The organism is Pseudomonas sp. R4-84 (assembly GCF_054130985.1).
Map to the genome: position 1 here is coordinate 3,930,344 of NZ_CP096390.1, position 56,717 is coordinate 3,987,060.

Sequence of the window (56,717 nt, forward strand, 5' to 3'; positions counted from 1 at the left end):
GGCTCGCTCCCACAGGGGATTCGGGCCGGCTTCAGGATTTATATCCACTGAAGATCCAATGTGGGAGCGGGCTTGCTCGCGATGGCGCCGGCTCAGCTTGCAACCAGGGTGAATGCCAGACCGCTATCGCGAGCAGGCTCGCTCCCACAGGAGATTCGGGCCGGCCTCAGGATTTATATCCACTGAAGATCCAATGTGGGAGCGAGCCTGCTCGCGATGGCGCCGGCTCAGCTTGCACCCATGGTGGATGCCAGACGGCTATCGCGAGCAGGCTCGCTCCCACAGGAGATTCGGGCCAGGCGCAGGATTTATATCCACTAAAGCTCCCACACGGGATGTGCAGCCGACACCAGTCATGGTCCATCGTCGACGGTTTATTTGAAGGCCAGCGCCTCTGGCACATCGACATCCCAGGTTACGCCAGGGTCGTCCACCGGAACCTCAAGCACTTGCGCTCCGGTAAACAGCGCCTTGGCACCAAAATCCCCTGTCAGTGCCATCAGTTTCGGCCCGAACCCACGACCAAATCCCACCGGGTGTCCGTACTCACCGGTGAGGACCGGCACGCTGATGCCCTCCTCGCTAATTACCGCGGCCACTTGCTCGATGCTCGACGGTAGGATGAAAGGCATATCGCCCAGCATAATCAGCCAGCCATCGGCATCCGGGCAGGCCTGGACACCCGCGGCAATGCTATCCCCCAGGCCGGGGGAGTTCAGTTCCACGATATCGCAGCCATAGGCCTGGGCCATGCGAATGGCTTGCGGCCGGTCGTTGTTCACCACCAGAACGCGCCGTTCCAAGGATGCCGGCAGGTTGACCAACACATGCTCGATTACCGATCTGACGGCGCCGTCACGCCCCGTGCAGTCGGCCAGCAACTTATCCTTGTCCGCGCCGGCTACCTGACGAAAGCGACTGCCCGATCCCGCCGCCAGGATGATCACGCCAATCGACTTTTCCATACGCCCTCCTCGTCCACGGCCTACAACGTTTTTTTCTGCCGCAGTTCCACGCCATTTTTGATGGCCACGATTTCAGCCAACAGCGACAAAGCGATCTCCGCCGGCGTGTGGCTGCCAATGTGCAGGCCGATTGGTCCATGCAAGCGTCCGATCGCCTCTGCGGACAAGCCTAGCTGAGCCAGGTTATCTCGGCGCTTCTGGCTGTTGACCCGCGAGCCCAGGGCGCCGACGTAAAAGGCCTTGGAATCCAGGGCGGTGAGCAGTGCCATGTCGTCCAGGCGCGGATCATGGGTCAGGGCCACGATCGCCGTGCGTTCGTCGGTCTGGATGTCCAGAACCGCTTCGTCGGGCATGCCGGTAACGAAGCGGCCATGCTGTTCTTCCCAACCGTAGACAAACTCCTTGCGCGGATCGCAGATCAGCACCTCGAAATCCAGCAATCGGGCCATTTCCGCCACGTAACGGGACAGTTGCCCAGCGCCGATCAACAGCAACCGCCAACGTGGGCCATAAATGGCTCGCAGCAGCTGCCCGTCGAACACCAGGGCGTCGGTTTTGCTCGCCGGCGCCAGAGTCACATTGCCACTGGCGATCGTCAGCTCCCGGGCGACGATTTCATGGGCCTCGCATCGCTCAAGCAATTCGGCGACCCAGGCAGGATCGCCGACCCGCTCTTCGGTCAGGCGCAACGTACCGCCACACGGCAGGCCGAAGCGCGCTGCCTCTTCGCGGGTGACGCCGTAGGTGATGAGTTGCACCGGCGGACCGTCCTCGGGAATACGGCCGTCGTGCAGCCGGGCGATCAGGTCATCCTCGACACAACCGCCCGATACCGAACCGATCACCACGCCGTCCTCGCGCAGGGCCAACATGGCCCCCGGAGGTCTGGGCGCGGTGCCCCAGGTCTGAACCACGGTGAACAACACCACCCGCTGCCCAGCGCGGCGCCATTCCAAGACGCTGCGCAATACGTTCAGGTCAACGCTGTCCATCAGGCTTTGGCCTGTTGCCAGCCTTGCAGCTGATAACGCACGGGCAGATTGCGGATACGCTTGCCAGTGGCAGCGAAGATCGCGTTGCACAAGGCCGGCGCAATGGGCGGCACGCCCGGTTCGCCAACACCGCCCAACGGCACCTCGCCCGGCGGAGTAACCAGATGCACCGCCACTTCCTTGGGCGCCAGGGACATTCGCGCCACTTCGTACATATGGAAATTGTCCTGCTGCACCTTGCCATCCTTGAAGCTGATCTCGCCGACCATCGCATTGCCCAGCCCCATGACGCAGGCACCTTCGAACTGCGAGCGGATGCGCTCAGGGTTGATCTGCGGGCCGCAGTCCACGGCGATGTCCGCCTTGTGCACGATCACCGTGCCGTCGTCCTTGACCTCGATTTCGATCGCCGCCGCCACATAAGTGACGAAGCTGTAGTGCACCGCCAATCCCAATCCCCACCCCTTGGGTAGCTCACGTCCCCAACCGGCGGCCTTCGCGGCGGTTTCCAGCACGGTACGGATCCGCGCCGTGTCGATGGGATAACGCTCGGGGGATTCGCCGTAGTTCCAACCGTCATTCAGGGAATTCGGATCGATCTTGCGGTCCGGGCCCAGCAACTTGAGGTGGTATTTCAGCGGATCCTGGCCGGCCTTGTGGGCCAGTTCGTCGATGAAACTCTGGATCGCGAAGCCATGGGGAATGTTCGAGACCGAGCGATACCAGCCAACCCGGGTATGGGCCACCGCCTCGGGGTTTTCCAGGCGCATGTTGGGAATGGCGTAGGCCATGTTCGTCACGCCCATGCCCACTTCGAATGGTGCTTCATGGGTCATGCCGGGCGCGAACAGCGCGGTGATGGTCGGGGCCACGGTGCGGTGCAGCCAAGCGGAGGGCATGCCGTTCTTGTCCAGGCCGGCCTTCAGGTATTCAGCCGATACCGTATGGAAATACGAGTGATGGATATCGTCCTCGCGGGTCCATTGCACCCGTACGGCCTGGCCGGGAAATTCCTTGGCGAGGACAGCCGCTTCGACGACGAAGTCGGGTTTCGACTTGCGTCCGAAACCGCCGCCCAGCAGCGTGATGTTCACCGTGACCTTTTCGAAAGGAATGCCCAGGCGCTCGGCCACGCGTTCACGGGTCACCTGCGGTGCCTGGCTGGGTGCCCAGGCCTCGCATTCACCGTCCTTGAACCGGGCGACGGCCACCATCGGTTCCATGGGCGACTGGGACAGGTGCGGCAGGTAATACGACGCGTCAAGAGTTGAATCAGCCTGGGTCAGCGCACCGTCGAGATCGCCGGTGCTGCGCAGGACTTTTCCGGGCTTGAGGGCGGCCGCTTCCAGTTCCCCGCGGTAGGCAATGGAGTCATAACCAGCGTTCGGGCCATCGTCCCACTGGATCTTCAGTGCATCGCGGCCCTTGATCGCCGCCCAAGTGTTCTTCGCCACCACGGCGACGCCGCCCAGGGGTTGGAACTCGGAAGGCAACGGGCGCCCTTCGATCTGCAGCACTTTGACCACACCAGGTACTTTCAGCGCTGCGCTGCTATCCACGGACTTGACCTTGCCGCCATAGACCGGCGGACGGGCCACGACGGCGTAGAGCATTCCGTCGAAATGCACATCGGCGCCAAAGACCGCACGACCGTTGACGATGTCTGCGCCATCGATGGCGCGGCTCGCTTGCTTGCCGATGTAGCGGAACTCCGAGGGCTGCTTGAGGCGTAGGCTGTCGCGAGCCGGTACCGGCAAGGCACTGGCGGCGGCAGCCAGCTCGCCATAACCCAACTCGCGCCCTGAAGGTTCATGCACCACTTTGTGCAGCTGTGCACGGCATTCTTGCGCCGGCACCTTCCACTGCGCAGCGGCGGCGAGTTCGAGCATGGTCCGGGCCGCGGCACCGCAACGACGCATCGGCTCGTACCAGTGACGCATGCTGCGTGAACCGTCGGTGTCCTGGTTGCCGAAACGCGCCTCGTCCGCCGGCGCCTGCCGGACCTTGACGAGCGCCCAGTCGGCATCCAGTTCGTCGGCCACTACCATGCTCAGGCTGGTACGCACGCCCTGGCCCATTTCCGAACGGTTGCAGATCACTGTCACGCTGCCGTCGGCGGCGATACTGACGTACACCTTCGGATCATCGACCGCGCCATGGGGCATGCCCTCGGCGCCGAACTTCTTCTCTTCGGCAAAGGCATCCGGCAGGCCCCAAGTGGCGGCCAGGACCAGCACGCCGGTGGCGCTGGCGCCCTTGAGAAATCCACGACGGCTGAGGTTGCTCAGCGCGAAATCAGCGGGCAAGCGGCTCATGCCTTGGCCTCCTTCAAGTGAGTGGAAGCCTGGCGGATCGCGGTCTTGATCCGGTTATACGTACCGCAGCGGCAGATGTTGCCAGCCATGGCTTCTTCGATCTGCTCGTCGCTGGGGTTGGGGTTGGTCTTGAGCAACGCGGTGGCGGACATGATTTGCCCGCCCTGGCAATAGCCGCATTGGGCGACGGCGGTATCCAGCCAGGCCTTCTGCACGACCTGCCCGACCGGATCGACGTGAAGCGCGTCGATGGTGCTGATGTTCTGGCCTTTCACTGAGCCGATCGGCGTGATGCAACTGCGCGCCGGGGCGCCGTCGATGTGGATGGTGCAGGCGCCGCACAGGCCCATGCCGCAGCCGAACTTGGTGCCGTTATAGCCGGCCACGTCTCGGATCGCCCATAGCAGAGGCATGTCCTCGGTCACATCCAGTGAGTGATCTTTTCCATTGAGTTTCAGGGTAATCATGGGCACGCCCGCATCGTTATCGAGTTATGAGGGTCGAGCCATCTGCCGTTGGGTTATCGGTTCGGTATCGCAGATTGGCTCAGGCTAATCGGGCTCTTCGTTGCGCATACGCAAGCAAGCGTCTGCACCGGGCCTTGGGACGCGAATGCTCGCATCATCAGCCAGTTAAATTAACCCAGGAACACGCAAAACGCCCTGCACAATCCTGCACAAATCACATTGTGCGGGCGGTGCAGGGCGTTTTTCCTGACGCGATTGCGAGGGCTATCAATACCGATTAGGTTCCATTTCCAGCTCGACCTGGAAACGCTCGGCGATGTCTTTCTGAATCCGTCGAGCCAGATCCAGCAGCTCCAGCCCCGTGGCATTGCCATAGTTGACCAACACCAGCGCCTGCAACTTATGCACTCCGGCGTCGCCTTCGCGGAACCCTTTCCAACCGGCCCGCTCGATCAGCCAGCCGGCGGCGATTTTCATCTGCCCACCAGCCTGTGGATAAGCCACCAGGTCGGGGTATTGCGCCTTGAGATGCGCCACGTGAGCGGCCGGCACCAATGGATTCTTGAAAAAACTCCCGGCGTTGCCGAGTACGGCGGGGTCTGGGAGTTTCTCGCTGCGGATGCTGCAGATCGCCCGGCTGACATCGGCAGGCGTCGCCTGGTCGATGCCTTGTTCGGTCAAGCGCTGGCGCACCGGGCCGTATTCCAGGTGCAAATGCGCGATACGGCTGAGGGCAAAGCGCACCCGCAGGATCAACCAGCGGTCCGGCTGCTGCTTGAACAGGCTGTCGCGGTAGGCGAAGGCGCATTCGTCGACGGTGAAATCGCGCAGCTCGCCGGTGTAGCGATCCAACGCGGTGAGGCCGGCGAAAACATCCTTTATTTCCACACCGTAGGCACCGATGTTCTGCATCGGCGCCGCCCCCACCGTACCGGGAATCAGACTGAGGTTTTCCAGGCCCGACCAACCTTGCGCCAGCGTGTGCTGGACAAACGGATGCCACGGCTCCCCGGCCTCGGCCTCGATCACCACCCGCTCGCCGTCATCGACGAGCAAGCGAATCCCCCGGCTGGCCATGCGTAACACGAGCGCGTTGATGTCGCCGGTCAGCAACAGGTTGCTGCCGCCGCCAATGACCAGCAGCGGCACGTCGTGGCCAGCGGCATAGGCCAAGGCTTCCCGAACATCCGTATCGCTGTGGGCTTCGGCGAACAGCCGGGCGCCGACATCCACGCCGAAGCTGTTGTACGGCTTGAGGCTGACGCCCGTCTGGACTTGCAAGGTCATAACCGCCCCTTCAATTCGATCACCAGACGATCCGTGGCGCGCTCGATCAGATCCAGCACCTGCTCGAAACCTTGCTCACCGTCGTAGTAAGGGTCAGGCACGTCATCGAGTTCGGCTTCGTAGCGACGCAGGAAAAGGTCCAGCTCTGCTCGGGCATTGGCCGGTTGCAAGACCTTGAGGTTGCGCAGGTTGCTGCTGTCCATCGCCAGGATCAGGTCATAGGTGGCGAAATCGGCGCGGGTCACCTGCCGGGCTCGCTGGGCCGATAAATCGTAGCCGCGACGCAGGGCCGCGGCCATGCTGCGTTTGTCCGGCGCTTTACCGACATGCCAGTCGCCGGTGCCGGCGGAAGCGACTTCCACCTGCTCTTGCAGCCCGGCTTCGCGCAATTTGTGGCGCAAGATACCTTCGGCTGTGGGCGACCGGCAGATATTGCCAAGACAGACGAACAGAACCCGCATCAAGCCTCCAGCAGGCGACGAACGCGCTCAAGGTCTTCGGGGGTATCCACCCCGGTCGGAGGCGCGATCAAGGCATCGGCGACGTGGATCCGCACGCCATGCCACAATGCGCGCAGTTGCTCCAGGGCCTCAGTATTTTCCAGCCAGCACGGCCCCCAGGCGACGAAGTCCTGGAGGAAACCGGCGCGGTAGGCATAGATGCCGATATGGCGGCGGTAAGGCACGCCGTCGGGCAGCACGTCGCGGCTCTGCGCGAAGGCCTCCCGGGCCCAGGGCAAGGTGGCGCGACTGAACGTGAGCGCGAGGCCGTTGAGGTCGCTGACCACTTTGACCACATTGGGGTTGAACAGCGTCGGCACGTCCTCGATCGGCTCGGCCAGGGTGGCCATGCGCGCCTCGGGATGGGCCGCCAGGTTCGCGGCCACCTGGTCGATGACACTTGGCGGTATCAATGGCTCGTCGCCCTGCACGTTGACGACGATGGCATCGGGCGCCAGCCCGAGCTTCGCGGCCACTTCCGCCAGGCGATCAGTACCAGAGTTGTGGTCCTCGCGCGTCATCACCACCTCGGCGCCAAAGCCCTCGCACGCCTCAACGATGCGCGCATCGTCCGTCGCGACCACTACGCGCTGGGCGCTGCTCTTGCTGGCCTGTTCCCAGACATGCTGGATCATCGGCTTGCCGGCGATCAACAACAACGGCTTGCCAGGCAGGCGCGTCGAGGCGAAGCGCGACGGAATGACGACGGTAAAGGCTGTGGTCATTTATCCAGGCGCTCATCGGTGGTCAGGGTGCGGGCTTCGCTCTCGAGCATCACCGGGATGCCGTCGCGAATCGGATAGGCCAGGCCGGCGCCCTTGCTGATCAGCTCGGTCTTGTCGGCGCTGAGCTTGAGCGGGCCTTTGCAGACCGGGCAAGCCAGGATATCGAGCAGTTTGGTGTCCATGAAAAATCCCCTGGAAAAACGTTTAAGGCAAGAGCCGATCCGGCAACAGGCGCATCAGCTGCGTATCGAACCAGGCCGCGAAGGCCGGCGAAGGTGCTGCGTCCACCGCCAGGTACCACCAGTCGGGCGCGGCGAAGGCACGGCACTTGACCGCGTCCTTTTCCGTCATGACCACCGGCAGGGACGGCGTAAAACTCAACGCCTGGGCACTGTATTCGGCATGATCGGCAAACCCGTGCGGTATTGGCCGCCAGTGTAGCGTTTCAAGGGTCGTGAAGAAACGCTGCGGATTGCCGATGCCGGCCACGGCGTGCAGGGCCTGGCCGGGTGGAAAATGATCGAGGGGGCGCCGTTCGCCGCTGGCCAGGTTGACCAGCAGGGTGGGTTGGAGCTGGAAGGCGAAGCCGTCCTCGCGATCAGCGCTGGCGCCGTTGAACAGTACGGCGTCGACCGATTGCAGGCGCTCGGCCGGCTCGCGCAGCGGACCGGCAGGCAGGCAACGCCGGTTGCCCAGGCCCCGGGCATTGTCGATCAATACCAGTTCAAGGTCCCGCGCCAGGCGATAATGCTGCATGCCATCGTCGGACAGGATCAGATCCAGCGGCTCGGTTTCCAACAAAGCCCGGACAGCGCGACTGCGATCGGGATCGATCATCAATGGCACGCCGGTGCGCTGGACGATCAGCAGCGGCTCGTCGCCCGCGACGTCGGCGCCCTGGTCCGCCGCGACCCGCCAGGGAACTTGCGGCGGCTTGGCGCCGTAGCCCCGGCTGACCACGCCGACCCGCAGGCCACTGCGCCGGCAATGCTCGATCATCCACAGAATCAGCGGCGTCTTGCCAGTGCCGCCAACGGTGATATTGCCAACCACGATCAGCGGCACGGGCGGCTGGTAGACCTCACCCTCGCCTGCCAGGAAACGCTCGCGTTTGCCGACCACGACGCGTCGGTACAGCCATTCAAGTGGCCGCAGTAGCGCGAGGGCGGGATGCCCTTCATACCAGGCGGCAAGCAATCGATCGGACATGGCCATCAGGGTGCGGGCGCCGCCTCGACGGTGGTCATGCGCAGATGGCTGAAGCCGAGCTTGCCGGCGGCGTCCATGGCGGTGATGACCGATTGATGAGGCGTCTTGCCGTCGGCGCTGATGGAGAGTGGCAGGCTGGTATCGCCGCCGGACTCCCTCTGCAGGGCCTCGATCAGGCTCGCCAGGTCACTTTTGGGCAACAGATTGTTGTTGACCGAGAACGTCCCTTCGGCGCTGATGGTGACCTCCAGGTTCTTCAGTTGCTGGTCTTCGGCCGGCGAGCCACTGACGGCCTGCGGCAATTCGACCTTGAGCTGGGTCTCCCGGGTAAACGTGGTGGTCACGACGAAAAACAGCAGCAGGATGAATACCACGTCGATCAGCGACGCGAGATTGATCTCGATGTTTTCCCGAGGTTTGCGGCGGAATTTCACTTCTTGCCCCCGGCCAGGTCCACATCGCGGTCGCCCTGCACCACCTCGACCAACTTGATGGCTTCCTGCTCCATGCCCACCACCAACTCATCGACGCGACGTTGCAGAAAACGATGGAAAAATACCGAGGGGATTCCCACCATCAAACCGGCTGCGGTGGTGATCAACGCCTTGGAAATGCCACCGGCCAGCACCGATGCATTGGTTGTCATGCCGGTCCCGGTAAATGCACTGAAAATATCGATCATGCCCAGCACCGTGCCCAGCAATCCCAGCAACGGGGCCATGGCGGCAATGGTTCCCAAGGCATTGAGATAGCGCTCCAACTCATGGATGACCCGGGCAGCCGCCTCTTCGATGCACTCCTTCATGATCTCGCGGCCATGCTTGGAGTTCGCCAGGCCCGCCGCAAGGATTTCGCCCAGCGGCGAACTGGCACGCAACTCCTTGAGCTTGTCCTTGTTCAACTGCTTGTCCTTGATCCAGACCCAGACCTGCCCGAGCAGATGCTCCGGGGTCACGCGGCTGACCCGCAGGGTCCACAGGCGTTCGGCAACGATTCCCAATGCCGCGATGGAACTCAGAATGATCGGCAACATCATCCAGCCGCCGGATTTGACCAATTCCCACACAGTGACTGCCCCCTCGAAAAAGTGCGCCACTTTATCATACAGACGCGCGGTGCAGACCCGTGCCGCCGACAACACGACCATGACTGACGAGCTGGGTCAATGTTCTGTCCAAGCCCCCGCGGCCAGCCGGTCACGCCAGTAACGCCGAACACCTGCCTGGGTGCGCGCCGGCGCGAAGGCGCCCAGTTGCAGACGAATGGCGCCCTGCTCGGCGCTGTCGAAAATCGACAGGCCCAACCTCCTGTATCGCTCGATCACCCAGGGGTGCGGATGGCCGAACGCGTTGCTCCGCCCCCTGGATATCAACACCGAATGAGGTTTGAGCCGCGCCAGCAGCGCCATCGACGATGAGCTGCGGCTGCCATGGTGCGGTGCCGCCAGCCATTGGATCGGTCCCGGCAAGGGACCTTCGAGCAAGGCGCGCTCGGCGTGGGTATCGATGTCGCCGGTCAACAGCAGTCGCTCCTCGCCCGCCATGATCAGCAAGACACAGGATTTCTGATTGCTTTCGACAGCTGAATCCCAGCGCCAGAGCTCGAACCTGACCCCGTCCCATGCCCAGCTCTCGCCGCTATCGCATGAACCCGCCTGCAAATCCCCGGGCAGCGCTTGCGGATCACCGCTGATGACCCGAGTCGTTGGCAATCGGTTGCGCACGGCCTGGGCTCCGCCGGCGTGATCGGCATCGGCGTGGCTAAGCAACAGAAGGTCGATCTTTTCCACACCAAGCTTGTGCAAGGTCGGCACGACCACGCGCTCGCCTGAATCCGCCTCGCCAAAGCGCGGCCCTGCGTCGTAGAGCAAGGTGTGCCGATGGGTGCGCACCAGGATCGCCAACCCCTGGCCGACGTCCAATTGCCAGACTTCCGCTTGGCCCGGAGGCACTTCGTCCCTGGGAGGAAAAACCATCAGCAACAACATCGGCCATCCGAGGAGGCGTAGGGGCACGCCCTCGGGCAGCAACAACAGCAGAGCACCGGTCGCTGCAATGCACCACGCCCACAGCGGTATGGCGAGAGGCACCCAGGCCGGCACTTGCCCGGCAGCCAAGCCGAGCCCATTGAACAGCAGATCGAGCAGCCCGCCGGCGATCCAGAGCAGGCTTTCACCGACGAAGGGGACCGGCAACAACGCCGTGCCAAGCAGTGCCGAGGGCAACACCAACAGGCTGATCCAGGGTACCGCCAGCAGGTTGATCAAAGGACCGCTGAGGCTGACCGGCAGTCCCAGGATCAATAACAGCGGGCACAGCCCCAGGGCAATGAACCACTGGGCGCGGGTCCACGTCTGCCACCAGCGCCACGGCCCCAGGCGACCGCCAACAGTGAACATCAATATCGCCACCGCAGCGAACGACAACCAGAAGCCTGGCCGCAGGCTGGCCAGCGGATCCAGCACCAGCACCCCGACGAACGCCGCCATCCAGGCCCACCAGGGTTGAGCCTGGCGGAAACGCAAGCGCCACAACAGCACCAGGCCAATCATTGCGCAGGCCCGTCGCACCGGCACATCGAACCCGGCGAGCAGGCCGTACCCCAGGGCCGCGGCAAATGCCAGGGCGCACGCCCAGGGCAACCACGGCAAACGCGCCGGCCAGACGCCATAACGCGCCGCCCCCGCCACCAGCAGATAGACCAGGCCGGCAAGCAGGCCAATATGCTGCCCGGAAATCACCAGCAGATGGACGGTGCCGGTGTCTTGCAGCACCCGCCATTCTTCGCGGCTCAACCCGGCGCCGTCGCCGAGGATCAACGCCAGCAGCGCACCGGAACGGCCCTGGGCATCGACCTTTGCCAGTGCCTGGCGCACCCCATCGCGCCAGGCGCCCTTGGCCGGTTGTAGCAGCGAACCATCCTTGACGGTGCCGGTCGCACCGATCCCCCTGCTCAACAGCCAGGCCTCATAGTCGAAGCCATGGGGATTGAGCAACCCCGCGGGTCGCTTGAGTTTCACCGCCAGGCGCCACGTCTCTCCACTACTGACCAGCGGCCCGCCATACCAGGCCAGGCGCATCGACGCCGGCAAACGCGTACGCCGGGAATGCGCATCGGCGAGCTCGAAACGCACGACGCCATCACCCTGTTGCGGCAAACCGACGACCCGCCCCTCGACCCAGCGAGTCTCACCCTCCAGCGCGACGGACAACCGATCGTCCAATGCGAGCTGTGCGCAAAAACAGGCCCAGGCCAGCCCGATGAAGAACAAGCCTGCCCAGTACGTACGGGTCGGCAACACCAACAACGCCGCCACAGTCATGGCTGCAATCAACCAGGACGGCGGCAAGGCCGGTAGAAAAATCGGGGCCAGCAGCCCCAGTGCAAGCGCGACCATTGCCGTGCGCATAAGCCCATCCTTGAGAGTTCCCTCTCCAGGCTTAGACGCTCAATGGCACCCTGCGCGTTATCAATTGTCACAAAGTCTGAATCTGTCAGTCGTAGAATCCGGACATACTTGCGGCCTGACTGCTGTGATCCGACCGAGAAGCCTTATGCCCCGGCGCCTATTCAAACGTTACATGCCTGACCCAGCGAGCATTCGGGAACACAAATCCTTACGCTTTCTCGGTACGCTGCTGCACGACCCCAACCTTTGGCACCTCAATCGCCATTCGGTCGCCCGGGCGATGGCCGTCGGCCTGTTCGCCGCTTTCTTGCCCATTCCCCTGCAAATGCTGCTGGCCGCGGCGCTGGCCATCACGGTTCGCGGCAACATTCCGATTGCCGTGAGCCTGGTCTGGCTGACCAACCCCATCACCATGCCGGCGGTGTTCTTCTGCACTTATCAAACCGGCGCCTGGCTGATGGATGTGCCAGCCCGGACGTTGCCGGACGAATTGACCTGGGAGTGGATCACCCACCAGCTGGCGACGTTGTGGCAGCCGTTTCTGTTGGGTTCGGTGGTGACTGGGTTGGTGCTTGGGGCGCTGGCATATTTCGTGACGATGGCGTACTGGCGCTGGTGGGTTACCAGACAATGGAGGCGGCGCAAGCGGAGTCGGATGTGATGATTTTGGGGTGTGTGTATTCACGCACCCCAAAAAAACGAAGAACCCAAGACAATCTCAGGTACGCATTCCCCGCCCACTCACCAGCAACCGCGCGCACCCCACGTAAAGCACCACGGTCGCCACCAGCATGAAGGTGATCGCGATACTGATGCGAATGTCCGACACCCCAAGGATCCCGTAGCGAAACGCGTTGACCATATGCAACACCGGGTTGGCCAGCGATACGGTCTGCCAGAACGGGGGCAGCAAGGAGATCGAATAGAACACCCCACCCAGGTAGGTCAGCGGCGTCAGTACGAAGGTCGGGATGATGGAGATGTCGTCGAAGTTGCGCGCAAACACGGCATTGATGAAACCCAGCAGCGAAAAGATCGTAGCCGTCAGCACCACCACCAGGATCGTCACGCCCAGGTGATGCACCTGCAGGTCGGTGAAGAACAGCGACAGCAGGGTCACGATCAGGCCCACCGCCAATCCTCGCAACACACCGCCCAAGGCAAACCCGATCAGGATCGTATGGGGCGAAACCGGTGAGACCATCAGTTCTTCGATCGAACGCTGGAATTTGCTGCCGAAGAAACTCGACACGACGTTGCCGTAGGAGTTGGTGATCACCGACATCATGATCAGCCCCGGCACGATGTAGTCCATGTACGTAAAGCCGCCCATGTCGCCGATCTGCCGGCCGATCAGGTTACCGAAGATCACAAAGTACAAAACCATCGTGATGGCCGGGGGCAGCAAGGTCTGCGGCCAGATCCGCATGAAGCGTCGGACTTCGCGATAAACGATCGTATTGAGGGCGATCAGGTTGGGGCGCAGTTCCGAACTCATACCGCCACCTTCGCCAGGTTTTTTTCCACCAGGGACACGAACAACTCCTCAAGGCGATTGGTCTTGTTGCGCAGGCTCAGCACTTCGATGTTTTGCAGGGCCAGCTGGGTGAACAGCCCGGTAATGCCGACGGATTTGTCGACCTGGACTTCCAGGGTGTGGCCGTCCAGCAGCCGGGCCGGATAGCCTACGAGCTGAGGGGTGACGCTCAAGTCATGCTTGAGATCCAGCAAAAAGGTTTCCACGTGCAATTGGCTCAGCAACTGCCGCATGCTGGTGTTCTCGACGATAGTGCCGTGGTCGATGATGCCGATATTGCGGCACAGCTGCTCGGCTTCTTCCAGATAATGCGTCGTGAGGATAATGGTGATGCCTTTCTGGTTCAGCTCGGTCAGGAAGGTCCACATCGAACGGCGCAGTTCGATGTCCACGCCCGCGGTCGGTTCATCGAGGATCAGCAGGCGCGGTTCATGCACCAGCGCGCGCGCAATCATCAAACGTCGCTTCATGCCACCGGACAACGAACGGGACGGCACGTCGCGCTTGTCCCACAAGCCCAGTTGGGTCAGGTACTGTTCGGCGCGCTCGTTGGCAATCTTCGGTGGGATGCCGTAGTAGCCGGCCTGGGTCACGACGATGTCGAAGGTCTTTTCGAACTGGTTGAAATTGAATTCCTGAGGCACCACGCCGATGCAGCGCTTGAGCGCGGCGGGCGCGCGGTCCAGGTCGTGGCCGAAGACATTGACCGTGCCGCTGGTCTTGTTCACCAGAGTGGAAAGAATGCCGATGGTCGTGGATTTTCCTGCCCCGTTCGGGCCAAGCAAGGCGAAGAAATCACCTTCGGCGACGTCCAGATCGATACCACTCAGGGCCTGGAAACCGTTGCCGTAGGTTTTGGTTAACTGCCGTATGGACAGAGCGGAACTCATATCGGATTACGCACCAAGAAGGGGAAGAAGAACACTAGATAAGGGCGCACGGCGAGCAATGCAACCATGGCGCACGAAGGCAATGGTGCGTGGCGTCGCCGCACAAGTACAGTGAAGTGTGTCGATAGTAACTATTAAGTCAACGCGGTCATGACAGCTTTCTGATAGGCCGAACGCTGCCTGAGCCGTGCATACCAGGCTTGGAGGTTCGGCAGCGCGGCGCGCTCTATGGGCATCTCGAACCAGGCATAAATGAAACTGCCGAGGGGAATGTCGCCCATGCCGATTTCATCACCGCCAAGGTAAGGCTGTTCGGCCAGGGCCTGGTCGACCATCGCCAGCAGGTCGTCGCACTCCTTGATCGCCGCCTTGATGGCAACCCAGTCCTGCTGCTCGGGCGGGGTGCGCAGGACGCCCCAGAATACCGTGCGAAACGGGGCCGCGAAGCTGGACGTGGTCCAGTCCATCCACTTCTCTGCCTTGGCCCGGGCCTGGACATCGTCGGGGTACCAAGCCGAACCCGATGCATGACGAGCGGCCAGGTAGCGAACGATGGTATTCGACTCCCAGAGCACGAAGCCTTCGTCTTCCAGCATCGGAACCCGACCGTTGGGGTTCTTGGCGCGGTACTGCGGCGTGTCCACCACACCGAAGGCCCCGCCGGCATCGATGGCCTCGTAGGCCAGTCCCAGTTCCTCGGCACACCACAACGCCTTTCGAACATTCGATGAGTTCTTCCGGCCCCAAATCTTCAGCATCTCGGCTTCCTCAAAGGATAAATGCCGCAGCAGCATACGCCGGATGAGGAACGGCTCAAATCATTACCCGCCACGGAGCCGACGCGCGCTGTCGACCCAGCCGGGGCCGACACGGCATTTGCGCCAAACAATGGCGTTTTCTCACGCTGGCAACGAACGATTTCCCACGGTTGTTGCCAACCAGACTGGCGCGATACGTCGAGGGTTTCCCACGAAATCAATCACATCGCGCCGACTGCCGGTTTTGCAGGGGCCGTCTAAGCTCTGAAGGTCGGTTTTGCCTTGGTTCACGGAGGATCACTTATGCTGTTGTTGTGGATACTGGTTCTGGTCGTCGGGGTAGCCTGGCTGGCGCATCGTCGCACCGCCCCGCTACCGGCGCTGGGCATCGTCGCCGTCTACTTGCTGGTGATGGGCACCGCCAGCCATGCACCCGGCTGGCTGATGCTCGTTCTCTGGCTGGTGCTCGCCGCCATCGCGGCACCGCTGCTGCTACCGGACCTGCGCCGCAAATACTTCAGCGCGCCGATGTTCGACTGGTTCCAGAAAACCCTGCCGCCCATGTCCCAGACCGAGCGCGACGCCATCGACGCTGGCACGGTATGGTGGGATGGCGAGCTTTTCAGTGGACGGCCAGACTGGGACACGCTGCTGGCTTACCCCAAGGTTCGTCTGACCGACGAGGAGCAGGCGTTCCTCGACGGCCCTACCGAAGCGCTTTGTGCGATGGTCAGCGACTGGCAGATCGGCCAGGCGATGGACCTGCCGCCCGAAGCGTGGGCACACATCAAGGAGCATGGTTTTTTCGCCCTGATCATTCCCAAGGAATACGGTGGCAAGGGGTTCTCCGCCTATGCCCACTCCCAGGTGGCAATGAAGCTCGCCACCCGCAGCGGCGACCTGGCTTCCACCGTCATGGTCCCCAATTCCCTCGGCCCCGCGGAACTGTTGCTGCATTACGGCACCGACGAACAACGCAACCATTACCTGCCGCGACTGGCCCGTGGCGACGACATCCCCTGCTTCGCGCTGACCGGCCCACTGGCCGGGTCCGACGCCGGGGCGATGCCCGACACCGGGATCATCTGCAAAGGCGAGTGGCAAGGCGAGGAAACCCTTGGCCTGCGCCTGAACTGGGAAAAGCGCTACATCACCCTAGGCCCGGTCGCCACCCTCCTCGGCCTGGCCTTCAAGGCCTATGACCCGGACCACTTGCTGGGCGACGAAGAAGACCTGGGAATCAGCCTGGCGCTGATCCCCACCGACACGCCCGGCGTTCAGATCGGCCGTCGCCATCTGCCCCTCGGCGCCGCCTTCATGAACGGGCCGAACTGGGGCAAGGATGTCTTCATCCCGCTGGACTTTCTGATCGGCGGCCAGGCCATGCTCGGCAAGGGCTGGATGATGCTGATGAACTGCCTGTCGGTCGGGCGCTCGATTTCATTGCCCGCGGTCGGTACCGGCGCGGCGAAGTTCACCAGCCTGGTCACCGGCCAGTACACCCAGGTGCGTGAACAATTCAACGTGCCGTTGTCGGCCTTCGAAGGCATCCAGGAAGCCATGGCGCGCATCGGTGGCAATGCCTGGCTGATGGACGCCGCGCGCATGCTGACGGCCAACGCGGTGGACCTCGGCGAAAAACCTTCGGTGCTGTCGGCGATCCTCAAGTACCACCTGACCGAACGTGGCCGCGAATGCATCAGCCACGCCATGGACGTTCACGGCGGCAAAGGCATCATCATGGGTCCTAACAACTACCTGGGACGCAGTTGGCAAGGCGCGCCGATTTTCATCACGGTCGAAGGCGCGAATATCCTGTCGCGCAACCTGATGATCTTCGGCCAGGGTGCCATCCGCTGCCATCCGTTCGTGCTCAAGGAAATGGCCCTGGCCACCCGCGAGGACAAAGACCAGGCATTGCTCGAATTCGACGCACTGCTGCTCAAGCACATCGGTTTCGCGGTCAGCAATGCCGCCAGTACCTTGGTGCTGAATCTCGGCCTGGGGCATTTCGATAACGTGCCAGGCAACGCCTTGAGCCAAGGCTATTTCCGCGCCCTCAACCGGCAAGCGGCGGCATTTGCCTTGCTGGCGGACCTGAGCATGATGTTGCTGGGTGGTGAGCTCAAGCGCCGCGAGCGCTTGTCTGCCCGATTGGGTGATGTGTTGAGCAACCTTTACCTGGCCTCGGCTGCACTCAAGCGCTACCACGATCTCGATTCGCCGGATCATATGGCGCCACTGTTCCAGTGGGCCATGGAAGAAAGCCTGGGTCAGTCGGAGCGGGCGTTGGACGAGCTGCTGGCCAACTTCCCAAGCCGGCTGCTGGGCTGCCTGTTGCGTGTGGTGGTGTTTCCTTTCGGCCGGCGTCATAAAGGTCCGAGCGACCGGCTCGATGCCGAGGTGGCAGCGGTTATCGGTCGCGCCAAGGGCGATCCGACTTTGGAGGAGTTGCTTCAAGGCTGCTATCGCCCACAGTCACAGGATGATCCTGTCGGTGCGCTGCAATACGCCGCCGACCTGCTGGCCACCGCCCATCCACTGCACAAGAAGTTGCACTCGGCACTGAAGCAGGGTCAGCTCGACCCGGCACCTGGAGAGCCCCTTATCGATGCAGCGCTCGAAGCGGGCGTGCTGAATGCAACTGAAGCGCAGACCCTGCGAGCCGCTGAAACGGCACGCCGCAAGGTCATCGACGTGGACGACTTCGACCCGCAAGCGCTGACGCTCACTGAGGACAAAGTCCGTTGATCCGGACGACCAGCATGTAAAAGCGGGCGCAGGCGCTTTATACTCCTGCGCCCGTTTTGCTCTTGAGGACTTATCTCGTGTCCAACGTCGTTGCCGATCACCTCGTCTTGCTTGACCACTTGCGCAGCATCCTGGTCGCCGTGGGTGAGGCCGAACAGGTGCCCGAAGAAAGCCATGCGCTGTTTCTGGAACGCTTTGATGATTTGCGCGCGCAGTTGCCGGTCGATCCGATCGAAAGCCAATACCTGGGCCAGGACCTCTTGTGCCAAGTGATCGTCCGATATCCACAGATTGCCCACTTGGTGCCTCGCGACCTGCTGTGGTACTTCGGCGGCGATTGCCTTCACTACATGCCCGACGAAGAAATCAACCTGTACCAGGCCTTGGAGGAACGTCGGTTCGAAGCTGAGCAGAACGACGAGCCCTTCGATTGGAACCAGGAAAAACAATTGCTGGCGATGTCGGACCAGGACAGCAAACACTGATCGCAGCCAGTAAAAAAAAGGCCCGCACGGCTTACACCTTGCGGGCTTTTTCTTTGCTGTGGAGCAGCGCAACCCAGCCCGATCGCTGAGTCATCGCGGCTCGCGACCGCCTGGAGGGCTAGGAGACTTTTTATAGGCGCATAAAAAAACGCCGCTCGAATGAGCGGCGTTTTTTTGAATTTGGAGCGGGAAACGAGACTCGAACTCGCGACCCCGACCTTGGCAAGGTCGTGCTCTACCAACTGAGCTATTCCCGCAAATGGCGTCCCCTAGGGGACTCGAACCCCTGTTACCGCCGTGAAAGGGCGGTGTCCTAGGCCACTAGACGAAGGGGACACACTAACTGGAACACATGGTGTGTATTCCAGTGCCCAAATCCGCATCCTAAGATGTCGGCTCTGGCTTCACTCAGCCCTGCCCGAAAGCAACGCTGTTTAAAATTGGAGCGGGAAACGAGACTCGAACTCGCGACCCCGACCTTGGCAAGGTCGTGCTCTACCAACTGAGCTATTCCCGCATTGGCGTCCCCTAGGGGACTCGAACCCCTGTTACCGCCGTGAAAGGGCGGTGTCCTAGGCCACTAGACGAAGGGGACACACGTACAACATTCACTGCTTATCGCGTTTGGCTAGGTGCTTTACGCTGTAAGTGGCGCGCATTCTATGGATGGATTGGAGGGTCGTCAACCCCCAGATATAAATTTATTTAAATCAATGACTTCCCCCGCTTTGAAGCGGCTTCGCGAATTTTGTCCGCCCGGTCTCTGACGCCTATATTCTGTCACCCGCCAAGGCGCTATAGTCGCACCAGGCAAATAGTGGCAATGTGCATCTACTACGCTGTAGGCCCTATAAACAGCACGACGCCCGTCTAATCGCGTCGCTCGGGCCTATGCGCTTAAAAGCCAAGCCACTACACTCATGACATGCGTTCCCCATTAAAGAGGTCTTACCGGTGACACCACTCATGATCACCCTGCTCGTCGTAGCCGGGATCGCACTGTTGATCGCCATTGGCTACATGAACCATGTGGTGGAAAACAACAAGCTGGAAAAGGCCCGCACCAAGGTCGAGCTCAACGACCGCCTGCGTCGTTGTGGCGAGCTCACCGAAACCTTCCCCGGCCAGTTGATGACCCCTGCCCTGAAGCTGTTGATCACGCGTCTTGAGCTGAACGTCTGCCAGCGCCTGCTGAATCTCGACAAGTCCAACGCTCAGGTCAAGGCACGCCTGGACGAACTGACTGCACTGGCCGCCCAGGGTGAATCGATTCCGGTCAACAACCCGCCGGCGCCGATCCAGACCGAAGCGAAGGCCAAGGATGTTCGGTTCCTGCTCGAGGCCTTGCACGGCCAGATCACCCGCGCGGCCCAGGACGGTTTCCTACCGCCCAACGAGGCCAAGCGCTGGGTTCGCGAGGTCCGGCACATTCTGGTGCTGCTGCACATCGAATTCTTCAACAACCTCGGCCAGCAGGCGCTGCAGCAGGAACAGCCTGGGCAGGCTCGCCTGGCGTTCGAGCGTGGTGTCCAGTATTTGCGCAAGCAGCAGGAACCGCAGGTCTATGCTGAACAGCTGGCTTATCTGGAAAAGCTTCTGGCTCGGGCCAATGCCCAGGTCCTGGCGAGCACTCAGCCTGTGGAGGGTGAGGTGAACCAGTTGACCGAGGGGTTGAAGGAAGACGAAGCGAACGACGAGTGGAAGAAAAAGAAGGTCTACGACTGAGGCTGGGATGCGGAGCGGGATGGGGTGAGAAGGTTGGAACGTGCTGGCCTCTTCGCGGACAAGCCCGCTCCTACAGGATTTGCGGCGACATGAACCTTGTGTTCACCGGACATCCCACGTGGGGGCCAGCTTGCTGGCGATAGTGGCAGCAACAGCTCCCCAACTCACAACTTGAAATGCCCCACCATTCCTTTCAACTCAACGCCCAACTGCGCCAGTTCAACGCTGGAGGCAGCATTACCCTGCATGGCCACGGATGATTGATCGGCGCTGGCGCGGATGCTGGTGACGCTGCGGTTGATTTCTTCGGCCACGGAGCTTTGTTGTTCGGCGGCCGCTGCGATCTGCTGGTTCATTTGCTGGATCAACGACACCGCCGCCGCGATGCTGCCTAGCGCGCTTTCGGTCTGCAATGCATCGCTGACCGCCATTTTTACCAGCTCGCCACTGCTCTGGATTTGCTGTACGGACGCTTGAGCAGCAGAGCGTAGCGCGCTGACCAGGCGCTCGATTTCCTCGGTGGACTGTTGCGTGCGCCTGGCCAGGGCCCGCACTTCATCGGCCACCACCGCAAACCCCCTGCCCTGTTCGCCAGCCCGCGCCGCCTCGATAGCTGCGTTGAGCGCCAACAGATTGGTTTGCTCGGCGACACTCTTGATCACGCTCAGCACGGTGCCGATGTTTTGTATCTCGGCGCTCAGGCTTTCGATGCTGGTGCTCGCCATGGTCGCCGAGTCAGCCAGTTGCTCGATACGGACCATGCTCTGGCGCACGACCTGCTGGCCGCTTTCGACTTTATCATCAGCCGTTTGGGCCGCTTGCGCCGCCTCCTCCGCATTGCGGGCTACATCGTGAACCGTGGCAGTCATCTGGTTCATCGCCGTGGCCACTTGCTCGGTTTCTTCCTTCTGGCTGCTGACTTCCAGGTTGGTCTGTTCAGTGACGGACGACAGCGACTGGGCGGAGCTGGCCAGTTGGTCGATGCCAGCCTGCAAACCGCTGACGATACTGCTCAAGCCGGCACCCATCTGTTGCATCGCCAACATCAGCTGGCCAATCTCATCCCGGCGCATCACTTCGACCTTGGCGCTCAGGTCCCCGGCGGCGATCCGCTGGGCGACACGGATCACACTGCGCAGCGGGGCGACGATCAACCGGGTAATCACCCAGGCCGCGATCAATCCAACCAGCAGCGCCAAAGCCGACGAGCCGATGATCATCAACGAATTTTTCTTAAGTTCCGCCTGCATGGCACTGTCTTCGGCGCTGTAGGCCTGGTCGACCCGCGCCATCACCTGATCGGCGCGCTCATGCAATTGCTGGTAGACGATCTTTTCCTTGGTCAGCAGCGCGGTGTATTCCGCAAGTTGCTGGTTGAACCCGCCGATGTGCCCGGCGACCTCGTTGAGTACGGTCTGGTAACCCGGGTCCTTGACCGCGCCCTTGAGCGCTTCCGCCAACTTCATGGCCTGCTCGGCCTGTTCGATATTGCCCTGCCCGGCAGCCTCATCACTGCCTTTACGGCTTTGGTCCAACCGAACGCGCGCTTCGTTCATCGACTGCAGCATAAGTCGCGACACTTCGCTGACCTGGTTGGCCTGCTCGATGAACTCTGCACCCTCCTTGCCCTCGGAATCCTTCAAGGTATAGGCGCCATCATCGGCGAGTCCGGCCTGCAATACATCCAGGTTGTTGGCGACACTGGACACCGACCAGCTGGCCATTTCCAGCGCCAGGTCCTTGCTCTGGCTCAGCCCGACGAACTCATCGAAGGCCTTGCGATACGCCGTCAGCGCCTGCTCCACCTCATTCATCACCGCCGCATTGCCGTCTGACCGTGTCCTGAGGTCGTTCGCCAGGGCCAGCAAGCCATCGACCCCCTGTCGCAGGGCATCGGCGGACTTGGGGTCTGAACGCAAGGCAAATTCCTGCTCCAGCAGCCGGACCTTGAGCAACCGGCTGTTGAGGGATGACATCTGCTTCAAGCCGTCGAAGCGATGACTGATGGTTTGCAGGGACCAGACGCCAATGGCCGCCACTACTGCGGTAAGCAGCAGCACCAGGACAAAGCCGATACCCAATTTCTTTGCCATACCCAGGTTGGCAAAACGTCCTTGCACGGCCGAAATCATTGCGCCCAGTCCTCTGCCGGTGTGTGTTGATTGCAGATTCGCAACGAGACGCCCCGCAACACAAGATGCTGGCGTCGGAATAATGGCAAAAAGCTACAGCCGCGTCGTTTTCAGGACATTTGAGGTCGATCCAGAGCCGTGGCCCGGAAGAAAGCCAAGGCCCTGGGATCCCGGGCATAGGCGACGTTGACCCGCAGCCAATCCGTCTCGGCACCCGATGGGCTGAACGCCGTGCGGGATGACAACTGAATGCCGCACCGCCTGGCCAGACGCTGTACCTCAGCATAGTCACACAGCGGCGGACGCGCCCAGATGAACAGGCCTCCCGCCGGTTTGCCGAATACTTTCCAGTCGGCATCCTCCAAAAGCTGCAACGCCACCGCCATGTCGGCATTGAGGCGCTGGCGCTGGCGCTGGACCAGCTTGCGATAGGCGCCATTGGCCAGGAGGCTGGCCAGCACGGACTCGGCGAATCGGGAACCGCCCCGGCAAGTGATCTCCTTGATCTCGCCCAGACGCGCGATGACGGAGGGCGCCGCCACCATGAACCCAACGCGTAAAGAGCTGCTCAAGGTCTTGGAGAAGCTGCCCAGGTAGACCACGTCGGTATCCAGCGCCGCCAATCGGGCCCGCGTTGGCCCCTGGAAATCGGCGTAGACATCATCTTCGATGACCAGCATCGCGTGCTCTTGCGCCAGTTGCAGCAGACGCTGGGCCACCGCCGGCGCCAGGCTGCTGCCGGTTGGGTTGTGGCAGGCGCTGTTGACGAAAATAGCGCTGGGTCGATGAACCGCCAGCAGGCGTTGAAGGGCGTCGACGTCCGGGCCACGGGGTGTCCTGGGCAGCTCGATCATGTCTATCTTGTGCAGCCTGAGCAGGTCGAACAGCTTCGAGTAACCGGGGCTCTCCACCACCACGCAGCAGCCCGGTCGCAGAAGCGTGCGCACGATCAGGTCGAGCCCGTGGGTAGCGCCCAGGGTGGTCAGGATGCGTTTTTCATCGGCATCGATATCGAACTGTTTCAATCGCCTGGACAGCTGCTCACGCAGGGCTGGCAGTCCCAGTGGCGTGCTGTAGTTGAACAACCCCGCCATGTCAGTGCGAGTCACCTGACGTATCGCATACCCCAGGTCATCACTTTCGCGCCAGCTTTCAGGCAGCCCGCCGCCGCCCAGCTTCAGCGCTTGATACATAACGCCTGCCGGGGCGTCATGATCGGCCAATACACCTTGCAGCCAGCCATGGGCCAAGGCTTCTTCCGTTGCGCAAGCGGCCGGAGCCACGACAAAACTCGAACCGTGGCGCGACGCCAGCAAGCCCTGGGCGACCAAACGCTGGCAGGCTTCATGGACGCTCGCCTGACTCAGCAGGTTCTCCCGTGCCAGCTGGCGGATCGATGGCAGGCGAGTCCCCGGCTCCACCGCGCCCTGTCGAATCCAGCAGGCCAACGCATCGACAATTTGCTGCACGACGGGCACCAGGGCCTGCCGGTCGATTCTCAACTCCATGAGTAACCAAGCTCCTAAGCGTTTGTTTTATTTCCACAAACAGTTAAGCACAGGGCGATGCTGGGCGATGTAAGAGAACACGCAAAAACGGCTGATTCTCATTTCTTGAAATACAATGGCAAAACCATCAGGGGAACCTTTGCCCTCCAAAGAAAAACCCGCAACCAGTGCGGGCTTTGTCCTGCAGCGAGAAAAGCGCTTGTCGGTATCAGATTGCCGTAGCCCCCCCATCCACCGCCAACGCCTGGCCCGTAGTGAATGCCGCGCCGTCGCAGCACAAATACAACACGGCGCTGGCGATTTCCTCGACCTTGCCGATTCTGCCCACCGGATGCATCGAGTTGGCGTATTCGCCTTTTCTCGGGTCCGCCTCATAGGCCCGACGGAACATGTCTGTATCGATCACCGCCGGGCACACCGCATTAACGCGGATTTTCTTCTTGGCATATTCAATCGCCGCAGACTTGGTCAAGCCGATCACCGCATGCTTGGACGCCGCGTAGATGCTCATCTTTGGCGCCGCCCCAAGCCCTGCCACCGAGGCCGTATTGACGATCGCGCCGCCGCCCTGGGCAAGCAGCAAGGGCAGTTGGTATTTCATGCACAACCAGACGCCTTTAACGTTGACGCCCATGATCGCGTCGAACTCATCCAGCGTCCCGTCAGCCAGTTTGCCCTTTTCGATTTCGATGCCCGCGTTATTGAATGCGTAATCGAGGCGACCGTAGGCGCCGATGACTTCATTCATGAGATTTTGCACGTCGCTGTCCAGTGTCACGTCGCAGCGCACGAACACAGCCTCGCCACCCGCATCGCGAATCAACTGCACCGTGCCTTCGCCACCCGCGACGTCCAGGTCGGCGACGACTACCTTCAGGTGCTGTGCTGCGAACGCCTGGGCCGTGGCGCGACCAATGCCCGCCGCGCCGCCCGTCACCACGGCAACCTGTCCGGAAAACGTCATGCTCATCGTCAATGCCTCGAAGAATTACCGTTGTCGCTGCAATATAGCCATCCATCGCTTCGGTGCGGCAGCACTATCCAACCGCCGGTTGGCGTCGCATGAACGCCAGTGATAACGATACCCGGCGGATTATCACTGGGTTGGATCGATGTGCATTCGCTGTATCGGCAAACCTTGCAGCGAAGGCTCCAAGCGTCTATCAACAAGGCTTCATTCATCTTAAGTGCCTGTCATGACCGCCCTGACCAACCGCCAGTTCCTGCTCGCCAAACGCCCGGTGGGCGCCGCTACCCGTGAGACGTTCACTTATCAACAAGTCCCGGTCGGCGAGCCGGCACCCGGCCAGATCCTGGTCAAGAACGAGTACCTGTCCCTGGACCCGGCCATGCGTGGCTGGATGAATGAGGGAAAATCGTACATCCCGCCGGTCGGCATTGGTGAGGTCATGCGCGCCTTGGGCGTAGGCCAGGTCGTCGCCTCGAATAACCCCGGATACGCGGTAGGCGACTACGTGAACGGTGCCTTGGGTGTGCAGGATTATTTCCTCGGCGAGCCGCGAGGCTTCTACAAAGTCGATCCGAAACTGGCGCCGCTGCCACGTTATCTGTCAGCGCTGGGCATGACGGGCATGACCGCCTATTTCGCTCTGTTGGATGTCGGCGCACCGAAGGCCGGCGAAACCGTGGTCCTGTCCGGTGCCGCCGGGGCGGTAGGCAGCATTGCCGGGCAAATTGCCAAGATCAAAGGCTGTCGCGTGGTCGGCATCGCTGGCGGCGCCGACAAATGCAAATTCCTGATCGATGAGCTGGGCTTCGACGGTGCCATCGATTACAAGAGTGAAGACGTTCACGCCGGCCTGAAGCGCGAATGCCCCAAAGGCGTGGATGTGTATTTCGATAACGTTGGCGGCGACATTCTCGATGCGGTGCTCAGCCGTTTGAACCTCAAGGCCCGCGTGGTGATCTGCGGCGCCATCAGCCAATACAACAACAAAGAAGCGGTCAAGGGCCCGGCCAACTACCTGTCGCTGTTGGTCAACCGCGCGCGGATGGAAGGGTTCGTGGTCATGGACTATGCCTCGCAGTTCGCCGCCGCCGGGCAGGAAATGGCCGGCTGGATGGCCAAGGGGCAGCTCAAGAGCAAGGAAGACATCGTCGAAGGGCTGGAGACATTCCCCGAGACGCTGACCAAATTGTTCAGTGGTGAGAATTTTGGGAAGTTGGTGTTGAAGGTCTGAGGCACATCACTGTGAGTGGCCGACGCAAAACAACTGTGGGAGCAAGCTCGCTCCCACAGGGACCCGCGTAGTTGGGTCAGGCCAGCTCCGCCACTACCGCCGCCAGCGCCTTGGCCGGATCGGCTGCCTGGCTGATCGGCCGGCCGATCACCAGGTAGTCGGAGCCAGCGTCCAGTGCCTGGCGCGGGGTCAGGATGCGGCGCTGGTCGTCCTGGGCACTGCCCGCCGGGCGAATGCCCGGGGTCACCAGTTGCAACGAGGGGTGGGCCGTTTTCAGGGCGTTGGCCTCCAGGGCCGAGCAAACCAGGCCGTCCATTCCCGCCTTTTGCGCCAGCGCCGCCAGGCGCAGCACTTGCTCCTGGGGCTCGATGTCCAGGCCGATGCCCGCCAGGTCTTCACGCTCCATGCTGGTCAGCACGGTCACGCCGATCAGCAACGGCTTGGGGCCGTTGCGCTGGTCCAGCACTTCACGACAGGCAGCCATCATGCGCAGGCCACCGGAGCAATGCACATTGACCATCCACACGCCCATTTCCGCAGCGGCCTTGACGGCCATGGCGGTGGTATTGGGGATATCGTGGAACTTGAGGTCCAGGAACACTTCGAAACCCTTGTCCCGCAAGGTTCCGACGATTTCCGACGCGCAGCTGGTGAACAGCTCCTTGCCGACCTTGACCCGGCAGAGCTTGGGGTCCAACTGGTCGGCCAGCTTCAGGGCGGCGTCACGGGTAGGAAAATCCAGGGCGACGATGATAGGCGTCTGGCAGGCGGACATGGATGAGCTCTCAGGCAAGTCGAAATCGGCGCGCATTGTAGCGGAACCAGCGCCCTAGCGGGACCCGATGATCGGCAAATCATTGATCGGCCCTACCGTCATGTGTGTCAACGCCGATACATTCATGACATGCGCATAACACGACGGAACGCTACCCTCAGCCGCCGAACGCCGCTCTTTCAACGCTTCACGGCCCACCGCCGCGAAGCTTATGCTCACCCCACACCCCCGCCGCCTTCTTTCGGTTGGCAGCCCCAATGGCAGATGATGCATCTCATGCAGTACACCCCTGAAGCAAATTCTGGCGATCAGAAAGTGTCCGACGACGACAGGCGCTGGAGCACCCGCGCGCTGATCGTCGATGACGACGTACCGATCCGCGAGCTGCTGATCGACTACCTGGGCCGCTTCGGCATTCGCGCCAGTGGCGTAACCGATGGCGCGGCCATGCGCCAGGCGATGCAGGCCGAACACTTCGACGTGATCGTGCTGGACCTGATGCTGCCGGGCGAAGACGGCTTGCAACTGTGCCGCTGGCTGCGCGCCGAGTCGAATATTCCAATCCTGATGCTGACGGCCCGCTGCGAACCCACCGACCGCATCATCGGCCTGGAGTTGGGCGCGGATGATTACATGGCCAAACCTTTTGAACCCCGGGAGCTGGTGGCGCGAATCCAGACCATCCTGCGCCGGGTGCGCGACGATCGCAGCGAGCAGCGCGCCAACATTCGCTTCGATAGCTGGCGGCTCAACAGCGTGCTGCGCCAACTGGTTTCCGCCAACGGGCTGGTAGTGCCCCTCTCCAACGCAGAATTCCGCCTGTTGTGGGTGTTCATCGAGCGACCACGCCGAGTGCTCAGCCGTGAACAATTGCTGGACGCCGCGCGCGGTCGCTCGATCGAGGCCTTCGACCGCAGTATCGATCTGCTGGTCTCGCGCTTGCGCCAGAAACTGGGGGACGATCCGAAGGCTCCGCAGTTGATCAAGACCGTGCGCGGTGAAGGCTACCTGTTCGATGCGCGGGATATCGGTTGATGCGCCTGCGCTTCGATTCCCTGTTTGGCCGCCTGTTCGGCGTGCTGCTGGTGGCGATCGTGCTGGCGCACCTGCTGGCCTTCGCCTGGTTTTTTCATTACGACAAGCCACCTCCCGGGCCGCCCCCGGAATTTTCCCATCAAACCGCAGGTCCCTCGCACTCCGGCCCGCCACCCGGCCCACGCCCCCGGTTTGGCGGGCCTGTGGTGCCCCTGACGTTTCAATTTGTGTTCCTGATCGTTGCGGCCTGGTACGGCGCCAAGCTGTTGACTCGGCCCATCCAGCGACTGAGCGACGCCGCCCAACGGCTGAGCGAGGACCTCCATAGCCCGCCATTGGAAGAGAACGGTCCGCGGGAGGCCCGCCAAGCCGCCCATACGTTCAACCTGATGCAACAACGGATCCGAGAGCAGGTGCAGCAACGCTCGCGCATGCTTGGCGCGGTATCCCATGATCTGCGCACCCCACTTGCGCGACTCAAACTGCGCCTGGAGCAGATCAACGACCCCCGGTTGCAGGATCAGATGCGTCAAGACCTGGACGATATGATCGGCATGCTCGACGCGACCCTGACCTATCTCCACGAACAACGCACCAGCGAAGCGTTGCAATGGATGGACGTGCAGGCGCTGGTTGAATCATTAAGCGAAAACGCCCAGGACCACGGCGCCAATGTGCATGCCAGCGGTACCTGCGCGCCCTTGCGGGTGCAACCGATGGCACTGCGTTCATGCATCAACAACCTCATCGACAATGCCGTGCGTTACGCGGGCGACGCATCGATCGTGCTGGACGATCAGCAGCACCAGTTGCTGATCCGGGTGATTGACCACGGCCCCGGCATCGCGGCGGACAAGCGCGAAGCGGTATTCGAGCCATTCTTTCGCCTGGAGGGTTCGCGCAACCGCAACTCGGGAGGCGTCGGCCTGGGCATGACCATCGCCCGGGAGGCCGCCGAACGCCTGGGCGGGCACTTGAGCCTGGAGGAAACACCCGGCGGCGGGTTGACGGCGGTGATTCGCGTGCCCCGCGTGGCCTGAACCGCTGCGTTACCGCGCCTGGCTCTTGCTCCAATCCGTCAGCAAGCTGTACGCCACCGCCAGCAGGGTCGGACCGATGAACAACCCGATGAAACCGAACGCGATCAAGCCACCGAACACCCCGAGCAACACGATCACCAACGGCAGGTTTCCACCACGACTGATCAGGTAGGGCTTGAGCACGTTGTCCACGCCACTGATGATGAACGTGCCCCAGATACCCAGGAACACCGCCATCCCATACTCGCCCTTCCACGCCAGCCAGGCCGTGGCGGGTATCCAGACCAGCGGCGGCCCCATGGGAATCAGGCTGAGCAGGAAGGTGACGATACCCAGTACCAGCGCACCCGGCACCCCGGCGATCAAAAAGCCGATCAGCGCCAGTACCGCCTGAGCCGCGGCGGTACCGATCACCCCGTTGACCACTCGCTGCACCGTGCCGGCCACCAATTCGACATAGTACCCGGCACGATCACCGATCAGCCGCTCCAGCAGCCCCTGGACAAACGCCGCCAATCGCGGGCCGTCCCGGTAGAAAAAGAACACGAACACGATGCTCAGGGTCAGCTCGAGGATTCCGCCGCCGATCTGCGCGCTACGGGCCAGCAACCAGTTGCCGACACGTCCCAGGTAGGGCTTGATGGACACCATCATCGCCGCGCCCTGCTGGTCGATGCTGTTCCAGAGCGTTACCAGGCGCCCGCCCACCAGCGGTACGCCGGCGAGCCAGTCGGGGGCTTCGGGCAGGCCATCGACCTGCACATCCCTGACAAAGGCCGTGGCATCGCGCACATGATCGGCGAGATTGAAGCCCAGCCACACCAGCGGCACCGCCACCAGCAACATCCAGCCGACCGTCAGCAAGGCCGCCGCCAAGGATTCGCGACCGTTGACCCAACGGGTCAGCAGGCGCATCAGTGGCCAACTGGCAAAAGCGAGCACAGCCCCCCAGAACAGCGCCGACCAGAACGGAGCCATCACCCAGAGGCTGGCCCCGAACAACACCAGGAGCAGTATTTGCACCAACAGCCGATCGTTATTGAGCATGTAAGGTCTCGAGAAATGAACAAGGCCGGGCTAGGACGACACGCGCGTTTGCCACGTCAGCTTATCGCAACAGCTCCAGGTGCAAGCCCGCCGTGTTACCGCCGGCCGCTTCCATTCTTGCCGCCCGGACGCCCTGCTCGACCAGCGCCTGGCGCCACGCCTCGGCGTGTGGGCCGGCGACGCTGACCCGAAGGCCGGTGTCCAGGTTCAAGGCCCGAGACAACAGGCGTAGCCAGGCTTCCTCCGGTTCGCCGGCAAGACGCGGCAAGTCCAGCACGCCGGTGTCCTTGAGCTGGCGCAACAACGTGGCAGAAGTCGGCAGCACATCCCCCAGGGGCGCGCTCGCTTCGAACTGCTCGACATGCAGGTAGGCCTTGCGGTTGCCACGGGTGATGGCATACAGCGCGATCAGCGTGTTGTCCGCCGGCGGCGCCAGGCGCAGCAACAGGTAGGCCTGGCCATTGTCGGCGCCATAGAGCTTGGCATTGCCGAACACTTCGTTGGCCCACAGGCTGCTTTCGCCACAATCGCGGGCCTGGCACCAGAACAGCAGCTCCGCGCCCTGTTTCTGCAAGGCTTCGCGGGCGGCGGTGAACGCTTGTGTGGCGGTATGTTCCGGCGGCAGTTCGTAGGTCACCGAGGTGGCGTTGCCACGGGCATCGACCTGCCCGTCGAAACGCAGTTGGCCGCTGATCTTGCGAATCGACCCCATGGGGTAGATACGCTCAAGGTCGCTGGTTTGCCGATAATCGACGATTTGCGCGTCGGGCATGCGCGGCACGCGTTCCAGATCCCGGCTGCCGGGTACATCGGCAGCCAGGGATAGCGGGCTGAAACCGGCCAGTGCCAGCAGGACGAATGAACGAATGGATAGTTTCATTGGATCGGCTTGGCCTGGGTCCGCGCGACGCAAAGGCGTTCATCAATGCACAACAAGGCAAGTGAATGGATATCTGTCATGGTTGGCTCCCTTTCAACCCGCCCAGCCTCGACACTTGCCCGGCGCAAGTCAAGAAACGCTGAAGAACCGATTGAAACAGTCTGCTACAAGAGCGGCACCGACCTCGTCGTTCAGGTGCAGATGATGGCCGCCAGGTAACTGTTCATGACTGAAGGGTAGACGCTCCAGCAATTCGGGGTGCTGGGCAAGCATGCCGTCGGCCGCGACTACCAAGTGCGCGGGGCAAGCGACCCGCGCGACGAAGGCCATGGCCTGTTCGTCGGTCAGGCGCAGCGGCGAGGGCAGGGTCAGGCGATTGTCGGTGCGCCAGGTGAACCCTCCCGGCACCGGCATCAAGCCGCGCTGGGCCAGTAGCTCGGCGGCTTCGCGACTGACTGCCACCAGTCCCTTCATACGCGCTTCGATGGCCCGGTCGAGGGTTTTGTAGACGGGTTTGCGTTTTTGCTGCAAATCCAGTTGCGCTTGCAGGGCCATGCCCATGCGCTCGGCCGCATTGTCGCCTTTCGCTGTAGGAGGAATCACCCCATCGATCAATGCCAAGTGACTGATCCGCTCCGGCAAGGCACCGGTCAGGACCAGCGAGACAATGGCCCCCATGGAATGCCCCAGCAGCCCGAATTGCTTCAAGCCCAGTTGCTCGGCTACTTGCAGCACATCGTGGGCATAATCCCACAGGGCATAGCCGGCGCCGGGCGGACGGTGCCCGGAATGTCCGTGACCGGCCATGTCCAAGGCAATCACCCGTACGCCCTGGAGCATAGGCGCCAGCCGGGCGAAGCTGTTGGCGTTGTCCAGCCAGCCATGCAGGGCAATCACCGGCCGGCCATCTTCCGGCCCGAACAAATGGGCCGCCAACTCGATGTGGGGCAGGCTCAGGCGAATTTCTTCGACGACGCTCATGGGCTACGACCCTGCCAGCGCTGCAGCAGGCCCTTGAGCAAGTTGGCCGTGTCCTGGGGATATTCGAGTGGAAACATGTGACCACCCGGCATGGTCAAGGATTCGCCCAAGGGCATGCGGCTCACGGATCGGGCGTGATGACGCATCACCACCCGACTCTGTCGGCCCCGCACTACCGCCAACGGGATGTCGAGCTTTCGAGCCCTCCCGGGGCTGGTGTGCGGCACGCCTCGGTAGATGCTGATTTCCGTGGCCGGGTCGAAGCGCAGCCGCAACCGATCACCAACCGGCTGCAAGCCATGTTGCAGGTACGCTTCGAAGCACTCCGGGTCGAAACCGCGAAACAACGTCTTGCCGGCAAAATATTCCCGCGCCGACGCCAGGTCGTTGAATTCTTCCCGCCGCCCCAGGGTTCGCCCGGCCGGCGTCAAGCGATCGATGAAGCCCAGGCGCTTGGCGGCAAGAATCAGCCAGCGGTCGGCGCGGGTCAGGACCGGGGAATCGAGCATGACCACACCACGATACAACTGCGGGCAGCGCAACGCCGCATGCAAATGCAGTACGCCGCCCAGAGAATGCCCGACGCCCCACACTGGCTGCGATTGCCGCTCAAGGTGGTGAATCAGTTCGTCCACCAGATTGTTCCAATTGTCGTCGACTGGGAATCGCGGGTCATGGCCGTGCAGTTCGAGGTGGGAAACCTCGTACTGCGGCGCCAGCGCGGCAAACAACTTACCGTAGGTGGCGGAGGGGAAACCATTGGCGTGGGCGAAAAACACCTGTTGCGACATATTGGCCGATCCATTGCGAGAACTGCGACCGATTTTGCGCAGAACCTGATGGTGCGGCAATGACCGGAACTGACAGGAATGATGACAGCAACATTGAGCCTCGAGCTGCAAGCTACAAGTAAAAGCGGGACTGCTTAGCTTGTAACATCTCTTAGCGCGCCGGCGGCTGCTCACCCAATGGAACCACCGCCATGGTCAGGCGCGATACGCAGTTGACCTTGCCGTCATCATTGACCAGGCGGATGTCCCAGACCTGGGTGGTGCGGCCCAGGTGAACCATCCGGGCCGTCGCGGTTACTCGCCCGCTGCGCACGCCACGCAAGTGGTTGGCGTTGATTTCCAGGCCGACGCAGTAGAACTTGCTCGTGTCGACGCACAGATAGGCCGCCATGGAGCCGACTGTCTCGGCCAGCACCACGGACGCGCCGCCGTGCAACAGGCCGAACGGTTGATGGGTACGATGATCGACCACCATGCTCGCGGTCAGGGATTCGTCGTCGAAAGATTCGAAACGGATATCCAGCACTTCGCTGATGGTGTTCTTACCGGCCGCGTTCAGTTGTTCAATATTGGGGGTGGTGCGCCACAGACTCATCGCTGCCCTTCCTTTGTGTTTTTGTTTTGTCTTGGGACGGTTGTTCTCAGGGGTGCCTGAGGCTCTTGAGTTTCATCGAACCGGCCAGCGGCAGGTCGCCCTCCAGCTCGGCCAGGCCTGCCGTCGATACTTGTTCCGGTTGCTGCAGATGACCGTGCTGCAAAAGCCCCAGCAAGCTGCCCACCAGTGGGTTATGGCTGACCAGCAGCACGTTGTCTTGATCATCCAGGTGTTTCAATACCTCGGCCGGACGGGTTTCCGGCGTGAGCCAATCAACCGTGACCAACTCCGGCTCGAACCCCAGCGCCTCGCGAACCAATTGCGCGGTCTGTTGGGCACGTACATAGGGGCTGGCAAAAATGGCCCGCAAGGGCTCGCCCATCAACCGACCGGCGCTGAGCAAGACTTCCTCGCGGCCATGGATGGTCAGCACCCGTTCAGGGTCGGGACGAACACCGTGGGGCTCGGCCTCGCCATGACGCAACACCCACAATTTCATAGCTTCGGCTCCTCGTCCCGGGCGGGATGCGGTGCCGGTGCAACGGTGTGGGGCGTTTCACCTTCCGGTGTGCGTGGGGTTGGCCAGTCGGCGAATGGCCAAGGCTTCTGGTCGCTATGGAAAGTGCCGAAGCGACCGATCTGCGCCAGGAACTGGCTCAGGCTGTCGCCAAAATTCATCAGGCTGGCACTCGGTGCGCCGTAGATCAGCCGGTAGATCAATTGCACCAGCACCACGGCGCCGAGGATCAATTGCGCCACCTGCCAGACCAGCAGGTAAATCACCATCCACAGCACTCGCAGCAGGATGGATTCGTATTGCGGCTGCCCTTTCGGATCGTTCATGGTTCGCTCCTGCTTGCGGTCAACGGAATCAGTTGAAACCGCTGGTGGAAATGAAATCGACGTCGGTCTTGGGTTCACCACGCATCAACAGTTCGATCACCTGCTCCAGCGTGCGCCCTTCGAACAGAATCGCATGCAGACCGGCGACCAGCGGCATGTACACGCCGGCTTCCTGGGACTTGGCCTTGAGCACCTTGAGGGTGTTGACCCCTTCGGCCACTTCGCCCAGGCGCGAGACGGCCTCGTCCAGGCTCAGGCCTTGGCCGAGTGCGAAACCGACCTGATAGTTGCGGCTCTTGGGCGAGGAACAGGTGACGATCAGATCGCCCACGCCGGCCAGGCCGAGGAAGGTCATCGGGTTGGCGCCCTGGCTCACGGCGAAACGGGTCATTTCCGCCAGGGCCCGAGTGATCAGCATGCTCTTGGTGTTCTCGCCCATGCCCAGGGCGACCGCCATGCCGGCGATGATCGCATAGACGTTCTTCAGCGCACCGCCCAGCTCCACGCCGAAACGATCCGCGCTGGCATAGACCCGGAAGGTGCGGCCATGCAGCGCGGCCTGGACCTGCTGGCACAGCTCTTCATCTTCGCTGGCGACGACGGTGGCGGTCAGGGCGTGTTCGGCAATCTCCCGCGCCAGGTTAGGCCCGGATATCACGCCGATTCGCGCCTTGGGGGCGATGTCCGCAAGAATCTCGCTCATCAGCTTGAACGTTTGCGCCTCGATGCCTTTGGTCAGGCTCACCAGCAATTTGCCGCTCAAGCGCTCGGCGTGCGGTGCCAGCACCGAACGCAGGGCGCTAGAGGGCAAGGCGACAAAAAACAGATCGCTATTTTGGAGCGTGGCCTGCAAATCGGTCACCGGCTCGACTTCGGGGCGGACCTTGATGCCTTTGAGATAACGCGGATTTTCCCGGTTGACCCGGATGGCCTCGGCCTGCTCCGGGTCACGCATCCACTGGCGCACCGCGTGGCCATTCTCCGCCAGCAGGTTAGCCACGGCGGTGCCGAAACTCCCGCCTCCCAGGACCGCAATCGGGCGCTGTTCAGTCATATGCAATCCGCTCTTCCATACCAAGTGGCAATGCCGGGCATTATACGGAGCAGCCAGAGCGCGACCAGCCCCGTCCGCAATTACCCATCGCTGTAGGAAGCTGACCACCAATTCCTAGGAAAATGCTGTCAACGTGAATGGAAAAGTCGTTCGGCTCGGTTAACATGCCCGCCATCCTTCTTCTATCCAAAGGCTGTGCCGTGTTCGTTGGCCCCACCCGTCCAGGCTCATCACTGCTATTGGCGCTGATCATCAGCCCGCCAGCGGTGGCCGACGACTTGTTCGTGGACAACCAGCCCCTCCCCCAGGTATTGACCGCCACGCGCCTGAAGCAGTCGCCGGCGGCGGTACCGGGCAGCATGACCGTGCTGGACCGTGAATTGATCAAGGCCAGCGGCGCTCGGGACATCAGCGAATTGTTGCGCCTGGTGCCAGGCATGATGGTCGGCAACATCAGCGGCAACCAGCCCACCGCCAACTACCACGGCACCAGTGCCAGTGAAGCGCGGCGCATGCAAGTGCTGATCGATGGTCGCTCGGTGTACCGGGCCGGCCTTGCGACGGTGGACTGGAGCGATATACCGGTCGCCATGGAAGACATCGAGCGGATCGAAGTCTTTCGCGGCCCCAACACCGTCAGCTATGGCGCCAATGCACTGATGGCGGTCGTCAACATCATCACCCGCGCCCCGGCCGACAGCCACGGCACCCGTTTCAAGGTTACCCGAGGCCAGAACGGCATCAGCGATTGGTACGCCAGCCAGGGCACAGGTTGGGAAGACGGTGACATGCGATTGTCGCTGTCCGGCCAGCAAGACGACGGTTTTGACAGCAACCGCAACGGGGCCGACTACCGCGACAGCCGTCGCCTGAACCGCTTCAACCTGTCCGTCAGCCAAACCCTGGATGAATACCAGAGCATTGACTGGCAGTTGAATGCCAAGGAAGGGACCAACCAGCGGCCCTACACCTACCGTCCGGTGTTCGCCGGGATTACCGAAGCTGGGGATAACTCCGACGTCAGCGCCAAGGATTACGCCGCTTCGCTGCGCTGGAACCTGGACCTGAATCCTAACCACAGCCTTTATATCCAGGGTTCGATGCAGCATTGGGATCGCCAGCAGACTTGGCGCGCCTGCGATGCCGAGGTGTCGTTCAGCCCGCAATTGACCGATCTGTGGCAGCTCAACCCCAACTATGCCGAGAAGCTGGCGCGCAATATTCCCAGTTTCCTGAATACCGGGGTCCCCGCCGGCACGGCCCAGGAACAGGCACTGGCCAATCAAGTGCTCGATCAATGGCGAAACGGTGCTTCCCGGACACTGTGTGGCGATATCGACCAGAGCGCCCGGGAGTCGCGCTACGACCTTGAGGTTCAGGACACCCTCAGTCTTTCCGACAGCCTGCGGCTGGTCACCGGCGTGAATTATCGTTACGACCGGGCCGATTCGCAGACGTACTTCAACGGCACCCTGGACGACACCACCTACCGTTTGTTCGGCCAGCTCGAATGGCGGGCCAGCGAACACTGGTTGTTGCAGGGCGGCGCGATGTTCGAGGACGCACGCTTGACGGGCAGCTCGCTGACCCCTCGGATGGCAATCAACTACCTGATCACCCCGCGACACGGCCTCCGGGCGGTCTATTCCGAGGCGGTGCGCTCGCCGGACATGTTCGAGAACAACGTCAACTGGAGTTATCAAGTCACCAATCTACGGCCGGCCGCCTTTGGTCAGGACAGCGCCCGTTATTTCGTTCGAACGCGCGGCCCTGGCAACTTGGATCAGGAGCACATGCGCTCGCGTGAGCTTGGCTACAACGGTTATTTCATGGATTTGGGCCTGGCGGTGGACGTGAAGCTGTTCCACGACCAAATCACCGGAATGATCAGCGAACCATTGCGCAACAACCAGTACATTGCCAGCAACAGCAACGAATCGCAGTTCACCGGCGCCGAAACCCAATTCAATTGGCGGATGACAGCGGCCGACCGGCTGCGCCTGACCTACGCCTATGTCGATGCGCTGGCCAGCAACCCCCTCGACGAACAGCTGACCGCCCGCAACAGCGGTTCGGCCGGCTGGCTGCGCGATTGGGGCCGGGGCTGGAACAGCGCGGTTTTCTATTACGCCGCCGACGCCCTCAACGGTTACCGCTACGAACGGATCGACACCCGCCTCGCCCGGCGCATTCCCCTGGGCAAAGCCAGCCTGGAAGTCTCGGGGACCCTGCAGCAACGCCTCGATGACCAGCCGACCACGTTCGTCGACAACCGCTACGATTCCCGCCATGTGGTGTATTTCAGCGCGGAGTTGTCCTTCTAGATGTCCCGGTGCCAACCCTGCACGACGCCCTTTCGTGGCCGCCTGTGGTGGTTACTGTGCCTGGCATTTGCCGGCCTGCTGGTCACGCTCGAGGCTCGGGCCGCCGAGGTCCTGTTGACAGGCGTCCAGGACAGCCCCGGCGTGCAGTCATTCACCCAGGCCTTGCAGGCCCGGCGTCCCCAGGACCGCGTGCGATTCACCCCATTGGCCAACCTGCCGGCGCCGGATCGGTTGCCGGATGACGTGCGCCTGATCCTGCTCGACCCGCCGAGCCTCGACTGGCGCCTGCAAACGCCTCGCGGGCCGGCCACTCTGGTGCTGCGGATCAGCCGTCAGCAAGCCCGGGAACGCCTGGGTGACGGGACGCCCGGACACCTGAGCCTGCTCTGGAGCGATCCACCGATGGGCCGGCAGTTGCGCCTGATTCGTCAGGTCCTGCCACAAGTACGGCGGGTCGGCGTCCTGTACGACAGGCACAGCGAGTTCCTGCTCAAGGACCTTCAGCAGGCAGCGTTGCCGCTGGGCCTGCAAATCGTCAGCGAACGCTGGGACGACATCAACGACAGCCGCCCTTTGCAAAACCTGCTGGGCCAAAGCGATGTCTTGCTGGGCCTCGACGACCCCGACCTTTATAACCCCAAGACCGTGAAGAACCTGTTGCTGAGCAGTTACGCCCGGCAACGCGCGCTGATCGGGCCAAGCGCCGCCTTCGTCAAGGCCGGCAGCCTGGCCAGCACCTACAGCGACCAGGAAGACTGGCTGGCGATTCTCGACGAATTGCTGGACCGCCCCGCCGCCACGTGGCCGCGCAGCCTGTATCCGCCCCGCTTCAAAGTCTTGAGCAATCAACAGGTCGCTCGCTCGTTGGGGATCGAACCGATTGACGTCGAATCCGTCGCTACGCAGCTGGCAGAAGGAGAACACCGTCCATGACCTTGCGTCGCCGCTGGGATATCAATACCCGTACCCAGCTCATCGCCCTGGGGCCGGCACTGCTGCTGACGGTGCTGTTGATCAGCTTCTTCACCTTCGTGCGAATCCAGGACCTGCGCCAGGAACTCAACCACACCGGGCAGCTGATCGCCAACCAACTCGCTCCAGCCGCGGAGTATGGCGTCATATCCGGTAACAATGACGTGCTGGAAAGCCTGCTGACGGCCACGCTCGCCACGCCTCATGTGCGCTTTTTGGAAGTCCAGGACCGCACCGAGCGGGTTCTCGTGTACGTGGAACAACCGTCGCAAACCCGCAACCATTCCCAGCAGGTCGAAGTATTCCAGGCCCCCGTTCGCCTGCAGCGCATTGCCCTCAACAATGATTTCCTGCAAGGCAACAGTCCGCCCATCGAGGCGGCCGGCGAGGATTACCTGGGCCGCGTCATTGTCGGCATGTCCAGCGACGCCTTCAGCCAGCGGCAACAGGAGATCCTGCTCAAGGCAGCGGTCCTGGCCCTGTTTGCGCTGCTGTTCACGTTTCTGGTGGCGCGCCGCCTGGCAGCGAGCCTGTCGCAGCCGATTCGCGACATCGGCCATGCGGTCAAGGCCATCCAGCAGGGTGATTACAGCAGGCCCTTGCCTATTGTCGACGACGGGGAATTGGGCGCCCTGTCGCGGCACATCAACAACCTGGCCGCGGGCCTCGAACAAGCAAGCCGCGAACAGCACCAGGCCATGGCTCAATTGATCAAGACCCGGGAGGAAGCAGAAAAGGCCAACAGCGCCAAGTCGGAATTCCTGGCGATGATGAGCCACGAACTGCGCACGCCCATGAATGGCGTATTGGGCATGCTGCAATTGCTGGAAACCACCCATATGACCGATGAGCAGCATGAATACACCGCGCTGGCATCGGAATCCACCGAGCACCTGTTGAAGGTCATCAACGACATTCTCGACTTCTCGCGCATCGAGCGTTCGGCGCTGGAGCTGGAGCACATCCCGTTCAACCTGGCCGAGCTGGTGGGCAGTTGCGCGCAGTCGTTCCAGCACAGCGCCGCGCAGCGCAAGCTGGGCCTGGACCTGCTGGTCCCCGATGACATGAAGCCGCTGCAGGTACAAGGCGACCCGACGCGGATCCGGCAAATCCTGGTGAACCTGATCGGCAACGCGTTGAAATTCACCGACCAGGGCCGCGTTACGGTGCAGTGTCAGTGGCAGGCCCTTGATCACGAATTGCTGTGGTTCACCTGCACCGTGCGCGACAGCGGCATTGGCATCCCGGCCGAAAGCCTGGAGCGCATGTTCGACGCCTTCCAGCAGGCCGACAGTTCCATTTCAAGACGCTACGGCGGCACGGGCCTCGGCCTGCCGATCGCCCGCACCCTGGCCGAACGCATGGGCGGCACGCTGCGGGCCCAGAGCCAGGAAGGCCAGGGCTCGGTGTTTACCCTGGAAATCCCGCTGGCCCTGTCGCGCCTGGCGCCACCGACCCTGCCCCCACGCCTGCCCGGCGGCGGTAGCAACGGAGAAGGCCGCAATGTCTTGTTGGTGGAAGACAATCCGGTTAACCAGACGGTGATCGAAGCGATGCTGCGCAGCCTCGGCTTCAAGGTCAGCGTCGCCACCGATGGCGCCCAGGCCGTACGTAGCGCCGAGAGCCTGATTTTCGAAGCGATCCTGATGGACTGCCGGTTGCCGGTCATCGACGGTTACGAAGCCACGCGGCAGATCCGCCAGTTGCCCGGCTGCACCGACGTGCCCATCATCGCCCTGACCGCCAATGCACTGCAGGGTGATCGCGAAGCGTGCCTGGCAGCGGGCATGAACGATTACCTGGCCAAACCCTTCAAACGAATCGACTTGCAGCAGATTCTGCAACGCTGGGTCGGGTAAATGCAGGGCTTAGGACTATCTGCGACTGGCGTGAAAGGCGAAAGTGCGGCAGTCTTAAGCACCCGGCCACGCCTCGATCGGGGAAGGAATAACTATTTCAGTGCACAGGTGTACATTGATTTTCCCGTGTGCTGTGACTTTCACTACAACGCAATAGTCTATGAGTAGGCTGCCGACTCGAGGCATGAACGCTTCGATCGGTCGGGAAGATTTGCCCCACCCTGCCGCATGGGACTATTGAGGAGCTCGCATGACCAAACAAAACGCCTTTACTCGGGAAGATCTGCTGCGCTGCAGTCGCGGTGAGCTGTTCGGCCCAGGTAACGCGCAACTGCCCGCCCCGAACATGCTGATGGTGGATCGCATCACCCATATCAGCGATGAGGGTGGCAAGTACGGCAAAGGTGAATTGGTCGCCGAGCTGGATATCACTCCGGACCTGTGGTTCTTCGCCTGCCATTTCGAAGGCGATCCGGTGATGCCCGGCTGCCTGGGCCTGGATGCCATGTGGCAACTGGTCGGCTTCTTCCTCGGCTGGCAAGGCCTGCCGGGTCGCGGCCGCGCCCTGGGTTCGGGCGAAGTGAAGTTCTTCGGTCAGGTACTGCCGACTGCGAAGAAGATCACCTATAACATCCATATCAAACGCGTCCTCAAGGGCAAGCTGAACATGGCCATCGCCGATGGTTCGGTGGCTGTCGACGGTCGCGAGATCTACACCGCCGAAGGCCTCCGGGTTGGCGTTTTCACTTCCACTGACAACTTCTAAGGGTTATCCGCATGCGCCGCGTCGTTATCACTGGTCTGGGCATCGTTTCGTGCCTGGGCAATGACAAAGAGACCGTCTCCGCTAACCTGCGTGCAAGTCGCCCTGGCATCCGGTTCAATCCGGAATATGCCGAAATGGGTCTGCGTAGCCAGGTTTCCGGCTCCATTGACCTGAACCTCGAAGAGCTGATCGATCGCAAGATCTACCGTTTCGTCGGCCACGCAGCGGCTTATGCCTACCTGGCCATGAAAGACGCCATCGCTGACTCCGGCCTGACCGAAGAACAGGTCTCCAACGTACGGACCGGCCTCGTAGCAGGTTCCGGCGGCGCCTCCACCTTGAACCAGATGGAAGCGCTGGACATCCTGCGCGAAAAAGGCGTCAAGCGTGTCGGCCCGTACCGCGTCACGCGGACCATGAGCAGCACCGTTTCGGCCTGCCTGGCCACGCCGTTCAAGATCAAGGGCCTGAACTACTCCATCGCTTCCGCCTGCGCCACCAGTGCCCATTGCATCGGTACCGCCATGGAACAGATCCAGATGGGCAAGCAGGACATCGTGTTCGCCGGTGGCGGTGAAGAAGAACATTGGAGCCAGTCGTTCCTGTTCGACGCCATGGGCGCCCTGTCCAGCAAGCGCAACGACGCGCCGGAAAAAGCCTCCCGTGCCTACGACGCCGACCGTGACGGTTTCGTCATCGCCGGCGGTGGTGGCATGGTCGTGGTCGAGGAGCTGGAACACGCCCTTGCCCGTGGCGCGAAGATCTACGCGGAAATCGTCGGCTACGGCGCCACCTCCGACGGCTATGACATGGTCGCACCGAGCGGTGAAGGTGCCGTGCGCTGCATGCAGATGGCCATGTCCACCGTCGATGCACCGATCGACTACCTGAACACCCACGGCACCTCGACCCCGGTCGGCGACGTCGCGGAAATGAAGGGTGTGCGCGAAGTGTTCGGCGACAAGGCCCCGGCCATCAGCTCCACCAAGAGCCTGTCGGGTCACTCCCTGGGCGCCGCCGGCGTTCACGAAGCGATCTACTGCATGCTGATGATGGAAGGCAACTTCATGGCCGGTTCCGCCAACATCGACGAACTGGATCCGGAAGTGGCCGACCTGCCTATCCTGACCCAGACTCGCGAGAACGCCACCATCAACACCGTGATGAGCAACAGCTTCGGCTTCGGTGGCACCAACGCTACCCTGGTGATGAAGCGCTGGCAGGGCAAGTAAGCCCCGCTACTACGCCACACAAAAAAACGCCCCGACTGGTTCGGGGCGTTTTTTTGTCCGGCGGATTGCCTAAATTCCTTGTGGGAGCGAGCCTGCTCGCGAAAGCGGAGTATCAAGCAACAACGCTCTGACTGTCATACCGCCTTCGCGAGCAGGCTCGCTCCCACACTTTGATCTGTGCAAATGAAGTTTCAGCGCACGACAAACCGTTGCTGCGTCAACAGCCGATCCCCCTGGAACACCATGAACCGCCACTCCCCCGGCACCACTTCGTGGCTTTCGGTAAATTCATAGGCCATGACGTCCTGAGGCGCGCCGGGCACCAGTTTCTGGATGACTTCGAATTTGTCGTGGCGTACGCCATCGGGTGTGCGGATACCGGGGGTGAAGTACAACAGGGTCAACGGCTGGTCGTCAGCGACCTTGCCCGCCAATTGATAGCGCATGCCGAACTTGGTGCCCAGCTTGGCCGGAACACTTTCGGTCTGGCGGATCTGCTCATTGCTGCGACGCAAGACCCGCTCGCCCGATTGCAACTCGGCCTTCGGCCCTTCGAATACCCCATATTCCACCGGGCCTTCGACACGAACTTCCGCCTGGGCCAGGCCGCAGGTCAACAACAGCGCGAGCAGTGCGCTTGAACGGGTGAGGTGCATGGTGCGCTCCTTGATTGAGATGAGCGCGAGGGTATGACGCGGGGGTGACAGGCTGATGACAAAGCGGTGTTCACCAGGCCAGCTAAAGCCCGCATACAGGGTTGACCTGTGGCGAGGGAGCCTGCTCCCTCGCGACAAGAGCGAGCTCAGCGGGTGACTGAGCGCGGCAACACGGCCAGAAAGTTGTCTCGCGCCACCTTCCGCGCCACATCCTCAGGCAAGGCATCCAGGAACGGATCGAAGCTGTGCAACTCCTTACCCAATTTGTTGAATCGTCCTACCACGTCCGATCCCACCATGAACCGCTCCGGGAAGCGCTCCACCAGTTTCAACCATTCATCCCGGGGCTTGCCCGCCTCATCCAGTAGATACGGCGTGAGCATGCTCCAGGACAGGTCGATGAAAAGATTGGGATAAGACTCCAGCATCCGCGTCAAGGTCGGCAGCAGAAAATCCAGCCGGGTCTGGTGCCGGTGAATCTCCATGCTCGTGCCGGCATGGGCCCAGATGAACCGTGTGTGTGGATGGTTGCGCAGCGGTTCTTCGATTTCTGCCAGGTACAGCGGATTTCTCTCACGCTTGGACGTGATGTTGGAATGCAGCATCACGGGCAGATCATTCTCCGCCGCCAGGTGATAGATGCGCGTCATGGCTTCGTTGTTGGCGCGCGGCGTGTCGCCGGAGGTCAGCGCCGTCAGGTCGTCATGACGGGTGAACACTTCGCCGATGCCTTGCCACAGCCCCGGATAGAGATCGAGCATGCGTTGGATATGCGCATCGGAGTTCTTGTCATTGGGGTTGAAGCCCGACAGGAATGGATGGAAATGCTGGCGTTGCTCAGCGGGGAGCTTGGACACCGCGGCAGCGACAATCACATCGGTGGCGCTGTACCAATAGGCGTCCGCATCGTCACCGGCGTAGTAACGCGGTCGCTTGGGTTCGTCTTCGTGCCATTTCTTCGCCACGGGCACGCCGGAAATCATCACATGCTCGATGCGATTGTCCGCCATGGCCTTGAGGAGCTTGGCCATGCCGGCGGTTTCCTGGAAGAAATCGACGTAATGCAGGTGCGCATCACTGTAGGCATATTCGCGAGCCGAGGCGGTGCTGCACGTAACGGCCAGCAGGCAGGCGAACATCAAACGGATCGAGGGCACGGGCATTCTCCATAGGCCATGAGCAGCATAGACCCCAGCCGTCCCGCCTGGGTTCAAGCCGGCGCTGCCGTCCGTTGCAACCTCGGGTTATGCTCTGCCCATCCGTCGTTCAACCTGGAAGACACCATGACCGCTCCCCTCATCGTTCGTCCCCGCGCAGAAGACGTGGAAGGCCAGCCGATTCTTCGGCCCTTGCCGTCCGCTAAATGCCGCAGCGTCGGACCTTTCGTGTTTTTCGACCATATGCTGCAAACGTCCTACCCGGCCGGTCGAGGCATGAACATTCGCCAACATCCACACATCGGTCTGTCCACCCTCACCTACTTGTTCGAGGGCCAGATCCAGCATAAGGACAGCCTGGGTTCCGATCAGGTGGTAAACGCCGGGGATGTCAGTTGGATGACCGCCGGCAGCGCCATTGCCCATGTCGAGAGGACACCAAAAGCGTTGTTGGAGAGCGGCTTCGTGCTGCATGGGCTGCAAATCTGGCTGGCCTCGCCCAAGTCTCACGAGGAAGGTCCGGGGCACTACAGCCATCATCCGGCACAGAGCCTGCCGGTCAGTGAGAACCTGGGGGTGAGCATCCGCATGATCGCCGGGTCAGGCTTTTGCCTGGAATCGCCGGTGCCGGTGCTGTCTCCTACGCTTTATGCCGAACTGAACCTGCAGACCGCAACGACGCTGCTGATTCCCACGGAACATGAAGAACGCGCACTGTACATCCTGGACGGCGAGGCGCAGTTGGACGGTGAGCCGCTTGAGCCCCATTCGCTGGCGATATTGCCTGCCGGGGAAGAAATGACGCTGTCTGCCGACACCGAGTGCCATGCCGTGCTGTTCGGCGGTGCGCCCTTGGATGGGCCACGGCGGATGAATTGGAATTTCGTCTCCAGCGACCCGGCCCGCATAGACGAAGCCCGCCGACGCTGGGCGGCCGGGGACTGGCCAACCGTACCAGGGGAAAGCGAGCGGATCGAGTTGCCCTGATTCAAGGGTTGCCTGTCAGGCAGACATCGCGAGCAAGCTCGCGCCCTCACTGAATCGGTGCGGTTCACAAATGCCGAGAACAACTTGATCCAATGTGGAAGCGAGCTTGCTCGCGATGGCTTTGTACCAGACAAAAGAGATCCGGGCCCGACGTCAGCCCTTGAACACTTCATCCAGCAGGTTATGCATCGAGCGGAACGCCCGTCCGGCGACCTTGGCGTCGTATATCATCTTGCCAGGCACATTGGCCTGCGGGTCGGTGAACGAGTGCACCGCACCGCCGTAGCTCAGCAATTGCCAATCCACCCCAGCCGCGTTCATTTCATCTTCGAAGGCCGGCAGCTGTTCCTTTGGCACCAGCGGGTCGGAGGCGCCGTGCAGGACCAATACCGCCCCCTCGATGTTCTGCGCATCAACCGGGTTCGGCGTATCCAGGGTGCCGTGGAATGAGATCGTCGCTTTCAGGGGTGCGCCAGTGCGAGCCAACTCCAAGGCGCAGCATCCCCCAAAGCAAAAACCAAAAGCGGCCAGCTTCGCCGTGTCGACCTTCGCTTGGTCCTGGCTCTGCAGTTGCTCGAACGCTGCCTGCATGCGCTTGCGCAACAACGCCCGGTCGTTCTTGAGCGGCATCATCGCCGCTCCCGCCTCATCGGCATTGCTCGGGCGCACTGTTTGCCCGTAAAGGTCGGCAATCAGCACCACATATCCGTTTGCCGCCACAGACCTGGCGATCTCCTCGGCCCCCGCCCCAACACCCATCCAGTTCGGCGCCATCAGCAAACCCGGACGTGGGCCCTGTTGATTGACGTCGAAGGCCAGGCGCCCCTCATAACTTTGACCATCGACCTGATAGACCAGCGAACGAACCGTAACCTGACTCATGACGGACTCCTCTTTGACTGAACACCAGAAATGACAAAACCCGCCGAAGCGGGTTTTGTCTCACTTGATCAAGCTGACAGTTCAACCAACAGCTTGTTCAGGCGACGTACATACGCAGCCGGGTCTTTCAAGCTGTCGCCAGCCGCCAGGGCCGCCTGGTCGAAGAGAATGTGCGACAGGTCGCCGAAACGCTCTTCGTTCTGCTCGTTGTCGAGCTTCTCCACCAGCGGGTGGGCCGGGTTGAATTCAAAGATCGGCTTGGAGTCCGGGACTTTCTGTCCGCTGGCTTCGAGGATCTGGCGCATCTGCAAACCGAGGTCTTGCTCACCGATGGCCAGGATCGCCGGAGAATCGGTCAAGCGGTGGGAAACCCGCACTTCGCTGACGGCTTCGCCCAAGGCAGTCTTGATCCGCTCGACCAGGCCTTCTTTGCTCTTGGCGACTTCTTCGGCAGCTTTCTTGTCTTCTTCCGAATCCAGGTTGCCAAGGTCGAGATCGCCACGGGCCACGTCGACGAAGCTCTTGCCGTCGAACTCGTTGAGGTAGCTCATCAGCCACTCGTCGATGCGATCGGTCAGCAGCAGCACTTCGATGCCTTTCTTGCGGAAGACTTCCAGGTGCGGGCTGTTCTTGACCTGTGCATAAGTCTCGCCGGTCAGGTAGTAGATCTTGTCCTGTCCTTCCTTGGCGCGAGCCAGGTAGTCGGCTAGGCCAACGATCTGTTCACCATCCTCACCCTGGGTCGAGGCAAAGCGCAGCAGGCCAGCGATCTTCTCTTTGTTGGCGAAGTCTTCGGCCGGACCTTCTTTCATGACCTGGCCGAAGTTTTTCCAGAAGCTCTTGTACTGCTCGGGCTCGTTCTTCGCCAGTTTCTCCAGCATGTCCAGCACGCGCTTGGTCAGCGCCGACTTCATGGAGTCGATGATCGGATCTTTCTGCAGGATTTCCCGCGAAACGTTCAGCGACAGGTCATTGGAATCCACCACACCCTTGATGAAGCGCAGGTAAAGCGGCAGGAACGATTCGGCCTGGTCCATTACGAACACGCGCTGCACGTAAAGCTTCAGGCCACGTGGCGCTTCGCGCTGGTACAGGTCGAACGGCGCGCGGGCCGGCACGTACAGCAGCGAGTTGTATTCCAGCTTGCCTTCGACCTTGTTATGGCTCCAGCTCAGCGGATTTTCGTAATCGTGGGCGATGTGCTTGTAGAACTCCTGGTATTCCTCGTCCTTTACCTCGGTGCGCGGACGGGTCCACAAGGCACTGGCGCGGTTGACGGTTTCCCATTCCACTTCGGGCTTTTCTTCGCCTTCGGCAGCGGTGGCTTCCTTCGGCAGCTCGATCGGCAGCGCGATGTGGTCGGAGTACTTCTTGATGATGTTGCGCAGGCGCCAGCCATCGGCGAACTCGTCTTCGCCAGACTTGAGGTGCAGGACGATGCGGGTGCCGCGATCGGCCTTGTCGATGGTCGCGACCTCAAACTCGCCCTCGCCCTTGGAGGACCAGTGCACGCCTTCGCTCGGGGCGAGGCCGGCACGGCGGCTGAACACTTCAACGTGATCGGCAACGATGAACGCGGAATAGAATCCGACGCCGAACTGACCGATCAGGTGGGAATCCTTCTTCTGGTCGCCAGACAGGTTTTTCATGAAATCGGCGGTGCCGGACTTGGCGATGGTGCCCAAGTGCGTGATCACCTCGTCGCGGCTCATGCCGATACCGTTGTCTTCGAGGGTGACGGTCTTGGCGTCCTTGTCGAAGCTCACACGGATTTTCAGCTCGGCGCCGCCCTCCAGCAGTTCTGGCTTGGACAGCGCTTCGAAACGTAATTTGTCGACAGCGTCGGAGGCGTTCGAAATCAGCTCGCGGAGGAAAATTTCCTTATTCGAATACAGCGAGTGAATCATCAGGTGCAGCAGTTGCTTCACCTCGGTCTGGAAGCCCAGGGTTTCCTTTTGAGTTTCCACGCTCATGGTCATCAAACTCCAAGTGGATGGTGGTGTCCGCCTCGCAGAGAATGGCGGCGGGATGTCCACAAGGTGGGGGCAACGTTGATGATTTCAAGGGCCGCTCGGCCTGGAGGGCGCCGGGATCTTGAAATGGGCACGGGCGGTGGCAATGGGTTCGGCTTCGGACTCTTGCCAGGCCGTGACCGCCACGTTGGCCACGCGCCGCCCTTGGCGCCAGACCTGGCACCGGGCAAAGGTGTCGCGGAACTGCCCGGCACGCAGGTAATCCAGGGAAAAATCGATGATCTTCGGCACACCGGTCGCACGGGTGGCAATCAGCAGATGAACGGCGGCCGACAGCTCCATGAATCCGGCGATGACCCCGCCGTGGATAGCGGGCAGTAAAGGGTTACCGATGTTGTCTTTATTGGCCGGCAGGCGAAACAGCAGATCATCACCCTGGCGGGTGCATTCGACGCCGATGAGCCGCGCATAGGGAATCGAAGCCAGCAGCATCGCGACGTCACCCTGCTCGCAAGCCTGGCGCAGTTGCACCTCGGTAAGATCGGTCATGGTGTCAGCGCGGCAGCCGTGGGGCCGCCTCCCTTGAGTCCTCGGGCGTTGTCGCCCAGGCGCATGAAAGTACCCACAACGTGGGCAATGGGCTGCTCGGGATCATCCTGATAGGCAAATCCCCGGCTGAAAATCACATCCGGCGTCACCCGATAGCATTGGGCGAAACCATAGATGGCCTTGTTGGGCCTGGCAGCGTGCATGTAGTCGATGCGCAGGTCCAATGTCGGGCAGACTTCGAATTGCGGCAGTACACATAAGGTCGACATGCCGCAGGCGGTGTCCATCAATGAAGTCAGCGCTCCGCCATGGACAATGCCCGTCAGGGGATTGCCGACAAGATGCGCGCTGTAGGGCAACTCCAGCGTCAACCCATCGCGACTGGCGCTGTGCAGTTTGATGCCCAGCACGTGGCAATGCCTGAGCGCCGATAAAAAGCGGGTCGCGCGCTCAAAAACGGGATCTTCAGCCATTGACCGATAACTCCTTCAGGGACTTTCAGGTGCACCCGGCAAAGTTCCATCGGTGTGCAAAGTTATATATCTAACGAGCGAGAGGAACTTAACCCTGAGGGCACGGTTCAAAAGGCCAGTAGTTATATCCATAAGGAGAAACACCCCATGCGTAAGACTTTAGCTATTGCCTTGATGTTGGCCGCCTCTCTCGGTCTCGCTGCCTGCGATAAAAAATCCGAGGACAAGGCTCAAGATGCCCAACAACACGCTGAACAAGCTCAGCAAGACATGAACAAAGCACAGGATAAAGTGAACGACGCGGCGAAAGAAAACGCCGAAGCCGCCAAAGATCAGGCTGAATCGAACAATGCCGCGCAACAGGAACAAACCCCTGCCGACGCGCCTAAAACCAACTGATACGGTTTTAGCAGTAAAAGAAAACCCGCCTGGTGCGGGTTTTCTTTTGCCTGCGATTCAACCAGTCACGCCGTCAGGCGGTTTCCTTGCCGGTTTCGGGCGCTGGTGCCTCGGTAGGCGTATAGACCATGACGTCCAGCACGTCCGAATGGAACTCGCGCTGATACAACACAAAGACCACGCCGGCGCTCATCAACATGAACAACCACGGGCTGACGAACCAGGCCAACATGGTCATGCCGAAATAATAGGAACGCAAACCGAAGTTGAACTGGTTGGCCGCCATGGAAATAACCCGCGCCGCCCTCGAAGCAAAGGCCTTGCGCTCAAGCTCGGACACGTGCCGCTCACCGATCATCGGCGCCGACCCCACCAGGACGGCGGCGAAATTGTATTGGCGCATGCACCAGCTGAACGTGAAGAACGCATAGACGAACACCAACGCCAGACACAGCAGCTTCACTTCCGCCATGCCTTGGGAGGCCTGCTGCACCAGCGGCAGGTCAGCCAGCAACGAAACCGCTCGATCAGACGCTCCGAGCACCGTCAGGATACCCGCCAGGATAATCAACGTACTGGAGGCAAAAAACGACGCGTTGCGCTCCAGGTTGCCGATCACGCTGGCGTCGGCGATGCGGTTGTCGCGCAGCAACATGCGTCGCATCCAGTCTTCACGGTACAAATGCATAACGCTGGCCAGGCATGCCGTGTCGCGAGCCTTCCAAGAGGCATACCGGGTATAACCGGCCCAGCAGATGACGAACCATACCGCGGCCAGAAGATGGATCAGGTTGGCTTGGATGAATGACATGCAATTCCCTGTGGCAGAAACAAAATCGGTGGCAATAGTATCAGCGAACCCTGTGGGAGACACCGCGGGCAAAAAAATGCCCCGTATCGACTGATACGGGGCATTTCGGTCTTATCGGTGAGCTGCAGCGAGACGCTTAAGCCAAGGCTTCGCTGCGCTTGCCCAGCAACCGATCGCACACCACAGCGACCGCCAGGGTCATGACCGAAGGCACCAGCCACGCCAGGCCTTGCTCGCTCAACGGCAGATGGGCCAGTTGCGCCGGCATCCAATCCGCCAGCCCTGCCCCCTTGAGCGCATCGATCAAGCCGAACAGGAACGACACCAGCATGACCGGGCCGACAATCCGACCTTGCTCGTGCCAGAAATCCTTGCAGAAGCTCAGGGCCACCAGCGCGATACAAGGTGGATAGATCGCAGTCAGGACCGGGATCGAGAAGGCAATCAGCTTGGTCAGGCCCAGGTTGGACACCAGCAGCGAAAATGCCGCGAGGATGATCACCAAGGTCTTGTAGGACAGCGGCAGTACACGGCTGAAGTACTCGGCGCAGGCGCAGGTCAGGCCGACGGCGGTCACCAGGCATGCCAGGGAAATCAACACCGCAAGGAAGCCGCTGCCCAGGCTGCCGAAGGTGTGCTGTACGTAGGCGTGCAACACAGCGGCGCCGTTGGTCGCGCCCACCGCCACTTCGTGGCTACCGGAGCCCAGGCGGAACAGGCTGACATAAACCAGCGCCAGCCCCACACCGGCAATCAGCCCGGCGATGATGGCGTAACGGGTGATCAAGGCCGGCGACTCGACGCCCCGAGAACGGATGGCGTTGACGATAACAATGCCGAACACCAGAGCGCCAAGGGTATCCATGGTCAGGTAACCATTGATGAAGCCTTGGGAAAACGGAGCCGCCACGTACTCGGGTGTCGCCACGCCGATATCGCCTGCGGGCAGGGCAAACGCAGCGATGCCGAGCACGGCCAGGGCGATGATTTTCAGCGGGGCGAGAAAGCGCCCGACGGTATCGAGCAGGCGTCCTGGATAGAGCGAAATGAAGAACACCAGCAGGAAGTACACCGCGCTATAGAGAAACAGCGCCAACGGACTTTCGCCGGTCAGCGGCGCCAGGCCTACTTCAAACGATACGGTGGCGGTTCGGGGCGTGGCGAACAGCGGGCCGACCGCCAGGTAGCAAACTGCCGCCAGCAAGCCACCGGCAATCTTGCCGATTGGGCTGCTCAACGCGTCCATCGCGCCACCGACTTTCGCCAGCGCAACGACGGTGATCACCGGCAACCCAACCGCAGTGATCAGGAAGCCCAACGCCGCCATCCAGACATGAGGCCCGGACTGCAAACCAACGATAGGCGGGAAGATGATATTGCCGGCCCCGACGAACAGGGCAAATGTCATGAAACCAAGCGCCAGGATGTCCTGACCTTTCAACACTTTCATTAAGGAAACCACACTACTGAATCGGAATTTAGAGAGGGATTTCCCTGAAGGGTGAGGGAAATGCTGCCGACCCGTATGGGATCGACCCGTTGAGCGCATCGCCGCCTTGTGGGCCGCGGTCGCAAAATTGGCCGCCAGACTAACGAATTTGGCGGAAAAACGCACTGTTACAGGGCGAACTATCCGATACACGACGTTTCTGTGTCGCGTTTACGTATCTATTTTTCCAGCTAACCGGGTTCGCACAAGGGCAAACGCGACCCAATGCCAGAAACGACAAAGGCCACCCGAAGGTGGCCTTTGTTGCTGAAACAAAAAAGTCAGCCGAAGCTTACTTCTTCATTTCCCAGCCAGTCAGCTCGGCCAAGGCCTTGCCGATGTCTGCCAGCGAACGCACGGTTTTCACGCCTGCGTCTTGCAGCGCAGCGAACTTCTCGTCTGCAGTGCCTTTGCCGCCAGAGATGATTGCGCCAGCATGGCCCATGCGCTTGCCCGGAGGAGCAGTCACACCCGCGATGTAGGAAACAACCGGCTTGGTCACGTTGGCCTTGATGTAGGCAGCGGCTTCTTCTTCAGCGGAACCGCCGATCTCACCGATCATGACGATCGCTTCGGTCTTCGGGTCTTCCTGGAACAGCTTCAGGATGTCGATGAAGTTGGAGCCTGGGATCGGGTCACCGCCGATGCCGACGCAAGTCGACTGACCGAAACCGGCGTCAGTGGTCTGCTTCACGGCTTCGTAAGTCAGGGTACCGGAACGGGAAACGATACCGACCTTGCCTGGCAAGTGAATGTGACCTGGCATGATGCCGATCTTGCATTCGCCTGGAGTGATCACGCCTGGGCAGTTAGGGCCGATCAGGGTGATACCCAGTTCGTCGCACTTGACCTTGGCTTCCAGCATGTCGATGGTCGGGATGCCTTCGGTGATGCAAACGATCAGCTTGATGCCGCCGAACGCTGCTTCAAGGATGGAGTCCTTGCAGAAAGGAGCTGGAACGTAGATCACGCTGGCGGTGGCGCCAGTGGCCGCTACGGCGTCTTTCACGGTGTTGAAGACAGGCAGGCCCAGGTGTTCGGTGCCGCCCTTGCCCGGAGTTACGCCGCCAACCATCTGGGTGCCGTACTCGATGGCTTGCTGGGTGTGGAAACTACCTTGCGAACCGGTAATGCCCTGGCAGATAACCTTGGTGTCTTTGTTGATCAGGACGCTCATTATTTGCCCTCCGCAGCTTTAACGACTTGTTGAGCAGCGTCGGTCAGGCTGGTAGCAGCGATGATGTTCAAACCGCTTTCTGCCAGTACTTTAGCGCCCAGCTCAGCGTTGTTGCCTTCGAGGCGAACAACAACCGGGATTTTCACGCCGACTTCTTTCACGGCGCCGATGATGCCTTCGGCAATCATGTCGCAACGAACGATGCCGCCGAAGATGTTGACCAGTACTGCAGCGACGTTGGTGTCGGACAGGATGATCTTGAACGCTTCGGTAACGCGTTCCTTGGTAGCACCGCCGCCCACGTCGAGGAAGTTGGCTGGCTTGCCGCCGTGCAGGTTGACGATGTCCATGGTACCCATGGCCAGGCCGGCACCGTTGACCATGCAGCCGATGTTGCCTTCCAGGGCTACGTAGTTCAGTTCGAACTTGGCAGCGTGCGCTTCGCGCGGATCGTCTTGCGACGGATCGTGGAAAGTCTTCAGCTTAGGCTGACGGTACATGGCGTTGGCGTCGATGTTGATCTTGGCATCGAGGCAGTGCAGATCGCCGTCGGCCTTGATCACCAGCGGGTTCACTTCCAGCAGTGCCAGGTCGTGGTCCTGGAACAGCTTGGCCAGGCCTACGAAGATCTTGGCGAACTGAGTGACCTGCTTACCTTCCAGGCCCAGCTGGAATGCCAGCTCGCGACCCTGGAACGGCTGTGCGCCAACCAGTGGATCGATGGTGGCCTTGAGGATTTTCTCAGGGGTGTCGTGAGCGATTTTCTCGATGTCCACGCCACCTTCGGTGGAAGCCATGAACACGATGCGGCGGCTCGAACGGTCAACGACAGCGCCCAGGTACAGCTCTTTAGCGATATCAGTGCACGATTCAACCAGGATCTTGGTGACTGGCTGACCGTTGGCGTCGGTCTGGTAGGTCACCAGACGCTTGCCCAGCCACTGCTGTGCGAAGGCTTTGGCGTCTTCTTTGCTGCGAACCAGCTTGACGCCGCCCGCTTTACCGCGACCACCGGCGTGAACCTGGGCTTTGACGACCCATTCGCTGCCGCCGATTTTGTCGCAAGCTTCTGCTGCCGCTTCCGGGGTGTCTACAGCGTAGCCGGTGGATACTGGCAGGCCGTACTCAGCGAACAGCTGCTTACCCTGATACTCGTGAAGATTCATGCTTATTACCGTCTTCGTTAGGTACTGCGCATTCGGTGCTGCACCGTTGTGGTGCCGCACCACCTGTGACTGCTGCTTGCGTAGCGTTCCGGTCAACCGGTGCTGCTACGCAAGACTGCGTCCAGCGGACATTCCGCGGTGAGTCTTGCGCGCAAGGCTCACGACGGGCCGATACCGCCGTGGTTTCTTATTATCTATTAACGCTTCTTGCGGTTGGCCACGTGGATGGCGCCGCCATTCACAGCCAGGGCCGCTTCGTGCAAGGCTTCGGACAGGGTCGGATGGGAGAAGACCATCATGCCCAGGTCCTCGGCGCTGGTGCCGAATTCCATACCGATCGCGCCTTGCTGGACCAGCTCGGCAGCGCTTGGGCCGATGACGTGAACGCCCAATACGCGATCCGTCTTGGCATCGGCGATGACTTTCACGAAACCACCGGTATCGTTGGCTGCCATGGCACGGCCACTGGCGGCGAACGGGAAGGTGCCGACGTTAACTTCAACGCCTTCGGCTTTCAAGGCCTGCTCGGTTTTACCAACCCATGCGATTTCCGGGTGGGTGTAGATAACCGATGGGATCAGGTCGTAGTTCATCTGGGCCTTGTGGCCCTTGATGCGCTCGACGACCATGATGCCTTCTTCGGAAGCCTTGTGGGCCAGCATCATGCCGCGAACCACGTCGCCGATGGCGAAGACGCCCGGTACGGCGGTTGCGCAATGGTCATCGACCGCGATGAAACCACGCTCGTCGATTTCCACGCCGCAATCGGCGGACAGCAGGTCGGTGGTCACTGGACGACGGCCGACGGCCACGATCAGCTTGTCAAAGGTGATGGTCTGTTCGCCGTTGGCGTCGGTGTAGTTCACCACGACTTCGTCGCCGTTGACCTTGGAGCCGGTCACGCGGGCGCCCAGTTTGATGTCCAGGCCTTGCTTGGTCAGGGTCTTCAGCGCTTCCTTGGAAACCGCGGCGTCAGCGGCCATCAGGAAGGTGTCGAGGGCTTCGAGCACGGTCACTTCAGCGCCCAGGCGCGACCATACCGAACCCAGCTCGAGGCCGATCACGCCAGCGCCGATCACGCCCAGGCGTTTTGGCACGGTCTGGAATTCCAGGGCGCCGGTGGAATCGACAATCACATTCTGGTCGACTGGAGCAGGCGGGATATCGATCGGACGCGAGCCTGGCGCCAGGATGACGTTTTCGGCTTCGATCACTTCAACCGAGCCGTCCGGCTTGGTCACTTCGACTTTCTTGCCCAGCAGCAGTTTGCCGTGGCCTTCGATGGAGGTCACGCCGTTGGCCTTGAACAGGGTGGCGACACCGCTGGTCAGGTTCTTGACGATGCCAGCCTTGCGGCCAACCATCGCGGCGACGTCCATTTTCACTTCACCGGTAGAGATACCGTGAACGTTGAAGCTTTCTTTCGCTTCCTTGTATTTCCAGGAGCTGTCCAGCAGCGCCTTGGAAGGAATGCAACCGACGTTCAGGCAAGTACCGCCCAAGGCCTGTTTGCCTTCCTTGTCGGTGTATTTCTCGATGCAGGCAGTGGTAAGGCCCAGTTGCGCAGCCTTGATGGCCGCTACGTAGCCACCAGGGCCCGCACCAATCACTACCACGTCGAATTTCTGAGTCATGAGTCATTCCTTTTCGAATCAAACCGGACGATCACTTGTGATGACCGTCGAGGGACGAAACCGGTTGTTTCAGCAAGAGGCCGGTCGACAGACCGGCCCTCGCGGCGAAAATCAGATATCCAGCAGCAGACGAGCCGGGTCTTCAAGCAGGTTCTTGATGGTTACCAGGAACGTCACGGCTTCTTTGCCGTCGATCAGGCGGTGATCGTAGGACAGAGCCAGGTACATCATCGGACGAATCACGACCTGACCGTTGATCGCCATCGGACGCTGCAGGATGTTGTGCATGCCCAGGATAGCCGCTTGCGGCGGGTTGACGATCGGGGTCGACATCATCGAACCGAATGTACCACCGTTGGTGATGGTGAACGTACCGCCGGTCATCTCTTCGATGGACAGCTTGCCGTCACGGGCCTTCTTGCCGAAGGTAGCGATGCCGCCTTCGATTTCGGCCAGGCTCATCAGCTCGGCGTTGCGCAGGACCGGAACCACCAGGCCACGGTCGCTGGAGACCGCAACACCGATGTCGGCGTAGCCGTGGTAGACGATGTCGGAACCGTCGATCGACGCGTTGACGGCCGGGAAGCGTTTCAGCGCTTCGGTGGCAGCCTTGACGAAGAACGACATGAAGCCCAGGCGTACGCCGTTGTGGGACTTCTCGAACAGGTCCTTGTACTTAGAACGCAGGGCCATGACTTCGGTCATGTCGACTTCGTTGAACGTGGTCAGCATCGCCATGTTCGACTGGGCTTCAACCAGGCGCTCGGCGACCTTGGCACGCAGGCGGGTCATCGGAACGCGTTTTTCGACGCGGTCACCGGCAGCGAACACTGGCGCGGAAGCGGCAGGCGCGGCTGGCTTGGCCGGGGCAGCGGCTGGAGCGGCTTTCTTGGCGGCAACGGCGGCAACCACATCTTCCTTGGTCACGCGACCGCCTTTGCCGGTACCGGCAACGGAAGCGATGTTGATGCCGTTTTCTTCAGCCAGCTTGCGAGCGGCCGGAGCGGCGACTGGATCGTCTTCGCCCGAGGCAGCAGGCGCGTCGGCTTGAGCAGCAGCCGGTGCGGCAGCGGCGGCTGGAGCGGCGGCGGCAGCACCGCCCTCTTCGATGGAGCCCAGGACTTCAGCGGACAGCACGGTGTCGCCTTCGTTCTTGACGATAGCGCCCAGGACGCCGTCAGCTTCGGCCAGTACTTCCAACACGACCTTGTCGGTTTCGATGTCGACGATCAGTTCGTCGCGCTTGACCGCGTCGCCCGGTTTTTTGTGCCAGGTGGCAATGGTGCCATCGGCAACCGATTCCGGGAAAGTGGG

At 61.4% G+C, this 56,717-nt stretch carries 53 protein-coding genes, 4 tRNA genes and 1 pseudogene (1 of these 58 cut by a window edge); 14 read left to right on the top strand and 44 right to left on the bottom strand.

All coding sequences use genetic code 11. The annotated features are described in order from the left end of the window. Nucleotides 1-374: 374 nt before the first annotated feature. From M1D68_RS17870 to M1D68_RS17925, 12 genes are all read right to left on the bottom strand, one after another. A complete protein-coding gene (locus M1D68_RS17870; protein ID WP_420766888.1) occupies nt 375-965 on the bottom strand; it encodes a nucleotidyltransferase family protein in 591 nt (196 codons plus the stop codon). Between the two features lie 20 nt (nt 966-985). Further along, nucleotides 986-1,957 carry an XdhC family protein gene (locus M1D68_RS17875; protein WP_434648553.1) on the bottom strand — a complete coding sequence of 324 codons (972 nt, stop codon included), beginning with the start codon at nt 1,955-1,957 and terminating at the stop codon, nt 986-988. After that, the gene (locus tag M1D68_RS17880) at nt 1,957-4,272 is read right to left on the bottom strand and encodes a molybdopterin cofactor-binding domain-containing protein (RefSeq protein ID WP_457967982.1); all 2,316 of its coding nucleotides are present in this window, start codon (nt 4,270-4,272) and stop codon (nt 1,957-1,959) included. Before M1D68_RS17880 ends, M1D68_RS17875 begins: the two co-directional genes overlap by 1 nt. After that, nucleotides 4,269-4,739, bottom strand: a complete 471-nt coding sequence (locus tag M1D68_RS17885) for a (2Fe-2S)-binding protein (RefSeq protein ID WP_420766995.1) — start codon at nt 4,737-4,739, stop codon at nt 4,269-4,271. Before M1D68_RS17885 ends, M1D68_RS17880 begins: the two co-directional genes overlap by 4 nt. Nucleotides 4,740-5,006: 267 nt before the next feature. Further along, complete coding sequence (gene murB, locus M1D68_RS17890) at nt 5,007-6,026, bottom strand: UDP-N-acetylmuramate dehydrogenase (protein ID WP_434560030.1); 1,020 nt, start codon at nt 6,024-6,026, stop codon at nt 5,007-5,009. Beyond that, nucleotides 6,023-6,487: a low molecular weight protein-tyrosine-phosphatase gene (locus M1D68_RS17895; protein ID WP_420766892.1), complete on the bottom strand. Its 465-nt coding sequence runs from the start codon at nt 6,485-6,487 to the stop codon at nt 6,023-6,025. The genes murB and M1D68_RS17895 overlap by 4 nt, the downstream gene beginning before the upstream one ends. Beyond that, entirely contained in the window at nt 6,487-7,251 is a 765-nt protein-coding gene (gene kdsB / locus M1D68_RS17900; RefSeq protein WP_420766893.1) for a 3-deoxy-manno-octulosonate cytidylyltransferase, read from the bottom strand. The genes M1D68_RS17895 and kdsB overlap by 1 nt, the downstream gene beginning before the upstream one ends. Then, nucleotides 7,248-7,433 carry a Trm112 family protein gene (locus tag M1D68_RS17905; RefSeq protein WP_003179363.1) on the bottom strand — a complete coding sequence of 62 codons (186 nt, stop codon included), beginning with the start codon at nt 7,431-7,433 and terminating at the stop codon, nt 7,248-7,250. Before M1D68_RS17905 ends, kdsB begins: the two co-directional genes overlap by 4 nt. Nucleotides 7,434-7,455: 22 nt before the next feature. Beyond that, nucleotides 7,456-8,466, bottom strand: a complete 1,011-nt coding sequence (gene lpxK, locus M1D68_RS17910) for a tetraacyldisaccharide 4'-kinase (RefSeq protein WP_457967983.1) — start codon at nt 8,464-8,466, stop codon at nt 7,456-7,458. Further along, the gene (locus M1D68_RS17915) at nt 8,466-8,894 is read right to left on the bottom strand and encodes an ExbD/TolR family protein (protein WP_420766895.1); all 429 of its coding nucleotides are present in this window, start codon (nt 8,892-8,894) and stop codon (nt 8,466-8,468) included. The genes lpxK and M1D68_RS17915 overlap by 1 nt, the downstream gene beginning before the upstream one ends. Beyond that, complete coding sequence (locus tag M1D68_RS17920) at nt 8,891-9,526, bottom strand: MotA/TolQ/ExbB proton channel family protein (RefSeq protein WP_420766996.1); 636 nt, start codon at nt 9,524-9,526, stop codon at nt 8,891-8,893. The genes M1D68_RS17915 and M1D68_RS17920 overlap by 4 nt, the downstream gene beginning before the upstream one ends. A gap of 96 nt (nt 9,527-9,622) precedes the next feature. After that, nucleotides 9,623-11,869, bottom strand: a complete 2,247-nt coding sequence (locus M1D68_RS17925; RefSeq protein ID WP_457967984.1) for a DNA internalization-related competence protein ComEC/Rec2 — start codon at nt 11,867-11,869, stop codon at nt 9,623-9,625. A gap of 145 nt (nt 11,870-12,014) precedes the next feature. Between M1D68_RS17925 and M1D68_RS17930 the strand changes: the two genes are divergently transcribed. Continuing rightward, nucleotides 12,015-12,530, top strand: coding sequence for a DUF2062 domain-containing protein (locus tag M1D68_RS17930; RefSeq protein ID WP_420766897.1), 516 nt, complete (start codon nt 12,015-12,017; stop codon nt 12,528-12,530). A 57-nt stretch (nt 12,531-12,587) separates the two neighbouring features. On the opposite strand, the gene M1D68_RS17935 is transcribed toward M1D68_RS17930, so the two are convergent. The 3 genes from M1D68_RS17935 to M1D68_RS17945 form a co-directional block, all read right to left on the bottom strand. Next, nucleotides 12,588-13,367, bottom strand: a complete 780-nt coding sequence (locus tag M1D68_RS17935; RefSeq protein WP_420766898.1) for an ABC transporter permease — start codon at nt 13,365-13,367, stop codon at nt 12,588-12,590. Further along, nucleotides 13,364-14,296 carry an ABC transporter ATP-binding protein gene (locus M1D68_RS17940; protein WP_434607138.1) on the bottom strand — a complete coding sequence of 311 codons (933 nt, stop codon included), beginning with the start codon at nt 14,294-14,296 and terminating at the stop codon, nt 13,364-13,366. Before M1D68_RS17940 ends, M1D68_RS17935 begins: the two co-directional genes overlap by 4 nt. 134 nt (nt 14,297-14,430) lie before the next feature. Then, nucleotides 14,431-15,054: a glutathione S-transferase family protein gene (locus tag M1D68_RS17945; RefSeq protein ID WP_457967985.1), complete on the bottom strand. Its 624-nt coding sequence runs from the start codon at nt 15,052-15,054 to the stop codon at nt 14,431-14,433. 303 nt (nt 15,055-15,357) lie between these two features. Between M1D68_RS17945 and M1D68_RS17950 the strand changes: the two genes are divergently transcribed. Further along, nucleotides 15,358-17,805, top strand: a complete 2,448-nt coding sequence (locus tag M1D68_RS17950) for an acyl-CoA dehydrogenase (RefSeq protein ID WP_457967986.1) — start codon at nt 15,358-15,360, stop codon at nt 17,803-17,805. A gap of 77 nt (nt 17,806-17,882) precedes the next feature. Further along, nucleotides 17,883-18,290 (top strand): PA2817 family protein, encoded by a 408-nt coding sequence (locus M1D68_RS17955; protein WP_420766902.1) that lies wholly within the window; start codon nt 17,883-17,885, stop codon nt 18,288-18,290. A 181-nt stretch (nt 18,291-18,471) separates the two neighbouring features. Here the strand turns inward: M1D68_RS17955 and M1D68_RS17960 are convergent. From M1D68_RS17960 to M1D68_RS17975, 4 genes are all read right to left on the bottom strand, one after another. Continuing rightward, nucleotides 18,472-18,547 (bottom strand) — tRNA-Gly (locus M1D68_RS17960). A 3-nt stretch (nt 18,548-18,550) separates the two neighbouring features. Then, nucleotides 18,551-18,626 (bottom strand) — tRNA-Glu (locus M1D68_RS17965). A 105-nt stretch (nt 18,627-18,731) separates the two neighbouring features. Next, nucleotides 18,732-18,807 (bottom strand) — tRNA-Gly (locus M1D68_RS17970). Nucleotides 18,808-18,809: 2 nt separating this feature from the next. Next, nucleotides 18,810-18,885 (bottom strand) — tRNA-Glu (locus M1D68_RS17975). Nucleotides 18,886-19,256: 371 nt separating this feature from the next. Between M1D68_RS17975 and M1D68_RS17980 the strand changes: the two genes are divergently transcribed. After that, nucleotides 19,257-20,015: a VHS/ENTH/ANTH domain-containing protein gene (locus M1D68_RS17980; RefSeq protein WP_434560042.1), complete on the top strand. Its 759-nt coding sequence runs from the start codon at nt 19,257-19,259 to the stop codon at nt 20,013-20,015. Nucleotides 20,016-20,179: 164 nt separating this feature from the next. On the opposite strand, the gene M1D68_RS17985 is transcribed toward M1D68_RS17980, so the two are convergent. From M1D68_RS17985 to M1D68_RS18000, 4 genes and pseudogenes are all read right to left on the bottom strand, one after another. After that, nucleotides 20,180-21,088: a methyl-accepting chemotaxis protein gene (locus M1D68_RS17985; protein WP_434564132.1), complete on the bottom strand. Its 909-nt coding sequence runs from the start codon at nt 21,086-21,088 to the stop codon at nt 20,180-20,182. Next, nucleotides 21,089-22,147, bottom strand: a pseudogene (locus tag M1D68_RS17990) (HAMP domain-containing protein); the annotation flags it as partial. It abuts the gene before it with no gap. A 110-nt stretch (nt 22,148-22,257) separates the two neighbouring features. Beyond that, a complete protein-coding gene (locus M1D68_RS17995) occupies nt 22,258-23,655 on the bottom strand; it encodes an aminotransferase-like domain-containing protein (protein WP_434627756.1) in 1,398 nt (465 codons plus the stop codon). A 208-nt stretch (nt 23,656-23,863) separates the two neighbouring features. Continuing rightward, the gene (locus tag M1D68_RS18000) at nt 23,864-24,625 is read right to left on the bottom strand and encodes an SDR family oxidoreductase (protein ID WP_420766905.1); all 762 of its coding nucleotides are present in this window, start codon (nt 24,623-24,625) and stop codon (nt 23,864-23,866) included. A gap of 226 nt (nt 24,626-24,851) precedes the next feature. On the opposite strand from M1D68_RS18000, the gene M1D68_RS18005 reads away from it, so the two are divergent. Next, complete coding sequence (locus M1D68_RS18005; RefSeq protein ID WP_420766906.1) at nt 24,852-25,856, top strand: NADP-dependent oxidoreductase; 1,005 nt, start codon at nt 24,852-24,854, stop codon at nt 25,854-25,856. Between the two features lie 76 nt (nt 25,857-25,932). On the opposite strand, the gene pyrF is transcribed toward M1D68_RS18005, so the two are convergent. Beyond that, nucleotides 25,933-26,631, bottom strand: coding sequence for an orotidine-5'-phosphate decarboxylase (gene pyrF / locus M1D68_RS18010; RefSeq protein WP_420766907.1), 699 nt, complete (start codon nt 26,629-26,631; stop codon nt 25,933-25,935). Between the two features lie 276 nt (nt 26,632-26,907). Between pyrF and M1D68_RS18015 the strand changes: the two genes are divergently transcribed. Together M1D68_RS18015 and M1D68_RS18020 are read left to right on the top strand one after the other, a co-directional pair. After that, complete coding sequence (locus M1D68_RS18015; RefSeq protein ID WP_434648572.1) at nt 26,908-27,666, top strand: response regulator; 759 nt, start codon at nt 26,908-26,910, stop codon at nt 27,664-27,666. Next, nucleotides 27,666-28,706: a sensor histidine kinase gene (locus M1D68_RS18020; RefSeq protein ID WP_434560046.1), complete on the top strand. Its 1,041-nt coding sequence runs from the start codon at nt 27,666-27,668 to the stop codon at nt 28,704-28,706. The genes M1D68_RS18015 and M1D68_RS18020 overlap by 1 nt, the downstream gene beginning before the upstream one ends. A 9-nt stretch (nt 28,707-28,715) precedes the next feature. Here the strand turns inward: M1D68_RS18020 and M1D68_RS18025 are convergent, their stop codons facing one another. From M1D68_RS18025 to M1D68_RS18060, 8 genes are all read right to left on the bottom strand, one after another. Beyond that, on the bottom strand, nt 28,716-29,753 hold the full coding sequence (locus tag M1D68_RS18025) for an AI-2E family transporter (RefSeq protein WP_420766910.1): 1,038 nt from the start codon (nt 29,751-29,753) through the stop codon (nt 28,716-28,718). Nucleotides 29,754-29,814: 61 nt separating this feature from the next. Continuing rightward, the gene (locus tag M1D68_RS18030) at nt 29,815-30,633 is read right to left on the bottom strand and encodes a DUF4892 domain-containing protein (protein WP_457967987.1); all 819 of its coding nucleotides are present in this window, start codon (nt 30,631-30,633) and stop codon (nt 29,815-29,817) included. Between the two features lie 129 nt (nt 30,634-30,762). Beyond that, a complete protein-coding gene (locus M1D68_RS18035) occupies nt 30,763-31,614 on the bottom strand; it encodes an alpha/beta hydrolase (RefSeq protein WP_420766912.1) in 852 nt (283 codons plus the stop codon). Further along, entirely contained in the window at nt 31,611-32,405 is a 795-nt protein-coding gene (locus M1D68_RS18040) for an alpha/beta fold hydrolase (protein ID WP_434560052.1), read from the bottom strand. Before M1D68_RS18040 ends, M1D68_RS18035 begins: the two co-directional genes overlap by 4 nt. Before the next feature lie 151 nt (nt 32,406-32,556). Further along, the gene (locus tag M1D68_RS18045) at nt 32,557-33,000 is read right to left on the bottom strand and encodes a hotdog fold thioesterase (RefSeq protein ID WP_420766914.1); all 444 of its coding nucleotides are present in this window, start codon (nt 32,998-33,000) and stop codon (nt 32,557-32,559) included. A gap of 46 nt (nt 33,001-33,046) precedes the next feature. Next, nucleotides 33,047-33,499, bottom strand: coding sequence for a phosphohistidine phosphatase SixA (sixA, locus tag M1D68_RS18050; protein WP_420766915.1), 453 nt, complete (start codon nt 33,497-33,499; stop codon nt 33,047-33,049). Beyond that, the gene (locus tag M1D68_RS18055; RefSeq protein ID WP_420766916.1) at nt 33,496-33,843 is read right to left on the bottom strand and encodes a DUF4389 domain-containing protein; all 348 of its coding nucleotides are present in this window, start codon (nt 33,841-33,843) and stop codon (nt 33,496-33,498) included. The genes sixA and M1D68_RS18055 overlap by 4 nt, the downstream gene beginning before the upstream one ends. Before the next feature lie 28 nt (nt 33,844-33,871). Next, the gene (locus M1D68_RS18060) at nt 33,872-34,897 is read right to left on the bottom strand and encodes an NAD(P)H-dependent glycerol-3-phosphate dehydrogenase (RefSeq protein ID WP_434648579.1); all 1,026 of its coding nucleotides are present in this window, start codon (nt 34,895-34,897) and stop codon (nt 33,872-33,874) included. A 164-nt stretch (nt 34,898-35,061) separates the two neighbouring features. Between M1D68_RS18060 and M1D68_RS18065 the strand changes: the two genes are divergently transcribed. The 5 genes from M1D68_RS18065 to fabB all read left to right on the top strand — a co-directional run bounded on the left by M1D68_RS18065 (nt 35,062) and on the right by fabB (nt 42,050). Further along, nucleotides 35,062-37,221 (top strand): TonB-dependent receptor plug domain-containing protein, encoded by a 2,160-nt coding sequence (locus M1D68_RS18065; RefSeq protein WP_457967988.1) that lies wholly within the window; start codon nt 35,062-35,064, stop codon nt 37,219-37,221. Beyond that, nucleotides 37,222-38,154 carry an ABC transporter substrate-binding protein gene (locus tag M1D68_RS18070; protein WP_457967989.1) on the top strand — a complete coding sequence of 311 codons (933 nt, stop codon included), beginning with the start codon at nt 37,222-37,224 and terminating at the stop codon, nt 38,152-38,154. Beyond that, nucleotides 38,151-40,052 carry an ATP-binding protein gene (locus M1D68_RS18075; protein WP_434607156.1) on the top strand — a complete coding sequence of 634 codons (1,902 nt, stop codon included), beginning with the start codon at nt 38,151-38,153 and terminating at the stop codon, nt 40,050-40,052. The genes M1D68_RS18070 and M1D68_RS18075 overlap by 4 nt, the downstream gene beginning before the upstream one ends. Nucleotides 40,053-40,302: 250 nt before the next feature. After that, nucleotides 40,303-40,818, top strand: a complete 516-nt coding sequence (fabA, locus tag M1D68_RS18080; RefSeq protein WP_030138344.1) for a 3-hydroxyacyl-[acyl-carrier-protein] dehydratase FabA — start codon at nt 40,303-40,305, stop codon at nt 40,816-40,818. Nucleotides 40,819-40,829: 11 nt separating this feature from the next. Continuing rightward, complete coding sequence (gene fabB, locus M1D68_RS18085) at nt 40,830-42,050, top strand: beta-ketoacyl-ACP synthase I (RefSeq protein ID WP_420766921.1); 1,221 nt, start codon at nt 40,830-40,832, stop codon at nt 42,048-42,050. 191 nt (nt 42,051-42,241) lie between these two features. Here fabB and M1D68_RS18090 read toward each other — a convergent pair whose 3' ends face one another. Together M1D68_RS18090 and M1D68_RS18095 are read right to left on the bottom strand one after the other, a co-directional pair. Next, nucleotides 42,242-42,706 carry a DUF3859 domain-containing protein gene (locus M1D68_RS18090; protein WP_420766922.1) on the bottom strand — a complete coding sequence of 155 codons (465 nt, stop codon included), beginning with the start codon at nt 42,704-42,706 and terminating at the stop codon, nt 42,242-42,244. 146 nt (nt 42,707-42,852) lie between these two features. After that, nucleotides 42,853-43,869, bottom strand: coding sequence for an amidohydrolase family protein (locus M1D68_RS18095; RefSeq protein ID WP_434648583.1), 1,017 nt, complete (start codon nt 43,867-43,869; stop codon nt 42,853-42,855). A gap of 120 nt (nt 43,870-43,989) precedes the next feature. Between M1D68_RS18095 and M1D68_RS18100 the strand changes: the two genes are divergently transcribed. After that, nucleotides 43,990-44,850, top strand: a complete 861-nt coding sequence (locus tag M1D68_RS18100) for a pirin family protein (protein WP_434560064.1) — start codon at nt 43,990-43,992, stop codon at nt 44,848-44,850. A gap of 153 nt (nt 44,851-45,003) precedes the next feature. Here M1D68_RS18100 and M1D68_RS18105 read toward each other — a convergent pair whose 3' ends face one another. The 4 genes from M1D68_RS18105 to M1D68_RS18120 form a co-directional block, all read right to left on the bottom strand. Beyond that, entirely contained in the window at nt 45,004-45,732 is a 729-nt protein-coding gene (locus M1D68_RS18105) for a dienelactone hydrolase family protein (protein ID WP_457967990.1), read from the bottom strand. Between the two features lie 68 nt (nt 45,733-45,800). Continuing rightward, a complete protein-coding gene (gene htpG / locus M1D68_RS18110; RefSeq protein ID WP_420766926.1) occupies nt 45,801-47,705 on the bottom strand; it encodes a molecular chaperone HtpG in 1,905 nt (634 codons plus the stop codon). Nucleotides 47,706-47,792: 87 nt separating this feature from the next. Next, nucleotides 47,793-48,254 (bottom strand): PaaI family thioesterase, encoded by a 462-nt coding sequence (locus M1D68_RS18115; protein WP_434648589.1) that lies wholly within the window; start codon nt 48,252-48,254, stop codon nt 47,793-47,795. Continuing rightward, entirely contained in the window at nt 48,251-48,727 is a 477-nt protein-coding gene (locus M1D68_RS18120) for a PaaI family thioesterase (RefSeq protein WP_434560070.1), read from the bottom strand. The genes M1D68_RS18115 and M1D68_RS18120 overlap by 4 nt, the downstream gene beginning before the upstream one ends. Nucleotides 48,728-48,874: 147 nt before the next feature. Between M1D68_RS18120 and M1D68_RS18125 the strand changes: the two genes are divergently transcribed. Continuing rightward, on the top strand, nt 48,875-49,126 hold the full coding sequence (locus M1D68_RS18125) for a hypothetical protein (RefSeq protein ID WP_457967991.1): 252 nt from the start codon (nt 48,875-48,877) through the stop codon (nt 49,124-49,126). A gap of 73 nt (nt 49,127-49,199) precedes the next feature. Here the strand turns inward: M1D68_RS18125 and M1D68_RS18130 are convergent, their stop codons facing one another. From M1D68_RS18130 to odhB, 6 genes are all read right to left on the bottom strand, one after another. Then, entirely contained in the window at nt 49,200-49,937 is a 738-nt protein-coding gene (locus tag M1D68_RS18130; protein ID WP_420766930.1) for a DUF599 domain-containing protein, read from the bottom strand. A 136-nt stretch (nt 49,938-50,073) separates the two neighbouring features. Continuing rightward, entirely contained in the window at nt 50,074-51,387 is a 1,314-nt protein-coding gene (gene brnQ / locus M1D68_RS18135; protein WP_434560073.1) for a branched-chain amino acid transport system II carrier protein, read from the bottom strand. A 331-nt stretch (nt 51,388-51,718) separates the two neighbouring features. Beyond that, entirely contained in the window at nt 51,719-52,603 is an 885-nt protein-coding gene (gene sucD, locus M1D68_RS18140; protein ID WP_039594137.1) for a succinate--CoA ligase subunit alpha, read from the bottom strand. Beyond that, nucleotides 52,603-53,769 (bottom strand): ADP-forming succinate--CoA ligase subunit beta, encoded by a 1,167-nt coding sequence (sucC, locus tag M1D68_RS18145; protein WP_003179235.1) that lies wholly within the window; start codon nt 53,767-53,769, stop codon nt 52,603-52,605. The genes sucD and sucC overlap by 1 nt, the downstream gene beginning before the upstream one ends. A gap of 197 nt (nt 53,770-53,966) precedes the next feature. After that, nucleotides 53,967-55,403, bottom strand: a complete 1,437-nt coding sequence (gene lpdA, locus M1D68_RS18150) for a dihydrolipoyl dehydrogenase (protein ID WP_434560075.1) — start codon at nt 55,401-55,403, stop codon at nt 53,967-53,969. A gap of 111 nt (nt 55,404-55,514) precedes the next feature. Continuing rightward, a protein-coding gene (gene odhB / locus M1D68_RS18155) for a 2-oxoglutarate dehydrogenase complex dihydrolipoyllysine-residue succinyltransferase (protein ID WP_420766933.1) crosses the window boundary here: on the bottom strand, nt 55,515-56,717 show its 3' portion. 21 nt of this gene lie beyond the right edge of the window; 1,203 of the gene's 1,224 nt are visible here — the last part of the coding sequence; its start codon lies off the right edge, out of view — the gene reads right to left on this strand; the stop codon is at nt 55,515-55,517.

Coding starts and splice junctions, on each gene's coding strand:
- M1D68_RS17980 (WP_434560042.1), top strand. CDS start 19,257: ATGATCACCCTGCTCGTCGTAGCCGGGATCGCACTGTTGATCGCCATT.
- M1D68_RS18045 (WP_420766914.1), bottom strand. CDS start 33,000: ATGAGTCTGTGGCGCACCACCCCCAATATTGAACAACTGAACGCGGCC.
- M1D68_RS18125 (WP_457967991.1), top strand. CDS start 48,875: ATGCGTAAGACTTTAGCTATTGCCTTGATGTTGGCCGCCTCTCTCGGT.
- M1D68_RS18030 (WP_457967987.1), bottom strand. CDS start 30,633: ATGAAACTATCCATTCGTTCATTCGTCCTGCTGGCACTGGCCGGTTTC.
- M1D68_RS18105 (WP_457967990.1), bottom strand. CDS start 45,732: ATGAGTCAGGTTACGGTTCGTTCGCTGGTCTATCAGGTCGATGGTCAA.
- sucC (WP_003179235.1), bottom strand. CDS start 53,769: ATGAATCTTCACGAGTATCAGGGTAAGCAGCTGTTCGCTGAGTACGGC.
- M1D68_RS18025 (WP_420766910.1), bottom strand. CDS start 29,753: ATGCTCAATAACGATCGGCTGTTGGTGCAAATACTGCTCCTGGTGTTG.
- lpxK (WP_457967983.1), bottom strand. CDS start 8,466: ATGGCCATGTCCGATCGATTGCTTGCCGCCTGGTATGAAGGGCATCCC.
- sixA (WP_420766915.1), bottom strand. CDS start 33,499: ATGAAATTGTGGGTGTTGCGTCATGGCGAGGCCGAGCCCCACGGTGTT.
- M1D68_RS18130 (WP_420766930.1), bottom strand. CDS start 49,937: ATGTCATTCATCCAAGCCAACCTGATCCATCTTCTGGCCGCGGTATGG.
- M1D68_RS18075 (WP_434607156.1), top strand. CDS start 38,151: ATGACCTTGCGTCGCCGCTGGGATATCAATACCCGTACCCAGCTCATC.
- M1D68_RS18060 (WP_434648579.1), bottom strand. CDS start 34,897: ATGACTGAACAGCGCCCGATTGCGGTCCTGGGAGGCGGGAGTTTCGGC.
- fabB (WP_420766921.1), top strand. CDS start 40,830: ATGCGCCGCGTCGTTATCACTGGTCTGGGCATCGTTTCGTGCCTGGGC.
- sucD (WP_039594137.1), bottom strand. CDS start 52,603: ATGAGCGTCCTGATCAACAAAGACACCAAGGTTATCTGCCAGGGCATT.
- pyrF (WP_420766907.1), bottom strand. CDS start 26,631: ATGTCCGCCTGCCAGACGCCTATCATCGTCGCCCTGGATTTTCCTACC.
- M1D68_RS18095 (WP_434648583.1), bottom strand. CDS start 43,869: ATGCCCGTGCCCTCGATCCGTTTGATGTTCGCCTGCCTGCTGGCCGTT.
- M1D68_RS17895 (WP_420766892.1), bottom strand. CDS start 6,487: ATGCGGGTTCTGTTCGTCTGTCTTGGCAATATCTGCCGGTCGCCCACA.
- brnQ (WP_434560073.1), bottom strand. CDS start 51,387: ATGAAAGTGTTGAAAGGTCAGGACATCCTGGCGCTTGGTTTCATGACA.
- M1D68_RS18015 (WP_434648572.1), top strand. CDS start 26,908: ATGCAGTACACCCCTGAAGCAAATTCTGGCGATCAGAAAGTGTCCGAC.
- M1D68_RS17995 (WP_434627756.1), bottom strand. CDS start 23,655: ATGGAGTTGAGAATCGACCGGCAGGCCCTGGTGCCCGTCGTGCAGCAA.
- M1D68_RS18070 (WP_457967989.1), top strand. CDS start 37,222: ATGTCCCGGTGCCAACCCTGCACGACGCCCTTTCGTGGCCGCCTGTGG.
- htpG (WP_420766926.1), bottom strand. CDS start 47,705: ATGAGCGTGGAAACTCAAAAGGAAACCCTGGGCTTCCAGACCGAGGTG.
- M1D68_RS18065 (WP_457967988.1), top strand. CDS start 35,062: ATGCCCGCCATCCTTCTTCTATCCAAAGGCTGTGCCGTGTTCGTTGGC.
- M1D68_RS17985 (WP_434564132.1), bottom strand. CDS start 21,088: ATGCGCCGGGATGAGATTGGCCAGCTGATGTTGGCGATGCAACAGATG.
- murB (WP_434560030.1), bottom strand. CDS start 6,026: ATGACCTTGCAAGTCCAGACGGGCGTCAGCCTCAAGCCGTACAACAGC.
- M1D68_RS17945 (WP_457967985.1), bottom strand. CDS start 15,054: ATGCTGAAGATTTGGGGCCGGAAGAACTCATCGAATGTTCGAAAGGCG.
- M1D68_RS18005 (WP_420766906.1), top strand. CDS start 24,852: ATGACCGCCCTGACCAACCGCCAGTTCCTGCTCGCCAAACGCCCGGTG.
- M1D68_RS18120 (WP_434560070.1), bottom strand. CDS start 48,727: ATGGCTGAAGATCCCGTTTTTGAGCGCGCGACCCGCTTTTTATCGGCG.
- M1D68_RS18020 (WP_434560046.1), top strand. CDS start 27,666: ATGCGCCTGCGCTTCGATTCCCTGTTTGGCCGCCTGTTCGGCGTGCTG.
- M1D68_RS17905 (WP_003179363.1), bottom strand. CDS start 7,433: ATGGACACCAAACTGCTCGATATCCTGGCTTGCCCGGTCTGCAAAGGC.
- lpdA (WP_434560075.1), bottom strand. CDS start 55,403: ATGACTCAGAAATTCGACGTGGTAGTGATTGGTGCGGGCCCTGGTGGC.
- M1D68_RS17950 (WP_457967986.1), top strand. CDS start 15,358: ATGCTGTTGTTGTGGATACTGGTTCTGGTCGTCGGGGTAGCCTGGCTG.
- M1D68_RS17885 (WP_420766995.1), bottom strand. CDS start 4,739: ATGATTACCCTGAAACTCAATGGAAAAGATCACTCACTGGATGTGACC.
- M1D68_RS17925 (WP_457967984.1), bottom strand. CDS start 11,869: ATGCGCACGGCAATGGTCGCGCTTGCACTGGGGCTGCTGGCCCCGATT.
- M1D68_RS18090 (WP_420766922.1), bottom strand. CDS start 42,706: ATGCACCTCACCCGTTCAAGCGCACTGCTCGCGCTGTTGTTGACCTGC.
- M1D68_RS17880 (WP_457967982.1), bottom strand. CDS start 4,272: ATGAGCCGCTTGCCCGCTGATTTCGCGCTGAGCAACCTCAGCCGTCGT.
- M1D68_RS18040 (WP_434560052.1), bottom strand. CDS start 32,405: ATGTCGCAACAGGTGTTTTTCGCCCACGCCAATGGTTTCCCCTCCGCC.
- kdsB (WP_420766893.1), bottom strand. CDS start 7,251: ATGACCACAGCCTTTACCGTCGTCATTCCGTCGCGCTTCGCCTCGACG.
- M1D68_RS17935 (WP_420766898.1), bottom strand. CDS start 13,367: ATGAGTTCGGAACTGCGCCCCAACCTGATCGCCCTCAATACGATCGTT.
- M1D68_RS17875 (WP_434648553.1), bottom strand. CDS start 1,957: ATGGACAGCGTTGACCTGAACGTATTGCGCAGCGTCTTGGAATGGCGC.
- M1D68_RS17870 (WP_420766888.1), bottom strand. CDS start 965: ATGGAAAAGTCGATTGGCGTGATCATCCTGGCGGCGGGATCGGGCAGT.
- M1D68_RS17930 (WP_420766897.1), top strand. CDS start 12,015: ATGCCCCGGCGCCTATTCAAACGTTACATGCCTGACCCAGCGAGCATT.
- M1D68_RS18035 (WP_420766912.1), bottom strand. CDS start 31,614: ATGAGCGTCGTCGAAGAAATTCGCCTGAGCCTGCCCCACATCGAGTTG.
- M1D68_RS18000 (WP_420766905.1), bottom strand. CDS start 24,625: ATGAGCATGACGTTTTCCGGACAGGTTGCCGTGGTGACGGGCGGCGCG.
- M1D68_RS18055 (WP_420766916.1), bottom strand. CDS start 33,843: ATGAACGATCCGAAAGGGCAGCCGCAATACGAATCCATCCTGCTGCGA.
- M1D68_RS18115 (WP_434648589.1), bottom strand. CDS start 48,254: ATGACCGATCTTACCGAGGTGCAACTGCGCCAGGCTTGCGAGCAGGGT.
- M1D68_RS18100 (WP_434560064.1), top strand. CDS start 43,990: ATGACCGCTCCCCTCATCGTTCGTCCCCGCGCAGAAGACGTGGAAGGC.
- M1D68_RS17940 (WP_434607138.1), bottom strand. CDS start 14,296: ATGAGTTCCGCTCTGTCCATACGGCAGTTAACCAAAACCTACGGCAAC.
- fabA (WP_030138344.1), top strand. CDS start 40,303: ATGACCAAACAAAACGCCTTTACTCGGGAAGATCTGCTGCGCTGCAGT.